At 72.2% G+C, this 57,671-nt stretch carries 50 protein-coding genes (1 of these 50 only partly in view); 13 read left to right on the top strand and 37 right to left on the bottom strand.

The features are described from left to right. The 11 genes from lgt to hisI all read right to left on the bottom strand — a co-directional run. Positions 1–663 carry the 5' portion of a prolipoprotein diacylglyceryl transferase gene (gene lgt, locus ACFUNE_RS16885; RefSeq protein WP_383567723.1) on the bottom strand. 300 nt of this gene lie to the left of the window's left edge, so 663 of the gene's 963 nt are visible here — the first part of the coding sequence; its start codon is at positions 661–663; the stop codon falls past the left edge of the window. Between the two features lie 106 nt (positions 664–769). Then, complete coding sequence (locus tag ACFUNE_RS16880; RefSeq protein WP_383567720.1) at positions 770–1,594, bottom strand: thioredoxin domain-containing protein; 825 nt, start codon at positions 1,592–1,594, stop codon at positions 770–772. A gap of 75 nt (positions 1,595–1,669) precedes the next feature. Then, positions 1,670–2,482 (bottom strand): tryptophan synthase subunit alpha, encoded by an 813-nt coding sequence (gene trpA, locus ACFUNE_RS16875; protein WP_383567717.1) that lies wholly within the window; start codon positions 2,480–2,482, stop codon positions 1,670–1,672. Further along, positions 2,479–3,759: a tryptophan synthase subunit beta gene (gene trpB / locus ACFUNE_RS16870; protein ID WP_383567714.1), complete on the bottom strand. Its 1,281-nt coding sequence runs from the start codon at positions 3,757–3,759 to the stop codon at positions 2,479–2,481. The genes trpA and trpB overlap by 4 nt, the downstream gene beginning before the upstream one ends. A gap of 136 nt (positions 3,760–3,895) precedes the next feature. Continuing rightward, entirely contained in the window at positions 3,896–4,084 is a 189-nt protein-coding gene (trpM, locus tag ACFUNE_RS16865) for a tryptophan biosynthesis modulator TrpM (protein WP_107103173.1), read from the bottom strand. A 35-nt stretch (positions 4,085–4,119) separates the two neighbouring features. Further along, a complete protein-coding gene (trpC, locus tag ACFUNE_RS16860; RefSeq protein WP_383567711.1) occupies positions 4,120–4,929 on the bottom strand; it encodes an indole-3-glycerol phosphate synthase TrpC in 810 nt (269 codons plus the stop codon). A gap of 113 nt (positions 4,930–5,042) precedes the next feature. Continuing rightward, positions 5,043–5,513: a DUF2752 domain-containing protein gene (locus ACFUNE_RS16855; RefSeq protein WP_383567708.1), complete on the bottom strand. Its 471-nt coding sequence runs from the start codon at positions 5,511–5,513 to the stop codon at positions 5,043–5,045. A gap of 94 nt (positions 5,514–5,607) precedes the next feature. Beyond that, complete coding sequence (locus ACFUNE_RS16850) at positions 5,608–5,859, bottom strand: HGxxPAAW family protein (protein ID WP_383567705.1); 252 nt, start codon at positions 5,857–5,859, stop codon at positions 5,608–5,610. A gap of 94 nt (positions 5,860–5,953) precedes the next feature. Next, positions 5,954–6,613: a TIGR02234 family membrane protein gene (locus ACFUNE_RS16845; protein WP_383567702.1), complete on the bottom strand. Its 660-nt coding sequence runs from the start codon at positions 6,611–6,613 to the stop codon at positions 5,954–5,956. An 82-nt stretch (positions 6,614–6,695) separates the two neighbouring features. Beyond that, positions 6,696–8,189, bottom strand: a complete 1,494-nt coding sequence (locus ACFUNE_RS16840) for an anthranilate synthase component I (protein ID WP_383567699.1) — start codon at positions 8,187–8,189, stop codon at positions 6,696–6,698. Between the two features lie 11 nt (positions 8,190–8,200). Continuing rightward, positions 8,201–8,581, bottom strand: coding sequence for a phosphoribosyl-AMP cyclohydrolase (gene hisI / locus ACFUNE_RS16835; RefSeq protein ID WP_383567696.1), 381 nt, complete (start codon positions 8,579–8,581; stop codon positions 8,201–8,203). An 85-nt stretch (positions 8,582–8,666) separates the two neighbouring features. On the opposite strand from hisI, the gene ACFUNE_RS16830 reads away from it, so the two are divergent. Continuing rightward, positions 8,667–9,299 (top strand): TIGR03085 family metal-binding protein, encoded by a 633-nt coding sequence (locus ACFUNE_RS16830; protein ID WP_383567693.1) that lies wholly within the window; start codon positions 8,667–8,669, stop codon positions 9,297–9,299. Between the two features lie 67 nt (positions 9,300–9,366). Here the strand turns inward: ACFUNE_RS16830 and ACFUNE_RS16825 are convergent, their stop codons facing one another. The 3 genes from ACFUNE_RS16825 to ACFUNE_RS16815 form a co-directional block, all read right to left on the bottom strand. Next, the gene (locus tag ACFUNE_RS16825; RefSeq protein ID WP_383567689.1) at positions 9,367–10,968 is read right to left on the bottom strand and encodes a cation acetate symporter; all 1,602 of its coding nucleotides are present in this window, start codon (positions 10,966–10,968) and stop codon (positions 9,367–9,369) included. A gap of 389 nt (positions 10,969–11,357) precedes the next feature. Beyond that, positions 11,358–12,698: a PucR family transcriptional regulator gene (locus ACFUNE_RS16820; protein WP_383567686.1), complete on the bottom strand. Its 1,341-nt coding sequence runs from the start codon at positions 12,696–12,698 to the stop codon at positions 11,358–11,360. Positions 12,699–12,825: 127 nt separating this feature from the next. Beyond that, positions 12,826–15,627: an AAA family ATPase gene (locus ACFUNE_RS16815; RefSeq protein WP_383567684.1), complete on the bottom strand. Its 2,802-nt coding sequence runs from the start codon at positions 15,625–15,627 to the stop codon at positions 12,826–12,828. A 160-nt stretch (positions 15,628–15,787) separates the two neighbouring features. Here ACFUNE_RS16815 and ACFUNE_RS16810 point away from each other — a divergent pair, with 160 nt between their 5' ends. Then, positions 15,788–16,561 (top strand): alpha/beta fold hydrolase, encoded by a 774-nt coding sequence (locus ACFUNE_RS16810; RefSeq protein ID WP_383567681.1) that lies wholly within the window; start codon positions 15,788–15,790, stop codon positions 16,559–16,561. A 119-nt stretch (positions 16,562–16,680) separates the two neighbouring features. Here the strand turns inward: ACFUNE_RS16810 and ACFUNE_RS16805 are convergent, their stop codons facing one another. From ACFUNE_RS16805 to hisD, 12 genes are all read right to left on the bottom strand, one after another. Next, complete coding sequence (locus ACFUNE_RS16805; protein ID WP_383567678.1) at positions 16,681–17,142, bottom strand: hypothetical protein; 462 nt, start codon at positions 17,140–17,142, stop codon at positions 16,681–16,683. A 21-nt stretch (positions 17,143–17,163) separates the two neighbouring features. Beyond that, positions 17,164–21,204 carry a hypothetical protein gene (locus ACFUNE_RS16800; protein WP_383567675.1) on the bottom strand — a complete coding sequence of 1,347 codons (4,041 nt, stop codon included), beginning with the start codon at positions 21,202–21,204 and terminating at the stop codon, positions 17,164–17,166. 195 nt (positions 21,205–21,399) lie between these two features. Next, the gene (locus ACFUNE_RS16795) at positions 21,400–22,335 is read right to left on the bottom strand and encodes an alpha/beta hydrolase family protein (RefSeq protein WP_383567672.1); all 936 of its coding nucleotides are present in this window, start codon (positions 22,333–22,335) and stop codon (positions 21,400–21,402) included. Between the two features lie 273 nt (positions 22,336–22,608). After that, positions 22,609–23,541, bottom strand: a complete 933-nt coding sequence (locus ACFUNE_RS16790; protein WP_383567669.1) for an alpha/beta hydrolase family protein — start codon at positions 23,539–23,541, stop codon at positions 22,609–22,611. A gap of 191 nt (positions 23,542–23,732) precedes the next feature. Further along, positions 23,733–24,488, bottom strand: coding sequence for an imidazole glycerol phosphate synthase subunit HisF (hisF, locus tag ACFUNE_RS16785; protein WP_383567666.1), 756 nt, complete (start codon positions 24,486–24,488; stop codon positions 23,733–23,735). Then, complete coding sequence (locus tag ACFUNE_RS16780) at positions 24,485–24,883, bottom strand: RidA family protein (protein ID WP_383567663.1); 399 nt, start codon at positions 24,881–24,883, stop codon at positions 24,485–24,487. The genes hisF and ACFUNE_RS16780 overlap by 4 nt, the downstream gene beginning before the upstream one ends. Next, positions 24,880–25,605: a bifunctional 1-(5-phosphoribosyl)-5-((5-phosphoribosylamino)methylideneamino)imidazole-4-carboxamide isomerase/phosphoribosylanthranilate isomerase PriA gene (priA, locus tag ACFUNE_RS16775; protein ID WP_383567660.1), complete on the bottom strand. Its 726-nt coding sequence runs from the start codon at positions 25,603–25,605 to the stop codon at positions 24,880–24,882. Before priA ends, ACFUNE_RS16780 begins: the two co-directional genes overlap by 4 nt. After that, positions 25,605–26,246: an imidazole glycerol phosphate synthase subunit HisH gene (gene hisH / locus ACFUNE_RS16770; protein WP_383567657.1), complete on the bottom strand. Its 642-nt coding sequence runs from the start codon at positions 26,244–26,246 to the stop codon at positions 25,605–25,607. Before hisH ends, priA begins: the two co-directional genes overlap by 1 nt. 7 nt (positions 26,247–26,253) lie before the next feature. Continuing rightward, positions 26,254–26,421, bottom strand: coding sequence for a hypothetical protein (locus ACFUNE_RS16765; RefSeq protein WP_014156783.1), 168 nt, complete (start codon positions 26,419–26,421; stop codon positions 26,254–26,256). Continuing rightward, positions 26,418–27,011 carry an imidazoleglycerol-phosphate dehydratase HisB gene (hisB, locus tag ACFUNE_RS16760; protein WP_031098999.1) on the bottom strand — a complete coding sequence of 198 codons (594 nt, stop codon included), beginning with the start codon at positions 27,009–27,011 and terminating at the stop codon, positions 26,418–26,420. The genes ACFUNE_RS16765 and hisB overlap by 4 nt, the downstream gene beginning before the upstream one ends. Beyond that, positions 27,008–28,135 carry a histidinol-phosphate transaminase gene (locus tag ACFUNE_RS16755; RefSeq protein WP_383567653.1) on the bottom strand — a complete coding sequence of 376 codons (1,128 nt, stop codon included), beginning with the start codon at positions 28,133–28,135 and terminating at the stop codon, positions 27,008–27,010. Before ACFUNE_RS16755 ends, hisB begins: the two co-directional genes overlap by 4 nt. Further along, on the bottom strand, positions 28,132–29,454 hold the full coding sequence (gene hisD, locus ACFUNE_RS16750) for a histidinol dehydrogenase (protein ID WP_383567650.1): 1,323 nt from the start codon (positions 29,452–29,454) through the stop codon (positions 28,132–28,134). Before hisD ends, ACFUNE_RS16755 begins: the two co-directional genes overlap by 4 nt. A gap of 160 nt (positions 29,455–29,614) precedes the next feature. Here hisD and ACFUNE_RS16745 point away from each other — a divergent pair, with 160 nt between their 5' ends. The 4 genes from ACFUNE_RS16745 to ybaK all read left to right on the top strand — a co-directional run bounded on the left by ACFUNE_RS16745 (position 29,615) and on the right by ybaK (position 33,778). Then, complete coding sequence (locus ACFUNE_RS16745; RefSeq protein ID WP_383567647.1) at positions 29,615–31,216, top strand: oxidoreductase; 1,602 nt, start codon at positions 29,615–29,617, stop codon at positions 31,214–31,216. A 219-nt stretch (positions 31,217–31,435) separates the two neighbouring features. Continuing rightward, complete coding sequence (locus ACFUNE_RS16740; RefSeq protein ID WP_383567644.1) at positions 31,436–32,470, top strand: hypothetical protein; 1,035 nt, start codon at positions 31,436–31,438, stop codon at positions 32,468–32,470. Between the two features lie 11 nt (positions 32,471–32,481). Then, on the top strand, positions 32,482–33,261 hold the full coding sequence (locus tag ACFUNE_RS16735; RefSeq protein ID WP_383567641.1) for an LON peptidase substrate-binding domain-containing protein: 780 nt from the start codon (positions 32,482–32,484) through the stop codon (positions 33,259–33,261). Positions 33,262–33,277: 16 nt separating this feature from the next. Next, on the top strand, positions 33,278–33,778 hold the full coding sequence (gene ybaK / locus ACFUNE_RS16730) for a Cys-tRNA(Pro) deacylase (RefSeq protein ID WP_383567638.1): 501 nt from the start codon (positions 33,278–33,280) through the stop codon (positions 33,776–33,778). Positions 33,779–33,800: 22 nt separating this feature from the next. On the opposite strand, the gene ACFUNE_RS16725 is transcribed toward ybaK, so the two are convergent. The 4 genes from ACFUNE_RS16725 to ACFUNE_RS16710 form a co-directional block, all read right to left on the bottom strand. After that, positions 33,801–34,586 (bottom strand): ABC transporter permease, encoded by a 786-nt coding sequence (locus ACFUNE_RS16725; RefSeq protein WP_383567635.1) that lies wholly within the window; start codon positions 34,584–34,586, stop codon positions 33,801–33,803. 4 nt (positions 34,587–34,590) lie between these two features. Next, positions 34,591–35,439 carry an ABC transporter permease gene (locus ACFUNE_RS16720; protein ID WP_383567797.1) on the bottom strand — a complete coding sequence of 283 codons (849 nt, stop codon included), beginning with the start codon at positions 35,437–35,439 and terminating at the stop codon, positions 34,591–34,593. 55 nt (positions 35,440–35,494) lie between these two features. Next, positions 35,495–36,478, bottom strand: coding sequence for an ABC transporter ATP-binding protein (locus tag ACFUNE_RS16715; protein ID WP_383567794.1), 984 nt, complete (start codon positions 36,476–36,478; stop codon positions 35,495–35,497). Between the two features lie 112 nt (positions 36,479–36,590). Then, positions 36,591–37,850, bottom strand: a complete 1,260-nt coding sequence (locus ACFUNE_RS16710; protein WP_383567632.1) for an NYN domain-containing protein — start codon at positions 37,848–37,850, stop codon at positions 36,591–36,593. 269 nt (positions 37,851–38,119) lie between these two features. Here ACFUNE_RS16710 and ACFUNE_RS16705 point away from each other — a divergent pair, with 269 nt between their 5' ends. Next, positions 38,120–38,299: a hypothetical protein gene (locus tag ACFUNE_RS16705; RefSeq protein WP_383567629.1), complete on the top strand. Its 180-nt coding sequence runs from the start codon at positions 38,120–38,122 to the stop codon at positions 38,297–38,299. Between the two features lie 76 nt (positions 38,300–38,375). Here ACFUNE_RS16705 and dnaE read toward each other — a convergent pair whose 3' ends face one another. After that, on the bottom strand, positions 38,376–41,912 hold the full coding sequence (dnaE, locus tag ACFUNE_RS16700) for a DNA polymerase III subunit alpha (RefSeq protein WP_383567626.1): 3,537 nt from the start codon (positions 41,910–41,912) through the stop codon (positions 38,376–38,378). 225 nt (positions 41,913–42,137) lie between these two features. Here dnaE and ACFUNE_RS16695 point away from each other — a divergent pair, with 225 nt between their 5' ends. The 4 genes from ACFUNE_RS16695 to ACFUNE_RS16680 all read left to right on the top strand — a co-directional run bounded on the left by ACFUNE_RS16695 (position 42,138) and on the right by ACFUNE_RS16680 (position 46,944). Then, the gene (locus ACFUNE_RS16695) at positions 42,138–43,463 is read left to right on the top strand and encodes a DUF2252 domain-containing protein (protein ID WP_383567623.1); all 1,326 of its coding nucleotides are present in this window, start codon (positions 42,138–42,140) and stop codon (positions 43,461–43,463) included. Positions 43,464–43,522: 59 nt separating this feature from the next. Continuing rightward, entirely contained in the window at positions 43,523–44,248 is a 726-nt protein-coding gene (locus ACFUNE_RS16690) for a hypothetical protein (RefSeq protein ID WP_383567620.1), read from the top strand. A 49-nt stretch (positions 44,249–44,297) separates the two neighbouring features. Continuing rightward, positions 44,298–45,113 carry a DsbA family protein gene (locus tag ACFUNE_RS16685; RefSeq protein WP_383567617.1) on the top strand — a complete coding sequence of 272 codons (816 nt, stop codon included), beginning with the start codon at positions 44,298–44,300 and terminating at the stop codon, positions 45,111–45,113. Positions 45,114–45,279: 166 nt separating this feature from the next. Then, a complete protein-coding gene (locus ACFUNE_RS16680) occupies positions 45,280–46,944 on the top strand; it encodes an alkaline phosphatase D family protein (RefSeq protein ID WP_383567614.1) in 1,665 nt (554 codons plus the stop codon). Between the two features lie 54 nt (positions 46,945–46,998). Here the strand turns inward: ACFUNE_RS16680 and ACFUNE_RS16675 are convergent, their stop codons facing one another. Further along, positions 46,999–47,577 (bottom strand): dienelactone hydrolase family protein, encoded by a 579-nt coding sequence (locus tag ACFUNE_RS16675; protein WP_383567612.1) that lies wholly within the window; start codon positions 47,575–47,577, stop codon positions 46,999–47,001. Positions 47,578–47,614: 37 nt separating this feature from the next. Between ACFUNE_RS16675 and ACFUNE_RS16670 the strand changes: the two genes are divergently transcribed. Beyond that, a complete protein-coding gene (locus ACFUNE_RS16670) occupies positions 47,615–48,766 on the top strand; it encodes a mechanosensitive ion channel family protein (protein WP_383567609.1) in 1,152 nt (383 codons plus the stop codon). 30 nt (positions 48,767–48,796) lie between these two features. On the opposite strand, the gene ACFUNE_RS16665 is transcribed toward ACFUNE_RS16670, so the two are convergent. The 5 genes from ACFUNE_RS16665 to ACFUNE_RS16645 form a co-directional block, all read right to left on the bottom strand. Continuing rightward, a complete protein-coding gene (locus ACFUNE_RS16665; protein WP_383567606.1) occupies positions 48,797–50,383 on the bottom strand; it encodes a Na+/H+ antiporter in 1,587 nt (528 codons plus the stop codon). A 105-nt stretch (positions 50,384–50,488) separates the two neighbouring features. Beyond that, positions 50,489–50,965, bottom strand: coding sequence for a GNAT family N-acetyltransferase (locus ACFUNE_RS16660; RefSeq protein ID WP_383567603.1), 477 nt, complete (start codon positions 50,963–50,965; stop codon positions 50,489–50,491). Next, entirely contained in the window at positions 50,962–51,903 is a 942-nt protein-coding gene (locus ACFUNE_RS16655; RefSeq protein ID WP_383567600.1) for an RluA family pseudouridine synthase, read from the bottom strand. Before ACFUNE_RS16655 ends, ACFUNE_RS16660 begins: the two co-directional genes overlap by 4 nt. Positions 51,904–51,926: 23 nt before the next feature. Next, positions 51,927–52,535, bottom strand: coding sequence for a signal peptidase II (gene lspA, locus ACFUNE_RS16650; RefSeq protein WP_383567597.1), 609 nt, complete (start codon positions 52,533–52,535; stop codon positions 51,927–51,929). Positions 52,536–52,686: 151 nt separating this feature from the next. Further along, positions 52,687–53,484, bottom strand: coding sequence for a TraR/DksA family transcriptional regulator (locus ACFUNE_RS16645; RefSeq protein WP_383567594.1), 798 nt, complete (start codon positions 53,482–53,484; stop codon positions 52,687–52,689). A 566-nt stretch (positions 53,485–54,050) separates the two neighbouring features. On the opposite strand from ACFUNE_RS16645, the gene ileS reads away from it, so the two are divergent. After that, positions 54,051–57,200 carry an isoleucine--tRNA ligase gene (ileS, locus tag ACFUNE_RS16640; protein ID WP_383567591.1) on the top strand — a complete coding sequence of 1,050 codons (3,150 nt, stop codon included), beginning with the start codon at positions 54,051–54,053 and terminating at the stop codon, positions 57,198–57,200. Positions 57,201–57,671: the final 471 nt, after the last annotated feature.

Genomic DNA, 57,671 nt, shown 5'->3' with positions numbered 1-57,671 from the left:
GATCCATCCGCGGCCGGCGCAGTAGGCCGCGACGTAGAGCGCGAAGGCCCGGCCGTGTCCCAGCTTGAAGCGGCGGTCCGCCCAGATGACCAGGAGTGCCACGCCGACGCACCACAGCGACTCGTACAGGAAGGTCGGGTGGTAGGTGCCCGCGACCCGGTTGGTGCCCTCGCTGATCTTCAGCGCCCAGGGCACATCGGTCGGCTTGCCGTAGAGCTCCTGGTTGAACCAGTTGCCCCAGCGGCCGATCGCCTGGGCGAAGGCGATGCCGGGGGCCAGCGCGTCCGCCCAGGCCGGGAGCGGGATTCCGCGCCGGCGGCAGCCGATCCAGGCGCCGACCGCGCCGAGGGCGATCGCACCCCAGATACCGAGGCCGCCCTCCCAGATCTTGAAGGCGTCCACCCAGTTCTCACCGTCGCTGAAGTACAGCTGGTAGTCGGTGATGACGTGGTAGAGCCTGCCGCCGACCAGGCCGAAGGGCACGGCCCAGACGGCGATGTCGGCGACGGTGCCGGCTTTGCCGCCCCTGGCGATCCAGCGCTTGTTGCCGAACCAGACGGCGACGAAGACACCGATGATGATGCAGAACGCGTAGCCGCGGAGCGGGATCGGGCCGAGCTCGATCACGCCGGTCGACGGGCTGGGAATGAAGGCAAGGTTCATGACGGGGTCGACGCTACCCTGCCGGACGGGACGTACGGCAAGCCGTCCGGCAACTTCTGGGTAACGGGACCCCCCGCGGAGCACCCGCCGGGGTCTTCCGCCCGGCCTAGGACGCCGACGGTGTGGCCCCGACGGTGCCCGGCTTCTTGCCCTTGTTCGCCTCCGCCACCCACTTCTTGATGTTGGCCTCGGAGATCTGCTCGTTCCCCTTCTTCGGGAAGATCGACTCACCGTTGAGGAGGGCCGTGGGGGTCCCCTGGAAGCCGCCCTCGCCGAACGCCTTGTTGGACTTCTCCACCCAGCTGTCGTGCGTGCCGTCCTCCACGCAGCTGCGGAAGGCGGGGGTGTCCAGGCCGTCCACCTTGCCGGCCAGCTCGATCAGCCTGCTGTTCTTGCCGAAGGCGTCGTCGGTCTCGGCGGGCTGGTTCCGGTAGAGGACGTCGTGGTACGGGGCGAACCTGCCGACGTCCTGGGCGCAGGCGGCCGCGTTGGCCGCGCGCAGGGAGCCGCTGCCGCCGAGATTGCCGTCGATGATGGTGGCCAGGTGGTACTCCACCTTGAGCTGCCCGCTGTCCGTGAGCTCCGTGAACGTGTCGCGGAAGGCGTTCTCGAACTGGGCGCAGACCGGGCAGCGGAAGTCCTCCCAGATCGTGAGCGTGGACGGTGCGTCGTCGGCCCCGACCTGGAGGGCGAGGCCGTCCTCCCCCATCGCCCCGGACGGGGTGACGGCGGGTCCGGCCTCGCTGTCCTTGTCGTTCTTCCCGGCGTTGGCGGCGATCACGCCGATCACGGCGGCGAGCGCCAGCACCCCCACCACGGCGGTCGCGACGATCAGCGTGCGGCGGCGGCGCTCGCGCGCCCGGTCCTGCTCACGCTGCTGGACGAGCCGGTCGCGCGCGGCTCTGCTTCGGTCTCGGTTCTTCTCGCTCACACCGCGCAAACGAACCGGGGAGGCGCGTGAGCGCCTCCCCGGTCCCAGGTCCACCCGTACGGATGACGACGGCTGTCAGCGCTTTCGAACGCCTTCGGCCAGTTCGCTCGCCAGGGCGCGGACGGCGGCGAGACCGGCGGCCTCGTCGGGCGCGTCCAGCATCCGCTTGACGAAGGCGGAACCGACGATCACCCCGTCGGCGAAGCCGGCGACCTCCCGGGCGTGCTCGGCGGTGGAGACGCCGATGCCCACGCAGACGGGCAGGTCCGTGGTGGCCTTGGTGCGCCGCACCAGGTCCTGGGCCTGCTCGCCGACCGACTCGCGGGTGCCGGTGACGCCCATCAGGGAGGCGGCGTACACGAATCCGGAGCCTGCCGCGGTGATCGTGGCGAGGCGTGCGTCCTGGCTGCTCGGGGCGACGACGAAGACTGTGGCGAGAGAGTGCTTCTCGGCGTGCTCCCTCCACAGCCCCGACTCCTGGACCGGGAGGTCGGGCAGGATGCACCCGGCGCCGCCCGCGTCGGCGAGCTCGGCGGTGAAGCGCTCCACGCCGTACCGGTCGATCGGGTTCCAGTACGTCATGACGAGGATCGGCGCGCCGGTGGCCTCGTGCGTCTCGCGGACCGTGCGCATGATGTCGGCGATCCTGACCCCGCCGCGCAGCGCGATGTCGTCGGCGGTCTGGATGACCGGTCCGTCGAGCACCGGGTCGCTGTGCGGGAGGCCCACCTCGATGACGTCGGCGCCGCCGGCGACGGCCGCCTTGACCGCCTCGATGCCGCCGTCGACGGTCGGGAAGCCGCCGGGCAGGTAGGCGATGAGCGCCGCCCGGTCCTCGGATGCCGCCCGGGCCAGCGTCGATTCGAGAAGCTCTCGGTTGCCGCTCACTTGGTGACCTCTTCCTCTCCGTCGGCCACGTCGGCCTCCACGACGGCGTCGGCGCCGTCGTACAGCCCGAAGTAGCGTGCCGCCGTGTCCATGTCCTTGTCGCCGCGGCCGGACAGGTTGATCAGGATCAGTCCGTCCTCACCGAGCTCCCGTCCGACCTCCAGGGCCCCGGCCAGCGCGTGCGCGCTCTCGATGGCCGGGATGATCCCCTCGGTGCGGGAGAGGAGGCGGAGCGCCTGCATCGCGGCGTCGTCGGTGACCGCGCGGTACTCGCCGCGGCCGACGTCCTTGAGATAGGCGTGCTCCGGGCCGATGCCCGGGTAGTCGAGCCCGGCGGAGATGGAGTAGGGCTCGGTGATCTGACCCTCGTCGTCCTGGAGGACGTAACTGCGCGAGCCGTGAAGGATGCCGGGCTCACCCGCGGTCAGGGTCGCCGCGTGCTCGCCGGTCTCCACGCCGTGGCCGGCCGGTTCGCAGCCGATCAGGCGGACGCCCTCGTCGGGGATGAAGGCGTGGAAGAGGCCGATGGCGTTGGATCCGCCGCCGACACAGGCGACCGCGGCGTCCGGCAGCCGGCCGGTGCGCTCCAGGATCTGGCGGCGGGCCTCGACACCGATCACCCGGTGGAAGTCGCGGACCATCGCCGGGAAGGGGTGCGGCCCGGCGACCGTGCCGAAGAGGTAGTGGGTGCGGTCCACGTTGGCGACCCAGTCGCGGAACGCCTCGTTGATGGCGTCCTTGAGGGTCCTGGAGCCGGACTTCACGGCGACGACCTCGGCGCCGAGCATCCGCATCCGCGCCACGTTCAGCGCCTGCCGCTCGGTGTCGATCTCACCCATGTAGATGGTGCACTCGAGACCGAAGAGGGCGCAGGCGGTCGCGGTGGCGACGCCGTGCTGGCCCGCCCCCGTCTCCGCGATGATGCGGGTCTTGCCCATGCGCTTGGTGAGGAGGGCCTGGCCGAGCACGTTGTTGATCTTGTGCGAGCCGGTGTGGTTGAGGTCCTCGCGCTTGAGGAAGACGCGCGCGCCCCCCGCGTGCTCCGCGAACCGCGCGACCTCGGTGAGCGCGCTGGGGCGGCCCGTGTAGTCGACCATGAGGTGGTTGAGCTCGACGGCGAAGGCCGGGTCCGCCTTGGCCTTGTCGTACTCGACGGCCACCTCGTCCACGGCGGCGACGAGCGCCTCCGGGATGAACTTGCCGCCGTAGGCGCCGAAGTAGCCCTCGGCGCTGGGGATCAGACCCTCGGGGTCCGGAATGAAGAAGTCGGACGACATGCGATGTGCTCCTCGAATCGCAACGGGTGATGTCACCGTATGCGCCGTGGGCGGAGCGCCACGCCGACCGGTGGACGGTCGGTGCGGTGGGGCGTGCGGATCCCCCTGTACGGCGGGGGGCGACGGCCGGGGCTCGCTACGGCGCGGACCCCGTGCGCCATCGCATGCCGTTGACCTGTCCGGGCTCGTCGCCGATCACGTACCGCACGCGCCGGCCGTGCACACGCCGGGCGGGAGCGCGGCAGCCGCGGGGGCGGCAACCGCGCGCCAGCGGCGCGTGCGGGTCCCGGGCGCTCGCCCCGGCGGGGCGCAGGCCCGGCCGGATGCGGGTGGCGGGACGGTCGGCGGGCACGGGTGGGTTCAGCCCCGTCCGTGCCGGAGCGCCGGGTGGGCGCCCGCGGCGACCAGGTCGGCGACGGCTGCCCGCGGGTCGCGGCCGGTGACCAGGGACTCGCCGACGAGCACGGAGTCCGCGCCGGCGTTGGCGTAGGCGATGAGGTCGTGCGGTCCGCGGACACCGGACTCGGCGACCTTGACGATGTGGTCCGGGATCTCGGGGGCGACGCGTTCGAAGACCGAACGGTCGACCTTGAGGTCCTTCAGGTTGCGCGCGTTGATACCGATGATCTTCGCTCCGGCGTCCACCGCGCGCTCGGCCTCCTCCTCGTCGTGCACCTCGACGAGCGGCGTCAGGCCGATCGACTCGGCGCGCTCGATCAGCGAGACCAGGGCCTCCTGGTCGAGGGCGGCGACGATCAGCAGGGCGAGGTCGGCGCCGTAGGCCCGTGCCTCCCACAGCTGGTACGAGGTGACGATGAAGTCCTTGCGCAGGACCGGGATGTCGACCTTGGCGCGGACGGCCTCCAGGTCGGCGAGCGAGCCGCCGAAGCGGCGCTCCTCGGTGAGCACCGAGATGACGGATGCCCCGCCGGCCTCGTAGTCCGCGGCGAGCGCGGCCGGGTCGGCGATGGCGGCAAGGGCCCCCTTGGAGGGGCTGGAGCGCTTGACCTCGCAGATGACGGTCACACCCTCGCCGCGCAGGGCGGCGACTCCGTCCTTGGCCTGGGGAGCGCGCGCGGCGCGTTCCTTGAGCTCGTCGAGGCTGACACGCGCCTGCCGCTCCGCGAGGTCGGCGCGAACGCCGTCAATGATCTCGTCGAGCACACTCACGCGAGCGGCCCCCTTCCGAAGCGGTGGTGGGAACAGGATCAGCCATCTCGATGGTATCCGCAGGAAGGCTCAGGGCTCGCATCCGGCGGCCTCGCGTCCCACTCCCTGGTCATTCACGGCGCCAGCGCCGAGCCGAACGGAAGGTTCCTGACCACGGAGAACACCAGCAGAACCGCGCCGACGGCCCACCAGTGGACCGGCGCGAGACCGATCCGCATCGGCCTGCCCCGGCTCGCGCGGACCGTCCACAGCAGCCAGACCGCGGCGAAGACGGCGTAGCCGACGACGGCCAGGGCGTTGGCGCCGAGCGCGGTGGTGAGGTCGCCGTGGGCGAAGGCGTACGCGCTGCGGAGGCCGCCGCAGCCGGGGCAGAACACCCCGGTGAACCGGAGCATGGGGCAGACCGGGTAGTGACCGGGCTCGTTCGGGTCGACCGCGGCGACGTAGCCGAAGGCTCCGACGACGGCGGCCATGACCCCGGCGGGGACGGCGAGCCGGCGGAACAGGGAGGCCCGGGCGGGGGCCGGCGGAGGCCCGGGCACGGGGCCGGGGGCGGGGGCTGCGGGAGAGGCTGAGGCGTCCACGCGGTGATTGTCCCCGCTGACGCGGAGAGGCGCAGCCCGGTCCGGGCTGCGCCTCGCGTCGTGTCCTGGGGCCGGCACCTGCCGGCGGACCGCCTCAGGCCGTGATCTGGGCCTGGGAGGCGCGGGCCCTGGCGGCCGCCATCTCGTCGGACTCCTTCGGCATGCCGAGACCGGCCACCTTCATGGCGAGACCGACGACACCTCCGAGGAGGACGACGACGATGCCGGCCCAGAAGCCGAGCGTGTTCGCCGCGACCATGAAGAGGCCCGCGATGCAGAAGCCGATGAAGGAGATGATGACACCGGTCCAGGCGGCCGGGGTGTGTCCGTGGCTGCTGCCCGCCATGAGTTGCTCCTTGTTGGTGTTGCGCTGAGGGTGTCGCTGTGGGGAAGGCCCGCTGCCATTGTCCCGTACGCGCCGGTGGACGTGAGGCTGGGGGTCACGCGTCGCGCGTCGGGTCCTCGCCGCGGTCCAGGGCCTTCCACAGTTCCTCGGGCCGCTCGGGGTCCGGGGCGGTGCGGGGGGCCTTGCGGGGGCGCGGGGTGCCGTCGCGTTCGTACCGCCCCGACATCGCGGGCCAGCGCCTGCCGTAGCGCAGGGCGAGCAGCCCGGCGAGCAGGATCAGCAGGCCGCCGGCCGCGGTGACGTAGGGCCACGCGGTGTGGGTGAGGGCGTCGACGGTGGCCGAGGTGTTGCCCGTGGTCTGCGCGGCCTGTTCGTCCAGGGCCGCGCTGTCCGAGGCGCCCGCCCAGGCGCTCAGTCCGGCGCCGAGGCCGCTGAGGGCCAGCAGGCCTGCGACGACCAGCCGTCCGCCGCCGCGGACGGCGAAGACGGCGACGAGGGCGGCCAGGCCGACGACGGCCAGGGCCGCCGGGAGGCCGGTGACGTCCTCGCCGTCGGCGCTGAGCGGCAGGATGCCGCCGCCGACGGCCGCCTTGCCCTGGGCCCAGGTCTGTCCCGAGGCGAGGAGTACGACGGTGGCACCGGCCGCCCCGAGGAGCAGGCCGGCGGCCAGACTTCGGCGGCTCCCCGCGCTGTCGGGCGCGGTGGCGGCTCGGGAACGGGGCTGGGGTACGGGTACGGCGCTCACGGACCCCACTATCCCCTACCGGCCAGGACCGGCCGGCGAAAGGGGGCGGTCGGGAGGCCCCCGAGGCGCCGGGACCGGCGTGAGACCCGTCTCAGTGGGCCCCGAGGCGGTTCGCCGTGTGCACGGCGCGCAGGACCGCGGCGGCCTTGTTGCGGCACTCGGTGTCCTCGGCGACCGGGTCGGAGTCCGCGACGATGCCCGCGCCCGCCTGGACGTAGGCCGTGCCGTCGCGGAGCAGGGCGGTCCGGATGGCGATGGCGGTGTCGGAGTCCCCGGCGAAGTCGAGGTAGCCGACGCATCCGCCGTACAGGCCGCGGCGGGTGGGTTCGAGCTCCTCGATGATCTGCAGGGCGCGGGGCTTGGGCGCCCCCGACAGGGTGCCCGCGGGGAAGCACGCGGTGAGGACGTCGAAGGCGCTGCGGCCCTCGGCGACGCGTCCGGTGACGGTGGAGACGATGTGCATCACGTGCGAGTACCGCTCGACCGACATGAAGTCGACGACCTCGACGCTGCCGGGCGCGCAGACCCGACCCAGGTCGTTGCGGCCGAGGTCGACGAGCATCAGGTGCTCGGCGCGTTCCTTCGGGTCGGCGAGGAGCTCGTCGGCGAGCGCCTGGTCCTCCTGCGGGGTGGCGCCGCGGTGCCGGGTGCCGGCGATCGGGTGGACCATCGCCCGGCCGTCCTCGACCTTGACGAGCGCCTCGGGGCTGGAGCCGACGACGTCGAACCCGTCGAAGCGGAAGAGGTACATGTACGGCGACGGGTTGGTGGCCCGCAGGACCCGGTAGACGTCCAGCGCACTCGCCGTGCACGGCGTCTCGAAGCGCTGGGAGGGGACGACCTGGAAGGCCTCGCCTGCCCTGATGCGCTCCTTGACGTCCTCGACGGCGTCCATGAAGGCCTGGCCGCCCCAGAGGGCGGTGTAGGGCGGGAGCTCGGAGGGCGGCAGCGCGGCGGGGGCGTTCTCCACCGGGCGGGACAGGTCGCGCTCCATGGCGTCGAGCCGGGCGACCGCGTCCGCGTACGCCTCGTCGACCCCGGTGTCCAGGTCGTTGTGGTTGATCGCGTTGGCGATCAGCAGGACGGTGCCGTTCCCGTGGTCGAGCACGGCGAGGTCCGAGGTGAGCAGCATCGTCAGCTCGGGGAGCTTCAGGTCGTCGCCGCCGTGCTCGGTGATCCGCTCCAGCCGGCGCACGACGTCGTAGCCGAGATAGCCGACCATGCCGCCGGTGAACGGGGGCAGGCCGTCGTCGGCGACGAGGTCGCGGGGGGTGTGCAGGGTCTCGACCGTGGCCCGCAGCGCCTGCAGCGGGTCCCCGTCCACGGGGACGCCGACGGGCGGGGTGCCGAGCCAGTGGGCCTGTCCGTCGAGGGCGGTCAGGGTGGCGGCGCTGCGCACCCCGATGAAGGAGTAGCGGGACCAGGTGCGGCCGTTCTCCGCGGATTCGAGGAGGAACGTGCCGGTGCGTTCGGCCGCGAGCTTGCGGTAGAGGCCGACCGGGGTGTCGCCGTCCGCGAGGAGCCGGCGGCTGACGGGGATGACGCGCCGGTCGACGGCGAGCTTGCGGAAGGTCTCGAGATCCATGGCGGCTGACCTTATCGGGGCGCGGTGAGCGGGAGGACGTCCTTGTCGAAGCAGGTGCGGGCCCCGGTGTGGCAGGCGGCACCCGTCTGGTCGACCTTCACCAGGACGGTGTCGGCGTCGCAGTCCAGGGCGACGGACCTGACGTGCTGGACGTGGCCGGAGGTGTCGCCCTTGACCCAGTACTCCTGGCGGCTGCGGGACCAGTAGGTGCAGCGGCCGGTGGTGAGGGTGCGGTGCAGCGCCTCGTCGTCCATCCAGCCGAGCATGAGCACCTCGCCCGTGTCGTACTGCTGGGCGATGGCCGGGACGAGTCCGTCGGGGCCGCGCTTGAGGCGGGCGGCGAGTGCCGGGTCGAGATTGCTGGCGGGCGTGGAGCCGGGCGTGCTGGTCATGAGCCCCATTGTGCCGCGCCGGGCCGTGCCGTCCGGTCGTGCGTCCACTGGGCGGACCGGGGGCGGCGGTCGTACGCTGGCGGGCATGTCGACCCATGCGAAGCGTGAACGTCTTCTGCTCGCCGACCTGTTGGAAGCGGCGGGCCCCGAGGCCCAGACCCTGTGCAACGGCTGGAAGACCCGTGACCTGGCCGCCCATGTCGTGGTGCGTGAACGCCGTGCGGACGCCGCGGGCGGGATCATGCTGGGCGTGCTGAAGAACCGGCTGGAGCGGGTGCAGGCCGAATTCGCCGCCAAGCCGTACGAGGAGCTGATCCAGCTCATCCGTACGGGGCCGCCGCGGATGTCGCCCTTCGGGCTGAAGCAGCTGGACGAGGCGGCGAACACCGTCGAGTTCTTCATCCACGCGGAGGACGTGCGCCGGGCCCAGCCCGACTGGTCGCAGCGTGACCTCGATCCGGTCTTCGCCGATGTGCTGTGGTCGCGCACCGAGAAGACGGCCCGGATGCTGGGCCGCCGGGCTCCGGTGGGTCTGGTGCTGCGGCGCCCGGACGGCCAGACGGCGGTGGCCCACAAGGGCACCCCGGTGGTGACGGTCACCGGGGAGCCGGGCGAGCTGCTGCTGTTCGCGGCGGGGCGGCAGGACGCGGCGCGGGTGGAGCTGGACGGCGACAAGGACGCGCTGGCCAGGCTGCACACGGCGGAGCTCGGCCTGTAGCCGGCGCGCCGCGGCCCGTGGCGCGCCCGGGGCGGGCCGAACGCGCCCGGCCTTTCGGCCGGCCCGTTCAGGCGCCGTCGCGGGCGCGTACGGGCGCCCAGCGGGCCCGGTGGCGGTGCCGCTCGTCCGGTGCGGCGTCCCGGTGCCGGCCGGATCCCAGTACGCCGAGGAGGAAGCCGGCCGGGATCGTGACGATGCCCGGGGTCTGGAGCGGGAACACATCGAAGTCCCACTCCGGGAAGAGGGCGACGGGCGTGCCGGAGAACGCCGGTGACAGGACCATCAGGATCCCGATCAGCGGCAGCGTCCCGTACACGGTCCACCGCACCCCGCGGGCGTCGAAACGCGTGCGGAACAGGGCGTACAGCAGGACGGGCGGCAGGATCGAGGCCGCGGCGGCGAACGACAGGGAGAGCAGCACCTGGGGGTTGCGGTCGTGCGTGTACGCCGAGAGGAGCACGGCGAGCGCCCCGATCCCGGCGACGGCCCAGCGGGCGTGCCGGATCTCCCTGCTGGAGGCCTTGCCCTCGCCCTGTGCGCCCGACTTCAGCGTGAAGTCGCGGGCCACGGACGATGCGGCGGCCAGGGTGATCCCGGCGACCGCGGCCAGTGTCGTCGCGAACGCGGCGCAGGCGACGAGTGCGAACAGCGGACTGTCCCGCGGCCCGGCCGCGGCGGGGTCCAGGGCGCTGGTCACCATCAGGAGGGCGGTGCCGCCGGCCGGATCCGCGGCGTGCAGCAGGTCCCGGCCGATCAGGGCGGACGCGCCGAGTCCGACGACGACGATGCCGACGCACAGCAGGGCGACGGGGGTCACGGCCCAGACACCGGCCCGGCGGGCGGTCCAGGCGTCGCGGATCGGGTGGAGCCGCATCATGATGTGGGGCATGCACGCGGCACCAAGGACGAGGGTGATCTGGAAGCCGATCAGGTCGAGCCCGCCGGCGAGTCCGTGGCCGAACTGCAGGCCGGGACGGGCGTAGTCGCCGCCGGCCTTGCTCCCCGCCTGCGCGGCGTCGAAGAGGGCGAAGGGCGACCAGTCGAAACGGGCGAGGACCAGCCCCGCCAGCAGGGTGACGGCCCCGAGGACGACGGCCACCTTGAGGATCTGGATGTAGCCGGTGCCGCGCATCCCGCCGAACGCCGAGTAGCAGACCATCAGCGCGCCGCTGGCGACGGTGCAGCCGGTGAGCGCGCCGTCGGGCAGTCCGAACATAGCGGTCATGACGCGGCCCGCGGTGGTGAGCTGCACGAGCAGCAGCGGGGCCAGCACGACGAGGGTCGCCACACCCAGCGCCCGGCGTACGGACCCGTCGCCGAGGCGGTCGGCGAGGAAGTCGCCCAGGGTGAACACACCCTTGCGGCGCAGGCGTTCGGCGAACAGGCGCATGACCAGGGCCAGTGAGACGACCGTGGCCAGGGCGAACAGCAGGCCGTCGAAGCCGGCCAGCGCGACGGAGCCGGTGGTGGAGAGCAGCGTGGCGGCGGAGACGTAGTCCCCGGCGATGGCCAGTCCGCCGCCGACGGGGCCGAGGGTGGCTCCGCCCGCGTAGAAGTGCTCCGGATCGTCCTGGTCGGCCGCGGCGAGTCCGCACAGCAGCAGGGACACGGCGACGAAGCCGAGGAAGATGACCACGGCCAGGGACCGGGCGTCGATCGCGCCGCTCACCGGGTTCGCTCCGCCGGTACGGCTCCGCAAGGGGCAGCTGAAGACATGCGCGTCATGGCACCAGCCGGGACGTGCGCGGCACAGGGGGCCGGGGCGGGGCGCGGCGCGGGTACAGCCCTCCCGGCGCAGAACTGTGCCCCCGCACAACAGCCTTCGGCCGGGGGGGGGGGACGGAACGTCCGCGGTGCCTTCGGGCGCCGGGCACGCGGGGCCCGTCCCCTCGCGCCTCGGGCCCGGCCGTGAGCAGCCGGATCTCCTCGGCGGCCACGGAAGCCGGGCCCCTCCGGGCGGGGCCGCCGTCCGGAGGGGGCCCCGTCCGGAGCGGGCCGCCGGACGGAGGGGGCCGCCGGACGGAGGGGGCCGCCGGACGGTCGGCGGCCGGGCAGGGCTCAGCCCGTCAGCAGCCGCCGCGCCGCGAGTGCCAGGGACACCTCGACCGCGTCCGACGGCCGCGTCAGGCAACGTCCCGTCAGCTGTTCGAAACGCCGCAGCCGGTTCAGGACCGTGTTGCGGTGGCAGTACAGCTTCGCCCCCGCCCGCTGGGCCGAGCCGTCCGAGTCGAGCCATGCGGTCAGCGTCTCGATGAGCACGTCCCGGTCCGCCGGGTCGAGCCGGTCCAGCGGCCCGAGGACGCGGTCGGCGAGCGCCGTCCCGAGGCCGGGCGAGGACACGACGAGCGCGGCGGGCAGGTGCTCGTCGAGCAGGACGGTGCCGCCGGAGGCGGGGCAGGCCTTCAGTGCCGTCTCGGCGAGGCGGCGCGCGTCCCCGACCGAGGCAAGCCCGTCGACCACGGAGCTGACGCCGACCCGGGTTCCCGGAGAGGCCGTCAGTTCCGCTGCGAGCGTACGGAGTTCACCGTCCGAGGTGGCCGATCCGGGGACGGCGGCCCCGTCCTCGCCCTCGCACCGCGGGTCCTCCTCGAGCGCGGCCGTCCCCAGCGGAAGGATCGCCAGCTCGACGTCGCCCGCCGAGTGCCAGAGCGCGGGCGTCCCCTCGGCCAGGTCCAGGGGCGGGCGCCCCGTCCCGTGCGGGGCGCGGCGGGCGCCGGCGACCGCGAGGACCGCGTACCGCCCGTGGACCGGCAGCCCCAGCATCGCCGCGGCGTCCGGCAGGTCCGCGATCCGGGCGGTGCCGTCCAGCAGGGCCGAGGTCATCAGGCGCTGCTGGTTCTCGCGGCGCCAGGAGAGCCGCCGCTCGGCCTGCCGGTACGCCTCGGCCACCACCGCGCAGTGCTCGTCGACGAAGTTCCAGACGTCCGCGGCGACATGGACGAGCAGCCGGGTGTCCTCGGGGTGCCGCCGGGCCGTGTCGTCGACCAGGTCCTGCCAGACCATCGCGCCGCCCATCCGGAAGGCGTGCATGACCGCGTCGAGGGGTACGCCCTGTTCGGCCCGGCTCTCGCCGATCCACCGGGAGGTGCGGTGGGCGGCCTCCCGGAACTCCCGGGGCTGGATGAGGGAGGCGACGTTGTGCCGCAGGGAGTGGTGGACCTCCTGCCAGATCTCCGCAGGCTCCTTCTCCATCGCGGCGCGGTAGGCGGGCTCCTGCTCCCGCAGCGCCTCGACCAGCCGGTCCGTGAGCTCCGGCAGCGCCTCCAGCAGCACACGGGCCGCCCGGTGGAGCACCGCAACGGCCTCGCGGTCGGCCAGGGAGCGGGCGCGGTGCGGCAACGGTGCTACGGGGGGCGGTCCGTGCAGCGCCCTGATCCGTGAACGTACGACCTGTGGCATGGCGGCCTCCACCGGGAATCGGCCGGCTGCGGTTGGGCCGGCCCCGGTGTGTGCCCGGCCCGGCATTGGGCGGGCGCACACCGATTGATCCTGACGGACGCAGAATGGCATACCGCCCGGTCGGTACCTAGAGGTCTGCGCGGTTCTTCTCATCACGGTCCTGCAACCTCGCCCCGCCCCCGCGGTCCAGCAGCCTGGCGAGCTCGGTCCGGGACCGTACGCCGAGCGCGGCGAAGACGTTGCGGAGATGGTGGTCCACGGTCCGCGGGCTCACCGAGAGACGCACCGCCACCTCGCGGTTGGTGGCCCCCTCGGCGACGCACCGGGCGATCCGCTGCTGCTGCGGTGTCAGTCCGGCAAGCGGGCCGGGACCGCTGCGGTCGGGCACGTCCACCGCCTCACCGGCGGCCCGCAGCTCCCCTCCCGCCCGGCCGGCCCAGACGCGGGCGGAGCAGCGCTCGAAGGCGACCAGGGCGTCGCGCAGCGGGCCGCGGGCCTCGCGGGTGCGGCGCAGACGGCGCAGCAGCTGGCCGTGGAGCAGCTGGGTGCGGGCACGCTCGAAGTCGCCGCCCGCACGGTCGTGGTGGGCCAGCGCCTCCTCGTACCACGCGGCCGCCTCCTCCGGCGGCGCGAGCAGGGCGCGGCAGCGGGCCAGCTGGGCGGGGACCTGGGGATCGGTCGTCCTGGCCGTCCACAGCGCGAACTCCTCCACGGCCACGGCGAGTTCGGCCGCAGCCTCCTCCGCGCGGCCGGAGAGCACCGCGGCCTCGACGTAGCACGGCACGGCGAGCATCCGGGTGGCGAAGTGCCCGGTTCCGGGGCCCGGCCTGACCAGCGGTCCGAGCCGGGCCGCCGCCTCACCGGGCCGTCCGGCCGCCAGGTCGGCTCGGGCGACCGCCCAGGTGGCGAGCATGGCCGCCTGGGCCAGGCCGTGCGGCCCCGCCCCGGCCAGCGCGGCGTCCGCGTGGGCGGCGCACGCCTCGGCGGGCCCCTCCACGGAGGCGGCCAGCGCGAGCACGGCGTGCAGATGGGTGGCGGAGTTCTGCTGCCCGGTGCGCCGGGCCGCGTGCAGCCCTTCCAGCGCGTGGGCCCGGGCCCTCGCGTGCTGCCCGGCGCGCAGTTCGGCGTACGCGAGCTGCTCCAGGGCGTGCGGCAGCAGGGCCTCGGGGCCCCGGGTGCGTACGACGGCGAGGGCGCGGGCGCCCGCGCGGCGGGCCGCGTCGACCTCACCGAGCACCAGGGCCGAGGCACCCGCCCGCAGGAGCTCGCCCGCGTCCTCGGCGCGGTCGGCGGAGTCGAGACAGCACCGCAGGAGGGCGTGGCCACGGTCGGGGTGCCCGGCGAGCACGGCGCACATCCCGGCGCGGTACTGCGCCATGGACCGGTCGGCCGCCTCGACGGGGATGCGGTTCATGGCGTCCAGGTACGCGATGGCGTCCCCCATGTCCCACGCCGCCTCCGCCGCGCCGAACAGGGCGTCCAGGGTGCGGCGCGGGTCGTGCGGGGCGAGCAGCTCCGCCGCGGTCAGGAGCGCCTCACGGGCGTCGGCCGCCGGTCCGTCGCGCAGGGCGAGCATGCCGCGTACGTAGGGCGCGGCGCCGCCGGCGAGGTGGGGCCCGACCCGGGCGAGCATGGCGCGGGCCCGGCCGGTGTCGCCCGCCAGCCGCGCCTGCTCGGCGGCGGCGGTGAACCGTGCGGCGCGCAGGGCGTCGTCGGTGGAGAGCGCGGCGGCGCGGGCCAGCGCGGCCGAGCGTTCGCCGTGGGGCCGGGGGGCGGTGGCCGCGGCTTCCAGCTGTCCGGCGAGGCCGGCGTCCGGCCCCGGCGCGGCGCAGGCTCGCTGGACGAGCGCGGCCAGGGGCGCCGGACCCGGACCTGTGAGGAGTCCGGCGAGCAGTTCGTGCACGGCCCTGCGGCGGCCCGGCGGCGCCCGGTGCAGGACCGCGCGGCGCAGCAGCGGATGGCTGAAGTGCACCCGGCTGCCGGCGCGCTGAAGGGCTCCGGCGGTGCCGGCGGGGGCGAACAGCACCCGGTCGAGATGGGCGGTGGCCAGCCCGGCCCGGGCCCCGGCCCGGAGCAGCAGGGCCGCGTCCGCCCCTGCACCGTCGGGTTCGTGCTCCTCCGCGGCCGCGGCCAGCAGGAGCAGGGTGTGGGTGTCGGGCGACAGCCCGTCCAGGTGCTCGGCGTGGGCGTCGAGGACGCTCTCGGCACCGGGCAGCGGATACGGCAGCGCGCTGCGTCCGGCGAGTTGCCCGGGGGTGAGCCGGCTGGCGAGTCCGGCCATGAGGCGCGGGTTCCCGGCCGCTTCGCGCAGGAGTTCGCTGCGTACGACGGGGTCGACGTCGGCCGTGCCGTCGGTGAGCCGGTCCAGCAGGGCGGTCGCCGCGTCGTCGTCGAGCGGGCCGAGGCGCAGGGCGGGCAGTCCGGCGAAGGCGGTCTCGTCGGCCGCGCCGATCACCACCGCGACCCGGCTGCCCGCGCCGAGTCTGCGGGCCGCGAAGCCGAGCGCGGCGCGGGAGTCGGGGTCCCAGGCGTGCGCGTCGTCCACGCAGACCAGCAGGGGCTGTTCGGCGCCCAGGCCCCGCAGCAGGCCGAGCAGCCCGCCCGGGGTGATCCCCGAGCGCAGGACGGTGTCGGGCGCCAGGGGCAGCGGGCCGGGCGCGGAGCAGAGCAGGGCGTGCAGCCCGCTGTAGGGCAGTCGCTGTTCGGTGGGGGCCGCGGCGGCGAACAGCACGGGACCGCCGTGTCCTCCGCGGTAGTGGGCGGCGGTCTGCCGCAGCAGGGCGCTGCGGCCGAGGCCGGGCGGCGAGGTCAGCACGAGCGCTCCGCCGTCCCCTGCCCGCAGCCGCCCCAACAGAGTTTCCAGGATGGCCAGTTCACCGCTGCGGCCGTACAGCCGGAGCGGACTGTGCACGGTCGTCGATGGGGTCACGCTCTCACGTTACTTCCGCGTAAACAGCGTCGGAAGGTTCGCGTCCGCTCCCTGTTCCAGGTCGGCCCGGAGCGGTGCGGGCTCCCAACGGAACGGCCTGCGCGCTGTGCGGAGGCACAGTCCCGGCCCGGTCGGCGGCGGCCGCCCGTAACGTCGGCGCATGACTGACGAATTGCGTACACACGACGGTTTGACCCTGCGTTACCGGTCCTGGTCGCGGAAGCCGGACACCTCCCTTCCCCCGGTGGTGCTGCTGCACGGCTTCGCGGCGAACGCCCGGCTGAACTGGGAGGGCCCCGGTGTCGTCGAGGCGCTCGTGGCGCGGGGGCGCCGGGTGTACGCCCTGGACGCGCGCGGCCACGGCGAGTCGGACCGGCCGCACGACGACACGCACTACGGCGAGTCGCTGATGGCCCGTGACGTCCGTCTGCTCATCGACCGGATCGGCGAGGAGCGGGTGCATGTCGCGGGCTACTCCATGGGCGCCGTGGTGGCGCTACTCGCCGCGGCGCGGGACAGCAGGATCAGCCGCCTGGTGGCCGGAGGGATCGGTGCGGGCGCGGTGGAGGTGGGCGGCCTGGACACCCGGGTGATGCCTCCCGAGCTGGTGTCGGCGGCGCTGACGGCCCAGGACGCGGCGGACGCCCCCGAGCGGACCCGCGCCTTCAGGGTCCTGGCCGACACGGCGGGCGGGGACCTGCTCGCGCTGGCCGCTCAGATACGGGCGGTGCACCGGGACGCGCTGCCGCTGGACCGGATCGTGGTCCCGACGCTGATCCTGGCCGGTGGGAGCGACCCCCTCGCGACCCGGCCCGAGGTGCTGGCCTCGGCGATCACGGGAGCGGAGCTGACCGTGCTCCCCGGGGATCACCTGACGGCTGTACGCGATCCCGGATTCGCCGAGGCCATCGCCTCGTTCCTCGCGAGGGACTGAGCGTCGGGCTCCGGCTGGGGGAGAGGACCGGACCGCGGTACGCGCGGTCCGGCCGTCGGCTCGGCTCCGTCGGCGGACCGGAACCGCCCGTTCATCGAGGGCCCCGGCCGGGGCGGCACTCAGTCGCGTACCGGACAGTCCCCCTTCGCCGGCCGGTGTGCGGCCTCCACGGCCGGCCCCAGGGGGGCGGGGAAGATGAACTCCGTGCACGACGCGGGCTCGCCGGCCAGAGCCGGAACCGTCGTGATGACGACGCGTACGGCACCGTCGTCCGGCCGGTCCACCCGCCAGGGGTCGGCCCGCGCGATGCCGGCGATCTCGGCGTCCGTGAGTTCCCCGTCGTGCGCCGCGTCCGCCAGTTGCCGGGCGAGGCCGGCCACCTGGAGGCGCTGGTTCTCCGTGCGGGTGCGGTCGGCCCCCTCGGGCAGCCGGTCCCCCAGCCACCACAGGAGCGTTCCCACGAACGCCAGGGCGAGCGCCGCCAGGGCGAGCAGTATGAGGACACCGGCACCTGCCGACCGGCGCGCCTTCGCGCGTCCGGTCGGCAGGCCCGTCGGAGGGTGTTCCGTGTGATCGGTCATGTCACCGACGGTCGTACCGCATCACGAGCCCGTATATCCGAGTGCCGTCAGTCTCGACTTCATCACGTTCGCGTACCCCGTGGTGCCGTCGGACTTCGGGTGGAAGGACTCGCGGCTGAGGCATTCCTCGGGCAGCCAGTCGGCCGTGCAGGAACCGGTGACCTTGGTGACCGGGTCGCCCTGGTGGAAGTCGCCGTCGCCGTTGGGGCCGATGACGACCTTGTTGATCCACTCGGGGTCGTCGCAGCCCGCGTGACCGACGAAGGCGTCGACCGGGTTCGCGTACGCGATCTTCATGCCGCCGGTCTTCAGCCGGCCGACCAGCTTCTCCTGTTCGGTGTCGGCGTGGTTGACCAGCTCGGCCAGCGCCGCGACCTCGGGCATCATGTAGTAGAGCGAACCGGCGCACTTGACCGTGCGGCTGAGCAGTTCCGGATAGCCCATGAGCATGATCTGCGCGTTCGGCGCCTTGAGCGCGATGTCGCTCAGGGTGCTCGACAGGTTGGGGATCATCGTCTGGTCGACGATGCCCTTGTACTTGGTCAGGAAGCCCGGGTCCTCGTTGCAGTTGGTCCCGATGCCCGCGCAGTCCATCATGGCGTTGGTGAACCCGCCGCCGTCGTTGCCGCCGAGCGTGAGCATCACCAGGGTGGTCTCCGGGGTGAGCACCCCGGAGTTGACCTGGTTGATCTCCTTGAACTGCCCTTCGCCGAAGCTCTGCGACTCCGCGTCGAACGGACCGTTCCAGACGTTCCTGGTCATCGCCCCCGAGCAGGCCACGAAGCCGAGTTCGGCGGTGGAGCTCCAGTCGTCCGAGAGCTGTCCCAGCGGGGTCGAGGTGCCCGGCAGGACGACCTTCCGGGACCATGCGTTGTCGCTGCGCCGGCAGGCGTTCCACCGGTCCGTGCCGTGGTCCGCGTCGGACTCGGGGCTGTAGTCGCCGGCCCCCTCCCCCGAGGTGTACGAATCGCCGAGGACGGCCACGATGTGCTTCGGCTTGGCCGCCAGCGGCTGGAAGGCCACCGCGTCCCAGGCCACGTCCTCGCTGCCGTCCCCGTCCTCGGTCTGGCTGCCGAGGCGGACACGGGGCGTGCCGCTCATGTTGTACACGCCCAGCGAGACCCAGGTGTTGGCCTTGATCTTCTGGTTGACGTACCGGGTACGGGTGAACGAGCCGGAGCCGGTGTCGATCTCGTACTTGGCCTGCTGGGTGTGCGCCCCGTGGTCGGGGATGTGCACCATCACCCGGGACCAGCCGTTGAGTGCCTTGCCCAGCTTCCAGGTGCCCGTGGTGCTGAGGCGGTTGGCATCGGTGGTGCCGGTCTCGCGGCTGTGGGTGAACCAGAAGTGGTTGCTGTAGCCGGCCCCGATCTGGTGCAGGTCGATCTTGCCCGGGTAGAAGCCTCCCGAGGCGGCGAAGGTGAACTCGAAGCTGCCCGCGGAGGACACCGCCGACGGGCAGCGGTTGGCCGACCCGGACGGCCTGACGCCGTTGGGCACGTCGTCGATGACCAGGGCGTCGCTCGGAACGCCGCCCGAGCAGCGCGGCGCGTAGGAGGTCTCGTCCGGCTGTTCGGGATAGGTGTTGTCGAACCGGTGGATCGCGTTGCCGCACACCCCGGAGGCACAGTTCTTCCAGGTGGTCGCCGGGATCGACTTGTTCCACCAGCAGTACAGGTCGCTGCGGGTGCAGGCGCCCATGCCGGGGTCGTTGGAGTCGTTCGGGCCGATCTTGCTCGGGTCGCACTCGTTGGCGCTGGTGCAGAACAGCGACTCCGGCGGCTTCATCGCCGTGCGGTCGAGGACGGTCGTCCACCAGGCGGGGCGGTATCCGGCCTGCATGTCACCGGGCTTGAAGAGCGCCGAGAGGGGACGGGCGGCCCAGCCGAGGACCTTCTCCTGGTACGGCCAGTCCTGCGGGTGCGCGGCGTGCGAGTAGTCGTCGGTGCCGCTCGCGTTCTCCAGGAACGGGGTGCGGTTGGCCTTCCACAGCGGGTTGGCCGGGTTGTTGGTGAAGCCGAGACCCCACTTGCCCTTGTTCTTGCTCGCGTCGGCCTCGGCGTAGTAGCCCGAGTTGTACGCCCACAGCGCGAAGAACCAGCTCTCCAGGTACTTCGGGTCGCCGTTGGCGATGGTCATCCCGCCGGCCTTGGTCTGGTTCCACTTCTCGACCAGGATGTTGACGCCGGCCGCGATGTTCGCGGTGTAGTCGACGGCCACGGCCTTCTGCTGGAGTGAGGACCACCCGGTGTCGCTCTTGCGCATGTTGTCGGTGACCTGCGTGATGCCGTAGCCGCAGTCCGACTCGGCCCAGTCGATCGCCCACGGATCGGGGATCTGGCCGTCGGAGTTGTACGTCGTGCCGTAGTAGTTGCCGATCAGGGAGTTGGCGGTCACCCCGGGGACGGCGTAACGAGTGGCCTGCCACATGTTGGATTCCTGCGCGGTGATCCCAAGCATGACCTGCGCCGGTATCTGGCCGCCGCCGGTCAGCGACTTCAGCGGGAACAGCTGCTGGGGCGAGTAGGAACCGACGCCCGTGTCCTTCCAGTTGGCCGGGCGGGTCACCAGCTTGTTCAGGTTGTTGCTGATCGCCTGGTCGACCGCCCACTCCACCTGACGGGGCGTCGGCTGGAATGCCTGCTGCCGGACGTCACCCCGGGCGACGGCGCAGGTGCGCTCGTCCTCGACCGGGTTGTGCGGGTCGGCCGCGGCCGCGAGCGACGCGGAGCGGCTACCGGGCGCCTTGGTGGCGACCCCTTCCAGCGCCGGGGAGAGCTTCTGGCCGGCGTCCTCGTGCGGGGCACCGCCGGGCCGGGTCTCCAGGGCGATCGTCCTACCGGTGCCCAGATCCTCGAGGTCGATCAGCGCGGTGCGCTCGGCACCGGTCTCCCCGGCGCGGGCCGGGTTCTCGCCGTCGCCGCTCCAGCCGGAGGCGGTCACCAGGACCTTGCCGTCGGTGGAGGCGTGCGCGTCCTTGAGGGCGCCCGCGGGCCGGCGCACGACCGCGGGCAGGGCGGAGACCGCCTGCCGGGTCTCACCGGTCACCAGCACGGTGCCGTCGGCGCTCGACGTGAGGTCCATCTTCGTGAGGGTGCCGGTGGCGAGCTTGCTCGGGGCACCCTTTCCGGTCCTCACGGCGGCCGCGTCGACCCGCATGACGGCACCGTCCTCGGCGGCGGCCACCCCGGCCTTCGCCGGAGCCGCGGGCCGGTCGAGGTAGACGAGGCCCCCGTCGCGGTCCGCCTTCAGCTGGAGGGGGATGCGCCGGGTGAGGGCGACGGTGCTGCGCGCGCCCTTCCCGTCGATCCGGACGAGCCGGTTCCCGTCGGCCGCGACGACATCGTCGCCGTACGGCACGGCCGATGTCACCTGACCGGCCAGCGCCAGCGGTTCGGAGGCCTTGCCGGTCGCCGCGTCCACCCGGACGATCCGGGTCTCGTTGCGCGCGGAACGGTCGTCGGCGAACTGTGAGAACACCGCCGTCTCGTCCGTGCCGCATCCCGGCGAGAAGTAGGCCAGGGAAGCCTGGAAGGGGAGTTTGGTGACCTTCCCCGTGGCCAGCTCCACGACGGCGGTGAACGCGCCGCGCGACATGAGCTGCTGGTCGTTGGTGAAGGTGCGGGGTGCGTACGCGACCACGGCGCGCTCGCCGGAACCGGTGACGCAGACGTTGCCGATCCAGCTGTCGGCCTCGAAGCCCGGCTCGGCCAGAGTGGCCGCCGTGCGCCAGGCGTAACCGTCCTCGCGCGCGGCGGTCAGCAGGTGGAACCCGGTGGCGTCACCGGAGGTGCTCCACGCGACGTCGTCGGACGCGGTGTACGCCTTGCCGAGCACGGCGGCGCGTCGTTCCTCCGGTACGGCGGCCGGCCGCTCGGAGGCGCCGGTCCCGGAGTTCCCGCCGGTCCGGCCCTGGACCGCCCCTGGGGGCGCCTTCGGCTCCGGTGCGGCGTCGGCCCCCGCGGGGAGCGCGGCGATCAGTGCTGCGGCGGTGGCGAGTACGACGGTGGTGCGGACGGCTTTGCCGCGGTGCCTGCGGCCCGTCTGCGGCCTGGGTCTCATGCTTGCGGCCTCCCGTAACGGAACGTGGTGTGCGCGCAGATGATGACTCATGGGCATCTCGCGCCACTCTCGACGCACGTGTCACGAAACGGCGGCTCCAACTCCGCTTCTCCCCGCGGGCGGCACGGGGGCCGGCACCCCGACGGCGAAGGGCCGGACCGCGGTACGCGCGGTCCGGCCCCTGCTCCCCCGCGGTCAGGAGGTGTGCGGGCAGGTGCCCCTGTACTCGGCGATGGTCAGGCTGGTCGAGGGCAGCGGGCAGAGGAACTGCTCGTAGCGGGTGTCGTTGTCGATGAAGCGCTTCAGCCAGGAAATGCTGTACTTCGCGATCGTCGTGTTGGAGCTGTTCGGAGTGAAGTGCGTGGCACCCCGCAGCTCCAGATACGCCTTGTCCAGCGAGCCCGGCAGGGAGTTGTAGAAGGGGCTGGAGTGCGTGGCGACCGGTGCCACGGTGTCGCCGTCGGCACCGATGACCAGGGTCGGGGTCTTTACCTCGGGCCACGTCTTGTCGGTGTTCCACCCCGTCAGCGGGATCGCCGCCTGGAGCGAAGGCCGGTCCTTCGCCGCCTCCAGCGTGCCGCCACCGCCCATGGAATGCCCCATCACACCCAGCCGGGAGGAGTCGACCCGGCTCCGCACCGAACTGCTGCCCGTGAGGTAGTCCAGCGCGGCGAGCAGCTGGTCGCCCCGGCTGGCCGGCTGGTCCAGTGTGGTGTTGGTGTCGATGGTGAACACCACGAAGCCCTGCGAGGCCAGACGAGGACCGAGCCACGCGATGCTCGACTCGTAGGCGGTGAAACCGGGCGCGATGACGACCGCGCCGAACGTGCCGTCCGAGGTGGACGTCGGGTAGTAGATCGTGCCGCCGCCGAAACCGCGGACGCTCAGCGAGGACACAGAGGTCTGGGAGGTGGCGTAGGAGCCTCGGAGCGCCTCGATGCTCGAACTGCTCGGCGCCGGACCCCGCTCGTACGGATTGTCCGCGGCCTGGGCTCCGCCGGGGACGAGCGCGGTGAGCAGACCGGCGGTCGCCGCCGCGGCCGCCAGGGCGCCCTTGACGGTGCGGGAGCGGCTCTTCGACGTCCGGTGGCGGCGCGGGGAGGTGTCGCCGGAGGGGAGGTGCTGCTGCACGGGGATTCCTCTCGGTTGTGGCGCGCCGTACGGCGGCGGCCGGGGCCCCGTCGTCCTGAGGCCTTCGGGGGTGCCGCGTCGGTGGCGCCGTCGTTCGGTGGGCCTGTCGTCACTGTCGCGGCACGCCCACGCGCGGACATCGGCGAGATCGCCGGTCTTCGCGGTCGGCCGGTCCTGACGACGGCACAGGGGCCGGACCGCGCGCGCGGTCCGGCCCCTGTGACCTCATGGTCAGGAGGTGTGAGGGGCAGGTGCCCCGGTACTCGGCGATCGTCAGGAGGTGTGCGGGCAGGTGCCCCTGTACTCGGCGATGGTCAGGCTGGTCGAGGGCAGCGGGCAGAGGAACTGCTCGTAGCGGGTGTCGTTGTCGATGAAGCGCTTCAGCCAGGAAATGCTGTACTTCGCGATCGTCGTGTTGGAGCTGTTCGGAGTGAAGTGCGTGGCACCCCGCAGCTCCAGATACGCCTTGTCCAGCGAGCCCGGCAGCGAGTTGTAGAACGGCTCCGAGTGCGTGGCGACCGGTGCCACGGTGTCGCCGTCGGCACCGATGACCAGGGTCGGGGTCTTTACCTCGGGCCACGTCTTGTCGGTGTTCCACCCCGTCAGCGGGATCGCCGCCTGGAGCGAAGGCCGGTCCTTGGCCGCCTCCAGCGTGCCGCCACCGCCCATGGAGTGCCCCATCACACCCAGCCGGGAGGAGTCGATGCGGGTGCGCACCGAGCTGCTCCCGGTGAGGTAGTCGAGCGCTGAGAGCAGCTGGTCACCGCGGCTGGCCGGCTGGTCCGACGTGGTGTTGGTGTCGATGGTGAACACCACGAAGCCCTGCGAGGCCAGGCGAGGGCCGAGCCACGCGATGCTCGACTGGTAGGCGGTGAAGCCGGGCGCGATGACGACCGCGCCGAACGTGCCGTCCGAGGTGGACGTCGGGTAGTAGATCGTGCCGCCGCCGAAACCGCGGACGCTCAGCGAGGAGACCGTCGTCTGGGAGGTCGCGTACGAGCCTCGGCTCGCCTCGATGCTCGAACTGCTCGGTGCCGGGCCGCGCTCGTACGGATTGTCCGCGGCCTGGGCGCCCGGCATCAGCGCCGTGACCAGACCGGCGGTAGCGGCCGCCGCGGCGACGGCCAGCTTCACGGTGCGGGATCGGCTCTTCGACATCCGGTGGCGGCGCGGGGAGGTGTCGCCGGAGGGGAGGTGCTGCTGCACGAGGGGGGATCCTCTCGGTTGAGGCGGACCACACCGCGGCAGCCGGAGAGGCCTCGTCGTCCGGAGGCCTTCGGGGGAGCACCGCGCAGTGGCGCCGTCATTCGTTGACGGCGCCACTCTGGCGGTGCTCGCTCCCTGCGGACATCGGCGAGATCGCCGGTCCCGGGGACCGGCCCGCTCCCCGGCCGGGGTCAGCGAACCGGGTGCCCGGCCTCGCGCAGAGCGCCCTTGACCTCGGAGATCCGCAGGTCACCGAAGTGGAAGACGGACGCGGCGAGCACCGCGTCGGCGCCCGCGCCGACGGCGGGCGGGAAGTCCTCCAGCCTGCCGGCACCGCCGGACGCGATGACCGGGACGGTGACGTGGGCCCGTACCGCCTTGATCATCTCGGTGTCGTAGCCGTCCTTCGTGCCGTCGGCGTCCATCGAGTTGAGCAGGATCTCGCCGGCGCCGAGCTCGGCCGCCCGGTGCGCCCATTCGACGGCGTCTATGCCGGTGCCCCTGCGGCCGCCGTGGGTCGTCACCTCGAAGGTGCCCTCGGGGGTGCGGCGGGCGTCGACGGAGAGCACGAGCACCTGGCGCCCGAACCGCTCCGCGATCTCGCGGATGAGGTCGGGGCGGGCGATGGCCGCGGTGTTGACGCCGACCTTGTCGGCCCCGGCGCGCAGCAGCTTGTCGACGTCGTCGGGGGTGCGGACCCCGCCGCCGACGGTGAGCGGGATGAAGACCTGCTCGGCGGTGCGGCGCACCACGTCGTACGTCGTCTCGCGGTCACCGCTGGAGGCGGTGATGTCGAGGAAGGTCAGCTCGTCGGCGCCCTCGGCGTCGTACAGCTTCGCCATCTCGACGGGGTCGCCCGCGTCGCGCAGGTTCTGGAAGTTGACGCCCTTGACGACGCGGCCCTTGTCGACGTCCAGGCAGGGGATGACGCGTACGGCGAGGGTCATCGCTCACCTGCCCGGTAGGCCTCGACCTCGACCTCGACGACCAGGGAGGGGTCGACGAAGCCGGACACGATGATCATGGAGGCGGCGGGCCGCACGTCGTCGAACAGCTCCTTGTGGGCGCGGCCCACCTCGTCGACGTCCCGGGCGTGCGTGATGTACATCCGGGTGCGGACGACGTCCTCACGGCCGAGCCCGACCTGCTTCAGCGCGTCGAACGCGACCTGGAAGGAGGCGACGGCCTGCTCGTACGGACTGCCCGCGGAGATCTGCCCGTTGATGACGGAGGTGCAGCCGGCCACCAGCACGAGCCCGTTGGGGAGTTCGACCGCACGGGAGTAGCCGAACTTCTCCTCGAAGGGTACGTCCGAGGAGACGCGGCGCACGGAGTCCGTCATGCGGCCACCGCCTTGAGGGCCTCCTCGAGGGTGAACTCCTTCGCGTACAGCGCCTTGCCGACGATCGCGCCCTCGACGCCTTCGGGGACGAGGAGGGAGATCGCGCGCAGGTCGGCGAGGGAGGAGACACCGCCGGAGGCCACGACCGGCTTGTCGGTGGCGGCGCAGACGTCCCGCAGCAGTCCCAGGTTGGGGCCCTGCAACGTGCCGTCCTTGGCGATGTCGGTCACGACGTAGCGGGCGCAGCCCTCGGAGTCGAGGCGGGCGAGCGTCTCGTAGAGGTCGCCGCCGTCGCGGGTCCAGCCGCGGCCGCGGAGCGTGGTGCCGCGGACGTCGAGGCCGACGGCGATCTTGTCGCCGTGCTCGGCGATGACCTTGGCGACCCACTCGGGGGTCTCCAGGGCGGCGGTGCCGAGGTTGACGCGGCGACAGCCGGTCGCGAGGGCGGCCTCCAGCGAGGCGTCGTCGCGGATGCCTCCGGAGAGCTCGACCTTGATGTCCATGGCGCCGGCCACCTCGGCGATCAACGCACGGTTGTCGCCGGTGCCGAAGGCGGCGTCCAGGTCGACGAGGTGCAGCCACTCGGCGCCGGAGCTCTGCCAGGCCAGGGCCGCCTCCAGGGGCGAGCCGTAGGAGGTCTCGGAGCCGGATTCGCCGTGCACGAGGCGGACGGCCTGTCCGTCGCGGACGTCTACGGCGGGGAGCAGTTCAAGCTTCGGCATTACAGCGTCTCGATCCAGTTGGTCAGCAGCTGGGCGCCGGCATCGCCGGACTTCTCGGGGTGGAACTGGGTGGCCCACAGCGCGCCGTTCTCCACGGCGGCCACGAACCGCTCTCCGTGCGTGGCCCAGGTGACCTTGGGCGCGCGGATCTTGGCGTTGGTCACTTCGAGGGACCAGTCGTGCGCCGCGTAGGAGTGCACGAAGTAGTAGCGCGACTCGGGGTCCAGGCCCGCGAAGAGCTGGGAGCCCTCCGGGGACTCGACGGTGTTCCAGCCCATGTGGGGGACGACGTCCGCCTTCAGCGGTCCGACGGTGCCGGGCCACTCGTCGAGGCCCTCCGTCTCGACGCCGTGCTCGATGCCGCGTTCGAACAGGATCTGCATGCCCACGCAGATGCCCATGACGGGGCGGCCGCCGGACAGCCTGCGGCCGATGATCCACTCGCCGCGTGCCTCCCTCAGGCCGGTCATGCAGGCCGAGAAGGCACCGACGCCGGGGACGAGCAGCCCGTCGGCGTTCATCGCGGTGTCGAAGTCGCGGGTGATCTCCACGTCGCCGCCGACGTGGGCGAGGGCCCGCTCGGCGGAACGGACGTTGCCGAAGCCGTAGTCGAAGACGACGATCTTCTTCTTGTCGCTCACAGATTCCTCAGTCCCAGAGTCCCTGGATCCGCATGACGCCTGCCACCAGGCACATCACGGAGCCGATCCCGAGGAGCACGACGACGCCCTTGGGCATGCCCTGCTTCCAGAAGGAGTAGACGCCGCCGGCCAGGAAGAGGCCGACGAGGATCAGTACGGTGTTGAGGCCGGTCACAGGGCGCCCTTCGTGGAGGGCAGGATGCCGGCGGCGCGCGGGTCGTGCTCGCTGGCGTAGCGCAGGGCGCGGGCCAGGGCCTTGAACTGGCACTCCACGATGTGGTGGGCGTTGCGGCCGTACGGGACGTGGACGTGCAGGGCGATCTGCGCCTGGGCGACGAAGGACTCCAGGATGTGCCGCGTCATCGTCGTGTCGTACTCGCCGATCATCGGCGCCATCTTCTCCGGCTCGGTGTGCACCAGGTACGGGCGGCCGGAGAGGTCGACGGTGACCTGGGCGAGCGACTCGTCCAGCGGGACGGTGCAGTTGCCGAAGCGGTAGATGCCGACCTTGTCGCCGAGTGCCTGCTTGAAGGCGGCGCCGAGCGCGAGGGCGGTGTCCTCGATGGTGTGGTGCGAGTCGATGTGCAGGTCGCCCTCGGTCTTGACCGTGAGGTCGAAGAGACCGTGGCGGCCGAGCTGGTCGAGCATGTGGTCGTAGAAGCCGACCCCGGTCGCGACATCGACCTTGCCGGTGCCGTCGAGGTTGATCTCGACGAGCACGGAGGTCTCCTTGGTGGTCCGCTCCACCCTGCCTACGCGGCTCATGCGTCGTGCTCCTTCTTCAGTTCGCGCACCGCATCGAGGAACGCGTCGTTCTCTGCCGGGGTTCCCGCGGAGACCCGCAGCCACCCCGGTACGCCGTTGTCCCGGACCAGGACGCCCCGGTCGAGGATCTGCTGCCAGGCGGTGCGGCTGTCGGCGAAGCGGCCGAACTGGACGAAGTTGGCGTCCGAGTCGGTGACGGCGAAGCCGAGCTCCCGCAGTCCGTCGACCAGCCGGTCGCGCTCGCTCTTGAGCTGGGCGACGTACCCGAGCAGCGTATCGGTGTGCTCCAGGGCGGCGAGCGCGGTGGCCTGCGTGACGGAGGACAGGTGGTACGGCAGCCGCACCAGCTGGACCGCGTCGACGACGGCGGGGGCCGCCGCGAGGTAGCCGAGGCGCAGGCCCGCGGCGCCGAACGCCTTGGACATGGTGCGCGAGAGCACCAGGTGCGGGCGGCCCTCGATGAGCGGCAGCAGGGAGGGGTGGTGGCTGAACTCGCCGTAGGCCTCGTCCACGACGACCATCGAGGGCCGAGCGGCCTGGGCGGCGTCGTACAGCGCGAGGACGGTCCCGGCGTCCACGGCGGTGCCGGTGGGGTTGTTGGGCGAGGTGATGAAGACGACCTCGGGCCGGTGGTCGGCGATGGCCTTCTTCGCCGCCTCGACGTCGATGGTGAAGTCCGCGTTGCGCGGTCCCGAGATCCAGCCGGTGCCGGTGCCGCGTGCGATGAGGGCGTGCATCGAGTACGAGGGCTCGAAGCCGATCGCGGTGCGTCCGGGGCCGCCGAAGGTCTGCAGCAGCTGCTGGAGGACCTCGTTGGACCCGTTGGCGGCCCAGACGTTGGCGGTGGCGACCTCGTGACCGGCGGTGCGGGTGAGGTAGCGGGCGAGCTCGGTGCGGAGCTCCACCGCGTCACGGTCGGGGTAGCGGTTGAGGTCGCGCGCGGCCTCGCGGACCCGCTCGGCGATGCGGTCGACGAGCGCGTCGGGCAGCGGGTACGGGTTCTCGTTGGTGTTCAGCCGGACCGGTACGTCGAGCTGGGGCGCCCCGTACGGGGACTGGCCGCGCAGTTCGTCGCGGATCGGGAGGTCGTCCCAGGCGTTGCCGGTGGTGCGGTCGTTCGTCACGCTTGCGGAACCTTCCAGCCGAACCTGGCCTTGAGTGCGGCGCCGTGGGCGGGGAGGTCCTCCGCCTCGGCCAGGGCCACGACGTGGTGGGTGACCTCGGCGAGCGCGTCGCGGGTGTAGTCGACGATGTGGATGCCGCGCAGGAAGGACTGCACGGACAGACCCGAGGAGTGGCAGGCGCAGCCACCGGTCGGCAGGACGTGGTTGGAGCCGGCGCAGTAGTCGCCGAGGGAGACGGGCGACCAGGGGCCGACGAAGACCGCTCCGGCGTTGCGGACCCGGCCGGCGACGGCGGCGGCGTTCTCCGTCTGGATCTCCAGGTGCTCGGCGGCGTACGCGTCGACGACCTTGAGGCCGTCCTCCAGGTCGTCGACCAGGACGATCGCGGACTGGCGGCCGGCCAGCGCGGGCTCGATCCGGTCGGTGACGTGCCTGGTCGCGGCGATCTGGGGCTTCAGCTCGGCCTCGGTGGCGGCGGCGAGCTCCTCCGAGTCGGTGACGAGGACCGCGGCGGCCATCGGGTCGTGCTCGGCCTGGCTGATCAGGTCGGCGGCGACATGCACCGGGTCGGCGCTCGCGTCGGCGAGGATCGCGATCTCGGTGGGGCCCGCCTCGGCGTCGATGCCGATGCGGCCCTTGAGGAGGCGCTTGGCGGCGGCGACGTAGATGTTGCCGGGGCCGGTGACGAGGTTCACGGGGAGGCAGTCCTCGGTGCCGTACGCGAACATCGCGACGGCCTGTGAGCCGCCGGCCGCGTACACCTCGTCGACGCCGAGGAGGGCGCAGGCGGCGAGGATCGTGGGGTGCGGCAGACCGCCGAACTCCTTCTGCGGCGGGGACGCCACGGCGATGCCCTCGACACCCGCCTCCTGGGCCGGGACGACGTTCATGACGACGGAGGAGGGGTAGACCGAGCGGCCGCCCGGGACGTAGAGCCCGACGCGCTCGACGGGCACCCACTTCTCGGTGACCGTACCGCCGGGGACGACCTGGGTCGTGTGGGTGGAGCGGCGCTGCTCACGGTGGACGAGGCGGGCGCGGCGCGTGGACTCCTCGAGCGCGGCACGCACGGTGGGGTCGAGGTTCTCCAGCGCACCGGTGATCGCCTCGGCGGGGACCCGGATCGAGTCGAGGCGCACGCCGTCGAGTTTCTCCCCCCACTCGATCACTGCCGCCGAGCCACGATGGCGTACGTCCTCACAGATGGGCTGCACCGTCTCCAGGGCGGCTTCCACGTCGAACTCGGCACGGGGCAGCAGGTCGCGCAGGGCGCCACCCTCGGGGAGGGCGGCACCGCGCAGATCGATTCGAGAGATCACACCGCAATTCTCTCAGACCGGTTCAGACGTCCGGTCGCCCGTATCACTGGCTGATACATGTCCCGGCTGTCACTGCTGACCGTTAGCGTTCACGTCGTCACGCAGAGGGAAGAACGACTGTACGAAGCGCGGGACGAACCGCGCGTCCGGAGGTGATGCAGTGACCGAACCGCACGACGGCGAGATCCCCGACGGGCTCAGCGCCGCGGAGCTGGGCATGTGGCAGTCGTTCCGGAACGGCACCACCTACGATCTCCGCTCGCACGACCCGGTGCGCGACGATCCGTTCGCCCCGCACAGCTGGGGGCCGGAGCGCAGCGTGGGCGCCCGGACGGTGGCGCGGCTGCTGCTGAGCGGGCCGGCCGCGCGGCCGGGGCGGGTGGCCGCGCTGAAGCTCCGGGGCGTCCGCATCACGGGGAAGCTGGATCTGGCGGGCGGCCGCGTCTCGCCCTACGTGGAGATGACGGGGTGCCGCTTCGAGCAGGAGGTGGTGCTGCCCGAGTGCCATTTCACGACGCTGCGGATGGTGGGGTGCGCGGTGCCGAGGCTGGACGCGGCCCGGCTGCACACGGAGGGAGACCTGCATCTGCCGCGCTGCCGGATCGAGCGCGGCATCCGGCTGACCGACGCGCAGATCGGCACGGACCTGCTGATCAACCAGATCTACATCGGGCCCGACCGGCGCGGCCGCTCCTTCGTGGGCGACGGGATGTCGGTGGCCCAGGACCTGCAGGCCGAGATGATCGACACGCGCGGCGAGCTGAGCCTGCGCGGGGCGAAGGTCGGCGGCTCGCTGAGCCTGCGCGGCAGCCGGCTGCGCGCCTCCGACGGGCGGCGGGCGCTGAACGCCCCGCAGCTGAGCGTGGAGCGCACGCTGTACATGACGGAGGCCTGGGTGAGCATCGACACGGGGAACCAGGGCACCACTCCCCCGTTCGGTGTCGCGCGTGGCGGGGGTCCGGCGCGCGGCACGCGTGCGCAGGCCTTCCAGTGCCGGGGCGCGGTGCGGCTCGACGACGGGCGGTTCGGGGACGCGGTGGATCTGCACAAGGCCCGGTTCGTGCTGGCCGACCGCGAGGAGCTGTCGCTGCGCCGGATCGTCACCCCCGAACTGCGGTTCAACGCGGAGCGCCCCCGGGAGGGCCGGGTCGTGCTGAACGGCGCGAAGGTCGTCACGCTGATCGACGTGTCGACCAGCTGGCCGGGCCCGGGCGGGCTGGCGATGGGCGGCTTCGTGTACGAGAACCTCGTGCCGTACGGCCACTTCCCGCTCTCCCGGCGCCTGGAGTGGGTGCTGGCCGCGACCCCGGAGTACGTCCCGGAGCCGTACGAGCGCCTCGCGACGGTGCTCCGCAGCTGCGGGGAGGACGCCGACGCCCGTGAGGTCCTGCTGGCCAAGCAGCGGCGGCGGCGCGAGACGCTGCCGCCCGCGGGGAGGATCTGGGGCTACCTGCAGGACTGGACGGTGGCGTACGGCTACCGGCCCGGTCGGGCCCTGGTCTGGATGGCCGTGCTGTGGGCGGCGGGGGCGGTGGCCTTCTCGCAGTACCGGCCGGAGTCGATCAAGGGGAGCGAGCATCCGCAGTGGAACCCCGCGCTGTACGCCCTGGATCTGCTGGTGCCGGTGATCGATCTCGGGCAGGACGGGTACTGGCTGCTGGAGGGCGGCTGGCAGTGGACGGCCGCGGCCCTCGTGCTGCTGGGGTGGATATTGGCCACGACGGTGGCGGCGGGCGCGTCCCGGCTTCTGCGGCGAGGCTGACCGGGGGCGGCGCCCGTCCTGCCGGATCCCTGTCGGCGCGGTGGTCGAAAGGCCGGTCGAGGCCCGGCAGGACAGGCGGAAATCGGCAGGGGAAGGTCGGAATCGAGCCAGCCGCGGGCGTTTCCTTTGCCTTTTCTTGACCTCGCCCGGGGCAACCCTCCCACTCGCTACAGAAGCTTCACAGAGCTCCTCTGGCGCCGCCCCCACCAGGGCTTTTCAATGGTCTGCACCATGTCTTTCCTCCGCGCACTGCTGAGTACCGCGCGCACGTTCCGGTACGGCCCCGGGCTGTCGGCCGGGCTGCCGGCGGACGACGCGGTGATGCTCGACGCCCCCGACGAGCGGCTCTCCCCCGCGCTGGTGGCGGCGGCCCTGGGCGATTTCGAACCCGCGGCCAAACTCCTCGCCACCACCCGGGACGCCGCCGACTGGGAGTCCCGCGACCGGACCCTGGCCCGGCTTGTCGCCTTCGCCCGCAACCGCGACGGCTGGCTCACCGGCTGGCTCGACGCCGCGCCCCGCGACCCGGACGCCCTGCTCGTCAAGGCCGCGCTTGCGGTGCGCCGCGCGTGGGAGTCGCCCGCCCACGCCGAGCTGCTGCGCGAGGTGGGACCGCTCATCACGGCGGCGGCGCAGGCCGACGCCCGCGACCCCGTGCCGTGGCGCCTCGCGCTCGACCATGCCCGCGGCACGCATGCCCCGCACACGGTCTTCGAGTCGCTGTGGGAGCAGGCGGTGCGCCGCTCCCCCCACCACTACGGCAGCCACGTCTCGGCGCTCCGCTACCTCTCGGCCGAGTGGTACGGCTCCCACCGCGAGTGCTTCGACTTCGCGGAGCGGGCCGCCGAGGACGCCGCCGGGGACTCCCTGGTGCAGGCGCTCCCGGTACGGGCGGCCTTCGCCCTGCTGCGGGACGAGAAGGCGGCTCCACGGGTGACCTCCGTGCAGGAGGACCGGATCGACGCGGCGGCCGACCTCGCGATCAGGCTCTCCGCCGGATTCCCCGCGGGTGATCCCTGGCCGGCGGAGGTCCGCAACCTTCTCGCCTACGTCCTGGTCGCACGGGGCCGCGCGGCCGAGGCGCTGGAGCAGTTCCGGCTGATCGGCCCGTACGCGACCTCGTTCCCGTGGGCGTCCGTGACCGGCGAGGCGCTGGGAGGATTCCTCGACGCGCGGGCGGATGTCCGGCTCCGGGTGGCCTCTTCCACCCCCCTGTGCGGGAGGCCGGAACACAGCGGGCCCCGCGCCCATTAGGCTTGGCCGCTGTGACCACCGCTCGCCTGCCACTCTTCCCGCTGAACGCGGTGCTGTTCCCCGGCCTCGTGCTGCCGCTCAACGTCTTCGAGGAGCGCTATCGCGCCATGATGCGCGAGCTGCTCGAGATCGACGAGGACGAACCGCGCCGCTTCGTGGTGGTCGCGATCCGCGACGGCCGCGAGACCGCCCCGACCGCCACCGGGATGCCGGACACGGTCGCCGCCGCACCTCCCGCGGAGCGTGCGCCGGGCGACGGTTTCGGCCCCGATCCCCTCCAGACCTTCCACCGGGTCGGCTGCGTCGCGGACGCGGCGAAGATCCGTGAACGTGCCGACGGCAGCTACGAGGTCCTGGCGACCGGCACCACACGGGTCCGGCTGCTCTCCGTCGACGCGAGCGGTCCCCACCTGACGGCGGAGGTCGAGGAGCTGCCCGAGGACCCCGGGGCCGCCGAGGACGGCGACACCTCCCCCACCGACGAGGCGGGGGCCCTCGCGGAGGGTGTCCTGCGGGCCTTCCGCAGCTATCAGAAGCGACTGGCCGGAGCGAGCGAGCGCTCCCTGACGACCGGTGCGGACCTGCCGGATGACCCGTCCGTCGTCTCGTACCTCGTGGCCGCCGCCGCCGTGCTCGACATCCCGACTAAGCAGCGGCTGCTCCAGGCCCCGGACACCGCGACCCGGCTGCGTGAGGAACTGGCGCTCCTGCGCAAGGAGACCGCCGTCATCAGGCACCTCCCGTCCCTGCCGGCCGCCGACCTGACCCGCGACCCGACGTACCCCAACTGACCCGAGGACCTGCCAGGTGGCCAAGAAGTCCAGGAAGCAGCAGCCCGGCGGCACCCCGGCGACGGTCGCCCTGACCGCCGCCGGCACGGCGTTCACGGTCCACTCGTACGACCACGACCCCTCGTCCCCGTCCTACGGCGAGGAGGCGGCCGAGGCCCTCGGGGTCTCCGCGGACCGGGTGTTCAAGACCCTGGTGACGGACGTCGACGGCGAGCTGGTCGTCGCCGTCGTCCCCGTCGCGGGATCGCTGGACCTGAAGGCCCTGGCATCGGCGGTGGGCGGCAAGCGTGCGGCCATGGCGGACCCGGCCGCAGCGGAACGGACCACGGGCTACGTGCGGGGCGGAATCTCCCCCCTGGGGCAGCGCAAGCGCCTGCGTACGGTGCTGGACGCGTCTGCCGGGTCCCACGCGACGGTCTGCGTCTCGGCGGGCCGCCGCGGCCTGGAGGTGGAGCTCTCCCCCACCGACCTGGCCGCCCTGACGGAGGCCTCGCTCGCGCCGATCGGCCGCACCTGAATCCGGTCCGGCCAGGGCGCGGCTAGGACCGCTCGGGCCACTCCCCGGCGCGCTTGCCGTCCTCGGGCACCGGCCCGGGCCCGAACGCCGACTCCGGCTCCGGCTCCGGCTCCGGCCCGGAGGACGAGGCACCCGGCTGTCCCGTACCGTACGGCGCCCCGTACGGGACGTCCCACTCCGGCTCAGGATCCCGCGGCCCGAACAGAGCCGTCAGCCCCAGGTGGACGATCATCGCCGCGATGGGCCAGGCGAGCATCGCCGCGCCCACCGCGTGCAGCTCCAGCGGCGCGTCGAAGGTGACGCCCTTGCCGGCCTCCTTGGCATGGGCCACCACATCGGACGTGGGCCCGAACCAGGTGCCGATGCCCCACGCCAGCAGGGAGCCGAGCAGCCCGCCCAGGGCGAGTCCCACCACCAGGGGGATGCCCCCGCGCCGGCGGAAGAGGAAGACGGCGATCCCCGAGACGAGGCCGAAGGCCAGGCCCAGGAGCACGAAGGTGCCGTCGGCCCCGATGGCCTCCTCGCCCTCGCTGTTCTTGAGGAAGACGGCGGTGTCGTCGGAGACGAGCGGCACCCGCGGCGCCAGCCAGAGCCAGAGCACCCCGAGGACGAGACCCGCCACCGTCAGGACCGCGGCGATCACCGCGCCCTGCCTGAGCTCCGTACGCCGCTCGTCCGCGCCCGGCTGGTCGCCGGGCACGGCGTGCGACCCGGACGGCGGGGCCTGCCAGGGGTCGTTCGGCTGGGGCTGGTGCGGCGGCGTCAACGGTGCGGTCACGGTGCCATCGTGCCAGGCCCGGACACGCACCGCCTCACCGGACCGCCGCGCGGCGGTAGGCCCAGGTGGCCACGGCCAGCGACAGCACACCGACGGCCGCGCACACCGCGAGGTCGAGGGCGACGACCGCCCAGTCGGGGTGGGCGTCGAACGACCGGGACAGCGCCTCGACGCCGTACGTCGAGGGAAGGAGGTCGCGGGCCCAGCCGACCGGGCCCGGCAGCCGCTCGGCCGGCAGCACGCCCAGCAGCAGCGCGGCCGACATGCCCAGCTGCCCGAGGAGTGTCGCCAGCTCCTGCCGCGGCGCCAGCAGTCCCAGCGCGGCGCCCAGGCCGGAGAGCGCGGCCCCCGAGAGCGGGATGACCGCGACGAGCACCCACAGATGTGTCATGGGCAGCCCGAACAGCGCGCTGCCCGCCACCGCCGTGACGATGGTGCCGGGCACGGTGAACGAGGCGTAGGCCCCCGCCGCACCCAGCACCACCGCCGCGGGCGGCACCGGCAGCGTCGCGTAGTGGTCGAGGCCGCCGCCCGCCCTCAGCTGGCCGAAGTACTGGGCGAGCAGGTTGAGCGCGACGAAGGCCACGACCAGCACGCTGGAGCCGGCCACGACGGCCCGTGCCTCCCCGCCGCCGTCGACGACCCCGCGCATCAGCACCATGATCCCGACGGACTGGAAGGTCGCGACGAACAGCAGCGGAATCCGCGCGACCCTCGCCCGCGACAGCTGCGCCCGGTAGACGGCCGCCATCGACGGCAGCAGTCCGGCCCGCGGCGCGAGGGCCGCGGGAGCGGTACGGGCGGGCGGGCCGTTGCGCACGGCGGAGGTCCGCACCTTCGGCCCGGACACCTTCGCGGACTCCGTGGGAACGATGCTCGTCACCTGGCAGTGCTCCCGTTCGACTCCGACACGCATCCCGACACGTTCACCGTCCTGATCACGCCTTCACCAGTCCCTCGGTGGCCCTCGCCGCGTCCCCGCCGAGTGCCAGATAGACGTCCTCCAGGCTTGGCGTGGCCAGCGTGAAGTCGTCGAGCGAGGAGAACGCGGCCCCGCCGGTCACCGCGGCCACCGCGGCCCGCGCCTCGTCGGGCCCGAGCCGCAGCACCCACTTGCGCCCCGACTCCTGGGCGGACCCGCGGAGCGCGGCGACCTCCGGGACGTCCAGCGGCGCGCGCTCGCGCCACACCAGCTCGACCCGGACCTCGCCGGCCACCTGCTCCTTGAGACCGGAAGGGGTGTCGCAGGCGATGACCTTGCCCCGTTCCATGACGGCCACCCGGTCCAGGACCGTCTCGGCCTCGATGACGTTGTGGGTCACGAGGAGCACCGTCGCGCCGTGCTCGGCCCGCCGTCGGTCGACCGCGGACCAGACGGACCGCCGGGCGACGGGGTCCATCCCGGTCGTGGGCTCGTCCAGCACCAGGACGGGGCGCTCGCCGACCAGCGTCGCGGCGAAGCAGGCGAGCCGGCGCTGCCCGCCGGAGAGCTTCTTCAGCGGGCGCCCGGCGAGCCCGGTCAGCCCGAGCTCCTCCAGTACGTCGTCGCGCGCGGCCCGCGCGGCGCGCACCGGCAGGCCCCTGAGCCGCCCGGTGGTCTCCGCCGCGAGCGACACGGTCAGTTCGTCGAGGGCGGTGGACTCCTGCCCGAGGTAGCCGATGAGCCGGGAGGCCCGCTCGGGATGGCGCACGAGATCGTGCCCCAGCACCTCGACGCTTCCCGAGTCGGGGCGCATCAGTCCGGTGAGCTGGCGCACGAGTGTGGACTTGCCCGCGCCGTTGGGGCCGAGCAGCCCGAAGATCTCCCCTCGCCGGACGTCGACGCAGATCCCGTCGGTGGCGCGCACCTCGGGAGTGGCGGCCCGGCCGCGTCGGCCGCGGACGGCGGGGTAGGTCTTGACCAGATCACGCACCGCGCACACGGTCTGCGCCTCTGATGTGCCCGTAGCCTGTGCTGTGCCCGTACTCACGAGGTATGAGACTACGGGGTCGGATGCCCCGTATTGCGTCCGGGGCCGGGCAGGGACGCCCCGGTCACTCCCCGACGGGAACGTGCTCGGCGGCGGCCCGTACGTCGATCTCGCGCCAGAACCCCGCCCGGATGGCATAGCGGTCGTGCTCGTCGATCTGGTCGTCCTTGTGCGCGAGCAGCCCGAAGCGGGCGGCGTACCTCAGGAGTTCGCCGTCGATGCGGTGCGGGATGCGGGGGTACATGGTGGACAGCTTCTGCAGGTGGACGGTCTCCGGCAGGCGTTCCATCCAGCGCCGGGCGAAGACCTGACCGACCTCGAAGGGGTCGCCGCCGACGGTGGTGATGTCCTCCTCCCGGTCCGCCCAGCGCTGTTCCGCGCTGGTGACCTGCGCCAGGGTCGGCAGCGACGCGGTCTCGGCCGGTTCGCCCAGCGGCCCGCCGCGCTCGACCCAGCCCTTGTCGGACGACCAGCGCAGCGTCGCGTTGGCGACGGGCGGCTGCGCGGTGTGCTGCGTGACCTGGGCGCCGGGTGCGCGCAGGCTCGCCAGGTCCTTGGGGGTGGGGACGCCCTTGTGCCCGGGTGCCGGCGGGGCGCCCGGTGTGTCCTCCGCGGCCTGCGCGCCGGTGCCGTTGCGTGCCGCGGCGGCCTGGGCCTCCGACGCGCGCTCGGCCGAGGCGGCGAGGGCTGCCTCGGGCAGCGGGGCGGAGAGGATCGCGGCGATCTCGGGGCGCGGCACGGGCGGGGGCGCGCACACTCCGCCCGTCTCCTTGGCCCGTACGGCCTTGGTGATCCAGGCCCGGTCGAGCACCCGCCGCTCGTCGGCCTCGGCGACCAGGTCCTCGGACTGGTTGTAGTCGCCGTCGGCGGCCTGGACCGCCCAGAGGTGGACGGCGACACCGTGTTCCTTGGCGGACATCAGCCCCGGCAGCAGATCGCCGTCGCCGGTCACGAGCACCACGTCGGAGCAGGCGCGGTTCCTGGCCAGCTCGGTCAGTTCGGCGTGCATGGCCGCGTCGACGCCCTTCTGCGCCCACCGTCCGTCACTGCGTGTGAGGGCGCCGAGCCGAACGGTCACCCTGGGCATGACCCTGAGCCTGCGGTGCTCGGGCTGCGGCACGCGGTCGGGGGCGCCGTCGAACCAGTAGATGCGGAGCAGGGGCTGTTCCGTGTCGGCCTCGGCGCGCTCGCGCAGGCCCTGGATCAGGGCCGCGTGGTCCACGGTGATGCGGGAACGGGCGGGCTCTCCGGCCAGCAGACTCGCGGCTGCGCCCAGCAAGTAGCCGGCGTCCACCAGGACGACGCAACGGTCCACGCGTTCCACCCTCTTCCAACTCGGGAGCGGATCGGCGGACCCGGACACGGGGGGGGTGGGTCCGCCGACCCGGGTTCGCTTACTCAGGGTTTCCTTCGAGTCTGCCCGACGGCACGGTCGTTAAGGTCCGGAACTCGATCATCGGCGTGGCGGATCCGAGAACGGCGCATGATACCCCGCCTACTACGCTCGGTAATGATCCAACATGCGGCCTTTGCGGTGCTATGTGAATCTGACAGCGGTTCTGGACCCCCAGATCTCCTACAGGAGGCATCACGATGGCGAAGAACAAGAACCGCAAGCAGGGCAGCCAGCACGACCGCTCCTCGGCCGCCGAGCGCGGCGCGGAGGAGGCGAAGTCGACGGCGTACGAGTCGCAGACCCAGCCGCAGTCGCAGGCTCAGGGCAGCCCGTCCGACGTCGCGCGCAAGCACCAGAAGCGTTTCGGCCACAACTGACGGATCAGGGCCGACAGGCCGAGAGGGGCGCCCCGCCAGTGGCGGGGCGCCCCTCTCGCGGGTTCGGGGGCGGTCGTCAGCCGGCCAGGCAGGACGGGCCGAGCAGCACCTTCAGGTCGCCGAAGAGGGCGGGGTCCGGCTTGACCCGGTGCCGGTCGAGCCGGAGCACGGTGGTCTTGCGGGGGCCCTGGAGCCTGATGCGCACCTCGGTGTCGCCCCGGTGGTTGCTGAGGACCTCACCGAGCCGGCTGACCATGGGCGGGGTGACCCTGACCGTGGGGATGGTCAGGACGACGGGCGCGTTGGTCCCGGCGTTGGAGATGTCGGGGACCTGCATCTCCATGGCGACCAGGCGGGGCACGTCCTCGCGCTTGTCGAGGCGTCCCTTCACGAAGACGACGGTGTCCTCGACGAGCTGGGTGGAGACCAGCTGGTAGGTCGCGGGGAAGAACATGCACTCGATGGCGCCGGCGAGGTCCTCCACGGTGGCGATGGCCCAGGCGTTGCCCTGCTTGGTCATCTTGCGCTGGAGGCCGGAGATGATGCCGCCCACGGTGACGATCGCGCCGTCGGAGTGCTCCCCGCTCGTGAGCTGGGAGATCGCTGCGTCCGACTTGTCGGACAGGACGTGCTCCAGGCCGAAGAGCGGGTGGTCGGAGACGTACAGGCCGAGCATCTCGCGTTCCTGCGCGAGCAGGTAGGACTTCTCCCACTCGATGTCGGAGAACTCCACGTCGAGGCCGAAGCCCGGCTCGTCGCTCGCGTCGTCGCCGCCGCCGAAGAGGTCGAACTGTCCCTCGGCCTCCTTGCGCTTGACCTGCACCACGTTGTCGATCATCGGCTCGTGGTGGGCGACGAGTCCCTTGCGGGTGTGTCCCATCTCGTCGAAGGCGCCGGCCTTGATGAGCGACTCGACGGTGCGCTTGTTGCAGACGACGGCCTCGACCTTGTCGAGGAAGTCGGGGAACGTGGAGTACTTCCCCTTGGCCTTGCGGCACCTGATGATCGAGTCGACCACGTTCGTCCCGACGTTCCGGATCGCGGTCAGCCCGAAGAGGATCACGTCGTCACCCTGGGCGGCGAAGTTCGGCTCGGACTCGTTGACGTTCGGCGGGAGCACCTTGATGCCCATGCGCCGGCACTCGTTGAGGTAGACCGCGGACTTGTCCTTGTCGTCCTTGACGGACGTCAGGAGGGCCGCCATGTACTCGGCGGGGTAGTTCGCCTTGAGGTAGGCGGTCCAGTAGGTGACCAGGCCGTACGCGGAGGAGTGCGCCTTGTTGAAGGCGTATCCGGCGAAGGGCACCAGGACGTCCCACAGGGCCTTGATCGCCGCGTCGGAGAAGCCGTTCTTCTTGGCTCCGGCCTCGAAGAGGACGAAGTTCTTCGCCAGCTCGTCGGCCTTCTTCTTGCCCATCACGCGGCGCAGGATGTCGGCCTCGCCGAGCGAGTAGCCGGCGACGATCTGGGCGGCCTTCTGCACCTGCTCCTGGTACACGATCAGGCCGTAGGTGAGGCCGAGCACCTCCTTGAGGGGCTCCTCCAGCTCCGGGTGGATCGGGGTGATCTCCTGCCGGGCGTTCTTGCGCTCGGCGTAGTTCGTGTGCGAGTTCATGCCCATCGGGCCCGGCCGGTAGAGGGCCGAGACGGCGGAGATGTCCTCGAAGTTGTCGGGCTGCATCTGGCGCAGCAGCGACCGCATGGGGCCGCCGTCGAACTGGAACACCCCGAGCGTGTCACCGCGGCAGAGCAGCTCGTACGTCTTGGGATCGTCCAGCGGCAGGGCGAGCATCTCCAGCTCGACGCCCTTGTTGGCCTTCACCATCTTGATGGCGTCGTCCATGATCGTCAGGTTGCGCAGGCCCAGGAAGTCCATCTTGAGCAGGCCGAGCGACTCGCACTGGGGGTAGTCCCACTGCGTGATCGTCACGCCGTCGGTGTGCCGCACCCAGATCGGGGCGTGGTCGACGATCGGCTCGCTGGACATGATCACGCCGGCGGCGTGCACGCCCATCTGCCGGACGAGGCCCTCCACGCCCTTGGCGGTGTCGATGACCTTCTGGACGTCGGGCTCGTTCTCGTACATCCCCCGGATCTCGCCCGCCTCGCTGTAGCGCGGGTGCTTCGGGTCGGTGATGCCGTTGAGGTCGATGCCCTTGCCGAGGACGTCGGCGGGCATGGCCTTGGTGAGCCGGTCGCCCATCGCGTAGGGGTAGCCCAGGACGCGCGCGGAGTCCTTGATCGCGTTCTTGGCCTTGATCTTGCCGTAGGTGCCGATCATGGCGACCTTGTCGGCGCCGTACTTCTCGGTCACGTACCGGATCACCTCGACGCGCCGGCGCTCGTCGAAGTCGATGTCGACGTCGGGCATGGAGACGCGCTCGGGGTTGAGGAAGCGCTCGAAGATCAGCCCGTGGGTGATCGGGTCGAGGTCGGTGATGCCCATGGCGTACGCGACGATCGAGCCGGCCGCGGAACCGCGGCCGGGGCCCACGGCGATGCCGTTGTTCTTGGCCCACATGATGAAGTCGGCGACGACGAGGAAGTACCCCGGGAACCCCATCTGGATGATGATGTCCATCTCGTACTCGGCCTGCTTCTGCCGGTCCTCGGGGACGCCTCCGGGGTAGCGGCGGTCCATGCCGACCCGGACCTCCTCCTGGAACCAGGTGATCTCCGTGAAGCCGTCCGGGATGTCGAACTTCGGCATCAGGTCGCGCTTCTCGAACATGCCGGTCGTGTCGATCTGCTGCGCGACCAGGAGGGTGTTGGCACAGCCCTCCTGCCAGGCGTCGGAGGAGTCGACGCCGTACATCTCGTCCGTCGTCTTGAGGTAGTAGCCCGTGCCGTCGAAGCGGAAGCGGTCGGGGTCGGAGAGGTTCTTCCCGGTCTGGATGCAGAGCAGGGCGTCGTGCGCGGTCGCCTCGTTGGCGTAGGTGTAGTGCGAGTCGTTCGTGACGAGCGGCGGGATGTTCAGCTTCCGGCCGATCTCCAGGAGCCCGTCCCGGACCCGGCGCTCGATCTCGATGCCGTGGTCCATCAGCTCCAGGAAGTACTTGCCCTCGCCGAAGATGTCCTTGTAGTCGGACGCCGCCTGGACCGCCTCGTCGAACTGTCCGAGCCGCAGCCGGGTCTGCACCTCCCCGGAGGGGCACCCGGTGGAGGCGATCAGCCCCTCGGACCACCGGGAGATGGTCTCCTTGTCCATACGGGGCCACTTCTGCAGCCAGCCCTCCGCGTACGCGTCCGAGGAGAGCTTGAAGAGGTTGTGCAGACCGGTGCTGTTGGACGCCCAGATCGTCTTGTGGGTGTAACCGCCGGAACCCGAGACGTCGTCGCGCTTCTGGTGCGGCTGGCCCCACTGGATCTTGCGCTTGTGCTTGCGCGACTCGGGGGCGACGTACGCCTCGATCCCGATGATCGGCGTCACCCCGGCCTTCTGCGCCGAGTGGAAGAAGTCGTACGCCCCGTGGAGGTTGCCGTGGTCGGTCATCGCGATGTGCGACATGCCCATGTCGTTGCACGCGTCGAACATGTCCTTGAGCCGCGCGGCACCGTCCAGCAGGGAGTACTGGGTGTGGACGTGCAGGTGCGTGAAGGGCGGCTTGCTCACGGCGCTGTGCCTCCGGAATTCGGGAACTGGTGGGGCGCGGAGCGCCTCGGCGGGGAGTGGTGACCGGGCGACGGCCGGGGAGATGACGGCTTGGGGGGACAGCGTGGAAGTCTACGTCTCCGAAGTGACGAGCGGCGGGCACTCCGGGGTACGGTCGCGCGTTGGAAGAGCGGGGACGCCCGTCCCATTTGTCATGAACGCCATGTACCCAGGAGGCACCCAGCGATGTCGGACACGCAGACCGGCGCAGAACAGCGCGGGGAGCAGATTCTCGCCGTTTTCGACACCGCGTTCGGGCAGCTCCTGGCCGCCGACCCCGCAGCCTTCCGGGTGAAGTTCCGCAAGATGGCGGGCTCCGCCTTCGCCTTCTACCGGGGCTCGGCCGGTCTGTTCTACGCCGACCTGGACCGCGAGCAGCACACCGGCGCCTACCTGGACGAGCGCACGAGCAGGGTCTGGATCCACGGCGACCTGCACGCCGAGAATTTCGGCACGTACATGGACGCCAACGGGCGGCTCGTGTTCAACGTCAACGACTTCGACGAGGCGTACGTCGGCCCCTTCACCTGGGACCTCAAGCGCTTCGCCGCCTCCGTCGCCCTGATCGGCTACGCCAAGGCGTTGGGCGACGACCAGATCACCGAGCTCGTCCGCGTCTACGCCGCCGCCTACCGGGAGCGGATCCACGCCCTGGCGACGGGCGCCAAGAACGACGAGGTGCCGCCCTTCACCCTGGACACCGCCGACGGCCCGCTGCTCGGCGCGCTCCGCGTCGCCCGCTCGCTGACCCGGTTCGGGCTGCTCGACTCGATGACGGAGATCCGGGACTTCGAACGCAGGTTCGCCGCCGACGGTGGTGCGATCGACCTGGACGCGGCGACGCGCTACAAGGTGCTCGCGGCGTTCGACGGCTACCTGGAGACGCTGCCGGAGTCGAGCCTGACGCGGCCCGACTCGTACCGGGTGAAGGACGTCGTCGGCCGCCGGGGCATCGGCATCGGATCGGCGGGGCTGCCCTCGTACAACATCCTCCTGGAGGGCAACAGCGACGCCCTGGAGAACGACGTGGTGATCTACCTCAAGCAGGCGCAGACCCCGGCGGTGTCCCGGCACATCACCGACGCCGCCGTGCGGGACTACTTCCAGCACGAGGGGCACCGCACGGTGATCTCCCAGCGGGCGCTGCAGGCGCACGCCGACCCGTGGCTGGGCTGGACCGAGCTGGACGGGTCCGGGCAGCTGGTGGCCGAGGTCTCCCCGTACGCGGTCGACCTGGACTGGTCCGACATCGACGAGCCGGAGGAGATCGCGGCGGTGGTCGCCGACCTCGGCCGGGCCACGGCGACGATGCACTCGGCCGCGGACGACGAGAGCGGGCACTCGCTGGTGCCGTTCTCGACGGAGCGCGCGATCGACGCGGCCATCGCGGCCGACGAGGAGGGCTTCGCGGAGCTGCTGACCGACTTCGCGCACAGCTACGGCGCGCGCGCCCGGGCCGACCACCAGATCTTCGTGGACCTCTTCCGCAACGGCCGTATCCCGGGCCTGTAGCCCGGGCCCCGCAGGTCCTTAGGGGCCACTTACAGGAACGCATGGCACACTCTCCGGCGATGGACGTATCAGGGACGCAGATGAGAGCGGTACGCGCGGCGCTGTTCACCGCGCTCGTCGTCACGCTCTCGTCCGCGTCCCATGTGCTGCTCTCCCGGGTCCCGCTGCCCCTGGCCGCTGTCGCGCTGCTGGCCGGCGCGGTCTTCGCCGTGGCGTTCGCGCTGGCGGGCCGGGAGCGCGGCTTCGGGGCGATCGCCGGGCTGCTCGTTCCGCTGGAGCTGGCCGCCGACACGGTGTTCACCACCGGCCAGCACCTCTGTTACGGAGCGGCGGGCGGTCCCATCGCGGGTCCGCTGCGCTCCGTGGGCGTCGACGTCCTCTGCGGCGGAGAGGCCGGGCGCGGTCCCGACGGGCTCTCCGGCGTGGCGGCGGTCGGCACACCCCTGGCCGGGGTGGCCGGTGGCGGGGACCACGCCACCGCCCTGCTGGCCTCACCGGGGCCCGCCGTCCCGTGGCTGCTGCTCGCCGCACACGTGACGGTGGGTCTGCTCGCCGCGGCCTGGCTGCGGCGCGGTGAGTCCGCGCTCGCGGGGCTGCTGCGCGCGGCGGCCGCCTTCGCATTCCGGCCCCTGCTCACCGCGGTCGCCGTGGTGGGTACGGCGCGGCCCCACGCACCGGCCCGTGCCCGGCGCGCGGGGCGCCCGCACCCGCTCGCCCCGGCCCGCTTCCTCGTGCACTCCGTGGGACGGAGGGGCCCCCCGCGCTCGGCGTTCACCCCTGCCTGAGCAAGCGGTACGACCCCCCTGAGCCATCTCACGTCTACGGAGCACCCCCATGAGCAGTCGCAACACCCAGGCCAACAAGTCCGCCGCCCGTGAGCGGCTGCGCGTGGAGCGCGAGCGCCAGGCCAAGAAGGACAAGGCGCGCAAGCAGATCGTCGTCGGCGTCTCGGTCGTCGCCGTGCTGGCGATCGCCGGCGGTGTCAGCTACGGCGTGATGCAGCTGAGCAAGCCCTCCGCCTGGGAGGCCGCGGCGGACGCGAAGAACGTCACCGCCCCCAAGAACACCTCGGGTGACAACGGCACGACCGTCGTGATCGGTGAGTCGAGCGCCAAGAAGACCCTGGAGCTCTACGAGGACTCGCGCTGCCCGATCTGCGCCACGTTCGAGCAGACGGTCGGCGAGACCGTTGCCAAGGACGTCGACGCCGGCAAGTACAAGATCAAGTACGTCGGCGCCACCTTCATCGACAACTCCGACAGCGGCGAGGGCTCGAAGAACGCCCTGAGCGCCCTGGGTGCGGCGCTCGACGTGAGCCCGGACGCCTTCCTGGAGTACAAGACCGCCCTGTACTCGGCGAAGTACCACCCCGAGGAGACGAACGACAAGTTCGCCAAGGACAGCTACCTGATCGAGGTGGCGGACACGGTGGACGCGCTCAAGGGCAACAAGGCGTTCCAGAAGGCCGTCGAGGACGGTACGTACGACGCCTGGGCGATCAAGATGTCCAAGACGTTCGACAAGAGCGGGGTGCAGGGCACGCCGACCCTCAAGATGGACGGCAAGACGCTCACCGCCGAGGGCAGCGAGAACGCCCCCATGACCGTGGCCGACTTCAACGCGGCGGTCACCAAGGCGCTGAAGGGCTGAGACCCGCCTCCGGCCCTCCTGCCGTAGGGGGCGGGCGGACGGACGGGAAAAGCCACGGCCCGGCGGGGCCTGTCGGCGTAACACCAGGCGTCATCCGGCCAACAGGCGGGCGAACTTCCTTTGTTCGCCCGCCTGTTCGTCGTACCCGCCAGTAGGGTGATCGCCCGTGACCAGACGACACCTCTCCGCCACGCCCACCCGCCGCACGGTCGTCAAGGCCGCCGCAGCCACCGCGGTCGCCGGCTCCGTGCTGACGTCCACCAGTGCCCGGGCCGCCGACGGCCCGGTCTTCCTGCACGGCGTCGCCTCGGGCGACCCGCTGCCCGACGGCATGCTCCTGTGGACCCGCGTCACCCCCTCCGCCGAGGCCATGCCCGGCTCAGGCCTGGGCGCCGACACACCGGTGACCTGGGAGATCGCCGAGGACAAGGCCTTCGCCCGGATCGCGGCCCGGGGCACGTCCGTCGCACGGGCCGGCTCCGACCACACGGTCAAGGCCGACGTCCGGGGGCTTCGCCCCGCCACGGACTACTGGTTCCGCTTCTCCGCGGCCGGCGGCGGGGCGGAGGGCGGGCAGGCCGTCCTCTCCCCCGTGGGCCGCACCCGCACGGCGCCCGCCACCGGGGCCACCGTCGCCGGGATCCGGTTCGGCGTGGTGTCCTGCGCCAACTGGGAGGCGGGCTGGTTCTCCCCGTACCGCCACCTCGCGGCCCGCGCCGACCTGGACGCCGTCCTGCACCTGGGCGACTACATCTACGAGTACGCGTCGGGCAGCTATCCGACCCAGGACACCGTCGTCCGCCCCCACGCCCCGCTCCACGAGATCCTGTCGCTCGCCGACTACCGCCTGCGGCACGCCACGTACAAGACGGACACCGATCTCCAGGCGCTGCACGCCGCCCACCCGGTGATCGCCATCTGGGACGACCACGAGTTCGCCAACGACGCGTGGTCCGGGGGAGCCGAGAACCACACCCCCGGCACCGAGGGCCCCTGGGCCGCCCGGATGGCCGCCGCGAAGCAGGCGTACTTCGAGTGGATGCCGGTCCGCGCCTCCACCGAGGGCACCGTCTACCGGCGTCTGAGCTTCGGCGACCTGGCCGAGCTGCACCTCCTCGACCTGCGCAGCTTCCGCTCCGAGCAGGCGTCGATCGGCAACGGCGCGGTCGACGACCCGGAGCGCTCGATCACGGGACGGGCGCAGCTGGACTGGCTGAAGGCCGGGCTGACGGCTTCGGATGCCCGCTGGAAGCTGGTCGGCACCTCGGTGATGATCTCGCCGGTCGCCTTCGGGGCGCTGCCGGCCCATCTGCTGGCGCCGCTGGCGGAGCTGCTGGGGCTCCCCGCGGAAGGGCTCGCGGTCAACGTCGACCAGTGGGACGGCTACACCGACGACCGCAAGGAGCTGATCTCGCACCTGCGGGACCGCGCCGTCACCGACACGGTCTTCCTGACCGGCGACATCCACATGGCGTGGGCCAACGACGTACCCGTCAGGGCGGCGACGTATCCGCTGTCCGCGTCGGCGGCCACCGAGTTCGTCGTGACCTCGGTCACCTCGGACAACCTCGACGACATCCTGCGGGTCGCTCCCGGGACGGTCTCGGTGGTCGCGGCGACCGCGGTCAGGGCAGCCAACCGCCACGTGAAGTGGGTCGACATGGACGCGCACGGCTACGGCGTCCTCGATGTGACGGCCGAGCGCTCGCAGATGGACTACTACGTGGTCTCCGACAAGACGGACCGGGACGCGACGTCGTCCTGGGTCCGCTCGTACCGCACGCGCAGCGGCACGCAGAAGGTGGAGAGGGCCGACGCCCCGGTGCGCTGACCCGCACGGAACGCGGAGGGGCCGCGCACAGGGGTGCGCGGCCCCTCCCCCGCGCTACAGCGTGGCGAGGAAGCCCAGCGAGACCTTCCAGGTCAGCTGGGCCGCGTCCCCGTCGTGGTCGGGCAGGTCGGGGTCGGTGAAGAGGTGACCGGCTCCCGGGTAGCGGTAGACCTCGACGTCCGCGCCGGTCCTCTGCATCTGGAGGTACCAGCTGTTCAGCCAGTCGTGCGACTCGAACGGGTCGGGGTCGGCCACGTGGAGCTGGACGGGCAGTTCGTCCACCGTGGCGTTCTCCGCGATGTCCGACGTGCCGTGGAGCAGCAGCAGCCCGCGCGCCTTCGCGTCGCCGAGCGCGAGGGTCTGCGCGACCGACGCCCCGAAGGAGAATCCCGCGTACACGAGGCCCTGGTCGGAGTAGGGCGCGGCGGCCAGGACGGCGCGCTTGAGCAGCTCGTCCTTGCCCACCTCTTCCTTGAAGGCCATTCCCTCCTCGACGGTGTCGAAGGTGTGCCCCTCGAAGAGATCGGGCACGCGCACCTCGTGCCCGGCCGCACGCAGCCGGTCGGCAGCCGCGTGCACAGCGGGCCGCAGACCAAAGGTCGAGTGGAAAAGCATGATGTTCATGAGGCCCATGTTGCCAGCTGTGCCCCGACGCTTGGAGGACGAGGGAATGGAGAACATACTGCCGCTGGTACTGGTGGTGGGTGGATCACTGGTGATCACGCTGGCGGTGGGGTGGCTGGTCGACCTGCTGCTGCGCCGCGCCGACAGCCGCCACCACGAGACTCCGCTGTGGGGTCTGCTGCGGCGCTGCCGCCCGCCTCTGCAGGTGGTGCTCTGCACCGCGCTGCTGCGGGGCTCCTTCACCCAGATACGTTTCGAGCCCGTCCGTGACCACCGCGCCGTCATCGGCCAGGCCCTGACCCTGACCCTGATCGCGGCTTCGGCCTGGCTGGTCATCCGCGTCGCGGCCACGGTCGTGGAGTCCTCGTACGCCCGCTACGCGTCGGCCTCGCGCGACGCCGCCCGTGTGCGCAGGGTACGCACCCAGGTGGCGCTGATACAGCGCGTGGTCACCGCGGTGGTGGCGACCGTGGCGATCGCCGCGATGCTGCTGACCTTCCCGGCGATGCGTACGGTCGGCACCTCGATGCTGGCCTCGGCCGGTGTGATCGGCATCGTCGCCGGTGTCGCCGCCCAGTCGACGCTCGGCAACCTCTTCGCCGGGTTCCAGATCGCCTTCGGGGACATGGTGCGGATCGGCGACACCGTCGTGGTGGACGGGGAATGGGGCACGGTCGAGGAGATCACCCTCACCTTCCTCGCCGTACGCACCTGGGACGAGCGGCGGATCACGATGCCTGTGTCCTACTTCACCAGCAAGCCGTTCGAGAACTGGTCGCGCGGCGGGGCGCAGATGACCGGCACGGTCTACTTCCAGCTCGACCACTCGGCGCCGATCGCGGCGATGCGTGACCGGCTCAGGGACGTCCTCGGCGACTGCGCGGCGTGGGACGGCCGCGACTGGTCGCTGGCGGTCACGGACACCACCCCGACGACGATCGAGGTGCGCGCCGTGGTCACGGCGAAGGACGCCGACGACATCTGGACGGCGCGCTGCGCGGTGCGGGAGCAGATGATCGGCTGGCTGCGGGACAACCACCCGTACGCGCTCCCGCGGGTCCTGACGGCTCCCGCCTCGCTGACCCCCGGCGACCACTGGCCGGAGCTGACGGGCGCCGCCGACAGGCGGAGCCGGCCGGGCAACGGCGCGGCGGCGGACCTGGACCTGGACAAGACCCCCCGCACGGGCCGCGGCTGACGCCGCCTCGCGGGCGCGCCGTGCGCGTCGTCAGTGCAGGCTGCGTACGTCCAGATACCGCAGCACCCGGTCCACGACCTCCGGGTCCGAGCCGGGCTCGCTGCGGGCGGAGAGCACCTCGTGGCGGGCGGCCGAGAGCAGCTCACGCTGCACCCGGCCGAACGCCCTGAGCCGCTCGGCGCGCTGGGCGTAGGCCTCACGGCGCTCCTCGTCGACCATGTCCGGGCTGATCCGCGCCCCGATGTCGTACGCCGCGCGCTGCAGCCGCTCCTGGACGTCCTCGGGAAAGTCCTCGACCTCCTGGATCTCCTTGAGCCGGCGCTTCGCCGCCCGGGCGGCACGGATCGCGAGATCCCGCTCCAGAGTCTGCTCCACCTCGGTGTCGGCCCGTACGCCGAGCTTCCGCACGAGCCACGGCAGGGTCAGCCCTTGGAAGACGAGGGTGGCCATGACGACGGCGAAGGCGATGAAGACGATCTCGTCCCGTCCGGGGAACGGCTTCCCGTCGTCCGTCTCCAGCGGGATGGCCAGGGCCAGTGCCACCGAGGCCACCCCGCGCATTCCGGCCCACCACATGACGACGGTCTCCCGACGGCTCGTGGGGATCTCCTCGCTGTAGTCGCGGCGGGTGTGCAGCCGGTTGGTGAGCCAGGTCGCGGGGAGCAGCCAGAGGAGCCGCACGCCGACGACGACCGCGACGACCGCCAGCCCCCAGCCCAGGAGCTGCAGCTCACGGCCGTCGGCGGTGCCGAAGACGCTGTGGAGTTCGAGCCCGATGAGGCCGAAGGCGACGCCGGTCACGAGGGTGTCGACGATCTCCCAGAAGGACCGGCCGGTGAGCCGCCCGAGGACGTCGTCGGCGTCCGCCGTGTGCTCGGCGAGGAAGAGCGCGGTGGTGAGGACCGCGAGCACACCGGAGCCCATCAGTTCCTCGGCGAGCACGTAGCTGATGAAGGGCACCAGCAAGGACAGACCGACCTGAAGGGTGGCGTCGCCCAGCAGGTCCATCAGCTTGATGGTCAGCCAGCCGAGCACCAGGCCCACCACCACGGCCACCACCGCGGAGAGGACGAGGAGCCCGAACGCCTCCGGGAGCGAGAAGGTGCCGCTGACGGCCGCGGCGATCGCCACGTGGTAGAGCACGATGGCCGTGACGTCGTTGAACAGTCCCTCCCCCTCCAGGATCGAGACGAGCCTGCGCGGCAGACCGAGCGACCCCGCGACCGCCGTGGCGGCGACGGGGTCGGGCGGGGCGACGAGCGCGCCCAGGGCCACGGCGGCGGCGATGGGCAGGCCGGGGACGATCGCGTCGGCCACGGCCGCGACCGCCGCTGTCGTGACGAAGACGAGGGCGACGGCCAGCAGGAAGATCGGCCGCTTGTTGGCCGCGAACTGCCGCCAGGAGGTGCGCTGCACCGAGGCGTAGAGCAGCGGGGGCAGCAGGGCTGGGAGAATGATCTCCGGCGGGATGTCCACGTCGGGGACGAAGCTGGCGAAAGCCATGCCGATCCCGGCGAGCGTCATCAGCACCGGCGCGGGCAGCCGGAGCCGCTCCCCCAGTGGGACCGTGACCAGCGCTCCGAGAAGAAGCAGGAGCAGCAGTGCCATCTGGTCCACGTGGTGCCTTTCACAGCGCTCCGGGCACCGTGGCCCGTTGATCAGCCGGTCAGGGCTCCCAGCGTGCCATGCGGGGCCGGCGGACCTGCGGCAACCCCCGTGGGATCAGAGAGCGCGGCGCATGGCCCGGTGCGGCATCCCGGCGTCCGGGAACTCGGGGCCGTACGCCCGGTAGCCGAGCCTCTCGTAGAAGCCGAGGGCGTGGGTCTGGGCGTGCAGGTCCACGGCGGCCAGGCCCAGCGTGCGGGCCTCCTCCTCTATGGCCCGCACCAGTGCGGCGCCGACACCGAGGCCGCGGGCCTCACGGGTCACCGCGAGCCGTCCGAGCGAGCCGACCGCGGGGTCGCCACCGGTCCGGTCCGCCGCCGCCTCGCCGTGCAGCAGCCGCCCCGTGCCGAGCGTGGAGCCGTCCGCGGCCACGGCGACGACGTGCACGGCCGTGGCGTCGTGGGCGTCGTACTCGATCTCCTCGGGGACCTGCTGCTCGCCGACGAAGACGTCCTTGCGGACCTGGAAGCAGGCCGCGAGGTCGCTCTCACCGAGGGCCCTGCGGGTGCTGTACGGGGTGGTGCCGGAGGTCATTCGCTCTCCGCGGCGATCGTGTCGAGGGCGTGGCGCAGGTCGTCGGGGTAGCCGCTCTCGAATTCGACCCAGCGGCCGTCGGACGGGTGCTCGAAGCCGAGCCGGACCGCGTGCAGCCACTGTCGGGTCAGGCCGAGGCGCTTGGCCAGCGTGGGGTCGGCGCCGTAGGTCAGGTCACCGACGCAGGGATGGCGGTGCGCGGACATGTGCACCCGGATCTGGTGGGTGCGCCCGGTCTCCAGCTTGATGTCGAGCAGGCTGGCCGCGCGGTAGGCCTCGATGAGGTCGTAGTGCGTCACGGAGGGCTTGCCCTCGGCGGTGACGGCCCACTTGTAGTCGTGCTGCGGGTGGCGGCCGATGGGGGCGTCGATGGTGCCGCTCATCGGGTCGGGGTGGCCCTGCACCAGCGCGTGGTACTTCTTCTCGACGACCCGGTCGCGGAACTGCGCCTTCAGCAGGGTGTAGGCCCGCTCGGACTTGGCCACGACCATCAGCCCCGAGGTGCCGACGTCCAGCCGGTGCACGATGCCCTGGCGCTCGGCGGCGCCCGACGTGGAGATGCGGTAGCCCGCCGCGGCGAGACCGCCGATGACAGTGGTACCGGTCCAGCCGGGGCTCGGGTGCGCGGCGACGCCGACCGGCTTCATGATGACGACTATGTCGTCGTCGTCGTGGACGATCTCCATGCCCTCGACGGGCTCGGCGACGATCTGGACGGGAGCGGGTGCCTGGGGCATCTCCACTTCCAGCCAGGCACCGCCGTGCACCCGCTCGGACTTCCCGGCGACCGCGCCGTCCACCTGGACCTTCCCGGCAGCGGCCAGCTCGGCGGCCTTGGTGCGGGAGAAACCGAACATCCGGGAGATGGCGGCGTCGACACGCTCGCCCTCCAGGCCGTCGGGTACGGGCAGGGTGCGGACCTCGGGATACGTACTCACCAGTCGAGTATGCCTTGCGCCCGCTAGTCCTTGTGCACGGTGCCGTCGGGGTCCAGGCCCTTGAAGGAAAGGATCACGATGAGGATTCCGCCGCACACGATCGCCGAATCGGCGAGGTTGAAGACGGCGAAGTGGGCGGGAGCGATGAAGTCCACGACCGCGCCCTCGAAGACGCCGGGCGCGCGGAAGATGCGGTCGGTGAGGTTGCCGAGCGCTCCGCCGAGCAGCAGCCCCAGGGCGATGGCCCAGGGCAGGCTGTAGAGCTTGCGGGCGAGCCGGACGATGACGATGATCACGACGGTCGCGATGGCCGTGAAGATCACGGTGAACGCCTCGCCGATCCCGAAGGCGGCGCCCGCGTTGCGGATCGCGTCGAACTTCAGCCAGTCGCCGAAGATCTCGATGGGCTCCTCGTGCTCCAGCTTCGCGACCACGAGCATCTTGCTGCCCAGGTCCAGGAGGTAGGCCAGGACGGTCACGACGAGGAGGACCAGGATCTTCTTCCCGCCCCGTCCGCCCGGCCGGTCGCCGCCGACCGGGTCCGAGCCCTCGGCGTGCCGGGGCTCCGCCCCGTCCGTCCCCTCGGCATCAGGGATATCCGGCGTACCGATGATGCGCTCCGCCTCTGCCACGTGAGTCCCTCAACCTAGGTGCCTGACTGAGGACGAGGGTACGACACACCCGGGCGGACAGGGGCTTCAGGCCCCTGCCCGTCTCGGGCTCGCGCCGCCGGGACCTCCCGTCCGGACGGGGTCCGGATCCGGCATGATCCAGCCGGGAGCCCTACCCGCGCCGCTCCTGCTTCTGCTTGTCCTCCACACAGAGCGTGGCCCGCGGGAACGCCTGCATCCGCGCCTTGCCGATCGGCTTGCCGCAGACCTCGCAGAGTCCGTAGGTCCCCGCGTCGAGGCGGGCGAGGGCGCGCTCGGTCTGGTCCAGGGTCTCCTGGGCGTGGGCGGCCAGGGACAGCTCGTGCTCGCGGGTGATGTTCTTCGTGCCGGTGTCCGCGTCGTCGTCGCCGGCCCCGTCACCGGAGTCGCGCATCAGACCGGCCAGAGCGGCGCCCGACGCCTCCAGCTCGGTGCGCAGTCTGAGGACCTCCCCGGTCAGCTCGGTCCTGGCCTCGTCGACCTCCTGCGGGGTCCAGGGGTCCTCCCCCGGCCTCACCGCGAGGTCACCGGGCGCTGTCGCTGTCGCGGTGCCCTCTCCTGCTGCCGTGGTCCGGGCCGCGCTCTTCTTGGCTGCCACCGTGTGGGCTCCTGTCTGCTCGGCGGCCTGGGCCGCCCCCGTGGCCTTCTTCGACGCCTTCTTGGCTGCGCTCTTCTTCGCCGTGCTCTTCTTCGCCGGCCCGTGGTGCGCCGGTTCCCCGCCGGTCTCCTCCGGCTCCGCCTGACCTGCTGCCGCCTTCTTTCCGCCGGCGGTACTCCGCGCGGTCTTCTTCGCCGCCTTCTTCGCGGTCTTCTTCGCCGCTTCCTTCTCCGGACCGGCCTCCTCGCCCGCGCTCCCGGTCCCTTCCTCGGCAGCCGCAGCCGTGGATCTCTCGGACGCCGTTCTCGATACGGCGGTCTTCTTCGCCACCATGGCCGCGGCCCCTTCACATATTGTGATCTTGCACGCGAATCGTGCTGGGACGATAAATCGACCCCGGCTCCGCGGCAACGGGGCACGCCGCCGGTTCGCCCCTCACCGCGGCGGGGCAGTGGCGCGCCTGCAACCGTTGTGCCCAGCTCCCCGCGCGGTAATCCGCCCGCGCACGCTCTCCGGGACTCCGTGCGTCCCGACTGGCCATTCGGGTCAAGCCCCGCGCCGCGGATAAACCGGTCGGCCGTCGCCCGTACGGGCCCGTACACTGGCCGCAGCGAGAGGCATGGATGGGACGAGTAGCGTCGTACGCAGCCAGGAGCGACCCGGGGACGGTGGGAGCCCGGGGGCGAGCGCGCCGTGAAGATCACCCCGGAGCCGTCGGAAGAAAGCTCTGGGCACGTGGGCCCTGTCCACGGGCACAGAGCCGTTAGACCCGGCATCGCGACCCCAATGAGGGGGCCCGGGGCGTATGCCCGGGGCCAAGGAGGGTGGTACCGCGGGAGCTGATACGGCTCTCGTCCCTCCGACGGAAGTGGAAGACGTCCGCCGGAGGAAGCCCGCACATGACATCGCCGCAGTACCGCCAGGTACCCGCCCAGGTCGACCTGCCCGCCCTCGAGCACGCCGTGCTCGACTTCTGGCGCGACAGCAAGGTCTTCGCCAAGAGCCTCGAACAGTCCGAGGGCCGCCCCGAGTGGGTCTTCTACGAGGGCCCGCCGACGGCCAACGGCATGCCCGGCGCCCACCACATCGAGGCCCGCGTCTTCAAGGACGTCTTCCCGCGCTTCCGCACCATGCAGGGCTACCACGTGGGCCGCAAGGCCGGCTGGGACTGCCACGGGCTGCCGGTCGAGCTCGCGGTGGAGAAGGAGCTGGGCTTCAACGGCAAGAAGGACATCGAGGCGTACGGCATCGCCGAGTTCAACGCCAGGTGCCGCGAGTCCGTGACCCGCCACACCGACGCGTTCACCGAGCTCACGACCCGCATGGGGTACTGGGTCGACCTCGACGACGCCTACCGCACGATGGACCCGGAGTACGTCGACTCCGTGTGGTGGTCGCTGAAGGAGATCTTCAACAAGGACCTGCTGGTCCAGGACCACCGTGTCGCCCCCTGGTGCCCCCGCTGCGGCACCGGTCTCTCGGACCACGAGCTCGCCCAGGGCTACGAGACGGTCGTCGACCCCTCGGTCTTCGTACGCTTCCCGCTGACGAGCGGACCTCTGGCCGGCGAGGCCGCGCTGCTCGTCTGGACGACGACCCCCTGGACCCTCGTCTCCAACACCGCCGTCGCCGCGCACCCCGACGTCGACTACGTGGTCGCGACGGACGGCGCCGAGAAGCTCGTGGTGGCCCGGCCGCTGGTCGAGAAGGCCCTCGGCGAGGGCTGGGAGCTCACCGGTGAGACCTTCACCGGCCGCGAGATGGAGCGCTGGACGTACGAGCGCCCCTTCCAGCTCGTCGAGTTCCCGAGCGAGGCGCACTTCGTCGTCAACGCCGAGTACGTCACGACCGAGGACGGCACGGGTCTGGTCCACCAGTCCCCCGCGTTCGGCGCCGACGACCTCCTGGTCTGCAAGGCGTACGGCCTGCCGGTGGTGAACCCGGTGCGCCCCGACGGCACCTTCGAGGAGGATCTCCCGCTGGTCGGCGGCGTCTTCTTCAAGAAGGCCGACGAGGCCCTCACCGAGGACCTGGACGCACGCGGCAAGCTCTTCCGCCACGTCCCGTACGAGCACAGCTACCCGCACTGCTGGCGCTGCCACACGGCCCTGCTGTACTACGCGCAGCCGTCCTGGTACATCCGCACCACCGCGGTCAAGGACCGGCTCCTCCAGGAGAACGAGAAGACCAACTGGTTCCCGGAGTCGGTCAAGAACGGCCGCTTCGGCGACTGGCTGAACAACAACGTCGACTGGGCGCTGTCCCGCAACCGCTACTGGGGCACCCCGCTGCCCATCTGGCGCTGCGAGGACGGCCACCTGACCTGCGTCGGCTCCCGCGCCGAGCTCTCCGGGCTGACCGGCCGCGACCAGTCGGAGCTGGACCCGCACCGCCCCTTCATCGACGAGATCACCTTCACCTGCTCGCACGAGAGCTGCCAGCTGGCGGCGTACCGCGTCCCGGAGGTCATCGACGCCTGGTACGACTCGGGTTCGATGCCGTTCGCGCAGTGGGGCTACCCGTACAAGAACAAGGAGATCTTCGAGAGCCGCTACCCGGCGCAGTTCATCTCCGAGGCCATCGACCAGACCCGGGGCTGGTTCTACACCCTCATGGCGGTCGGGACCCTGGTCTTCGACAAGTCGTCGTACGAGAACGTGGTCTGCCTGGGCCACATCCTCGCCGAGGACGGCCGGAAGATGTCCAAGCACCTGGGCAACATCCTCCAGCCGATCCCGCTGATGGACCAGCACGGTGCCGACGCGGTGCGCTGGTTCATGGCGGCGGGCGGTTCCCCGTGGGCGGCACGCCGCGTGGGCCACGGGACGATCCAGGAGGTCGTCCGCAAGACGCTCCTCACGTACTGGAACACGGTGGCCTTCCAGGCCCTGTACGCCCGTACGTCGAACTGGGCGCCGTCAGCGGCCGATCCGGCCCCCGCCGACCGCACGGTCCTGGACCGCTGGCTGCTGGGCGAGCTCGGCACCCTGGTGGAGGAGGTCACCACCGCGCTGGAGGGATACGACACCCAGCGGGCCGGCAAACTGCTCTCCGCGTTCGTCGACGACCTGTCCAACTGGTACGTCCGCCGCTCGCGCCGCCGCTTCTGGCAGGGCGACAAGGCGGCGCTGCGCACACTCCACGAGGTCGTGGAGACCGTCACCCGGCTGATGGCGCCGCTGACCCCGTTCATCACGGAGCGGGTCTGGCAGGACCTGATCGTGCCCGTCGTCCCGGACGCCCCGGAGTCGGTGCACCTGTCGTCGTGGCCGAAGGCGGACCCGGCGTCGATCGACCCGGCGCTCTCCTCGCAGATGGCCCTGGTACGCCGCCTCGTGGAGCTCGGCCGGGCCACGCGTGCGGAGTCGGGGGTCAAGACCCGCCAGCCCCTGTCGCGGGCCCTGATCGCGGCCACGGGCTTCGAGACGCTCACGCCGGAGCTGCGCGCCCAGATCACGGAGGAGCTGAACGTCTCCTCCCTGGCCTCGCTCTCCGAGGTCGGCGGCTCGCTGGTCGACACCACGGCCAAGGCGAACTTCCGCGCGCTGGGCAAGCGGTTCGGGAAGGGCGTCCAGGCGGTGGCCAAGGCCGTCGCGGACACCGACGCGGCCGCGCTGTCACTGGCGCTGCGCGAGGGCACGGCCTCGGTCGAGGTCGAAGGCGAGCAGATCACTCTCGCTCCCGACGAGGTCATCATCACGGAGACCCCGCGGGAAGGGTGGTCGGTGGCGTCCGACTCGGGCGCGACGGTCGCCCTGGACCTGGAGATCACCCCGGAGCTGCGGGCCGCCGGACTGGCCCGTGACGCGATCCGGCTGATCCAGGAGGCCCGCAAGAACAGCGGCCTGGACGTGGCGGACCGGATCGCGGTGCGCTGGACATCGGCGTCCACGGAGACGGCCGAGGCTCTGACCACGCACGCGACGCTGATCGCGGACGAGGTCCTGGCCCTGGACTACGCGCAGGGTGAGGCGGACGACACGTACGGCGCCCCGTTCGAGGACGAGGGCCTGGCGCTCACGTTCCGCCTGCGCAAGACGGCGCGGTAACCAGCACGGCCCCAGGGGCCCTTCCGGCAGCACCTGCCTGCCGGAAGGGCCCCTTTCCGTCCGCGCACGACACACCGGCCCCTCCCGAGCCCTTCGGCAACTGGGGAGCGGGGTCCAGCCCGGAGCCCTCCAGCTCGGGCCCCTTTCGCAAGCCCCTCCGGCGATCGAGGAGCGGGGCCCGGGGCGGAGACTCAAGCTCGGGCCCCTCTCAAGCCCCTCCGGCGATTGAGGAGCGGGGCCCGGGGCGGAGCCCCGGTTACGGGAAGGGGCGGGGAGGGGATCAGCCCCGCGCAGCGGCCCCCGCCCACGAACCGGGCACACAGCCACGCCCGCCCCGCGAACAGGGCACGACAGAGGGCCGGGGCCCCCGGGAAAGCCCCCGGCCCCGCCCCCGGCCCTGCCCCGGCGACGCGGCCCGCGGGGGCCACCCGCAAGGCTTGCGGGCAACGCGCAAAGGTAGACCGGGCGAGG

It is taken from the genome of Streptomyces sp. NPDC057287, assembly GCF_042667905.1.
In the GTDB taxonomy this organism is placed as follows: Bacteria; Actinomycetota; Actinomycetes; order Streptomycetales; family Streptomycetaceae; genus Streptomyces.
Note: the sequence above shows the minus strand (reverse complement) of the source record. Positions and strands in the feature narration are given on the sequence as shown.

Bases quoted from the DNA above. Each gene is read 5' to 3' on its own strand.
- trpB (WP_383567714.1), bottom strand. From the start codon at position 3,759: ATGTCGTCCGACTTCTTCATTCCGGACCCCGAGGGTCTGATCCCCAGC.
- ACFUNE_RS16850 (WP_383567705.1), bottom strand. From the start codon at position 5,859: ATGGCGGGCAGCAGCCACGGACACACCCCGGCCGCCTGGACCGGTGTC.
- ACFUNE_RS16840 (WP_383567699.1), bottom strand. From the start codon at position 8,189: ATGGATCTCGAGACCTTCCGCAAGCTCGCCGTCGACCGGCGCGTCATC.
- hisI (WP_383567696.1), bottom strand. From the start codon at position 8,581: ATGACCAGCACGCCCGGCTCCACGCCCGCCAGCAATCTCGACCCGGCA.
- ACFUNE_RS16830 (WP_383567693.1), top strand. From the start codon at position 8,667: ATGTCGACCCATGCGAAGCGTGAACGTCTTCTGCTCGCCGACCTGTTG.
- ACFUNE_RS16820 (WP_383567686.1), bottom strand. From the start codon at position 12,698: ATGCCACAGGTCGTACGTTCACGGATCAGGGCGCTGCACGGACCGCCC.
- ACFUNE_RS16810 (WP_383567681.1), top strand. From the start codon at position 15,788: ATGACTGACGAATTGCGTACACACGACGGTTTGACCCTGCGTTACCGG.
- ACFUNE_RS16805 (WP_383567678.1), bottom strand. From the start codon at position 17,142: ATGACCGATCACACGGAACACCCTCCGACGGGCCTGCCGACCGGACGC.
- ACFUNE_RS16800 (WP_383567675.1), bottom strand. From the start codon at position 21,204: ATGAGACCCAGGCCGCAGACGGGCCGCAGGCACCGCGGCAAAGCCGTC.
- hisF (WP_383567666.1), bottom strand. From the start codon at position 24,488: ATGACCCTCGCCGTACGCGTCATCCCCTGCCTGGACGTCGACAAGGGC.
- ACFUNE_RS16780 (WP_383567663.1), bottom strand. From the start codon at position 24,883: ATGACGGACTCCGTGCGCCGCGTCTCCTCGGACGTACCCTTCGAGGAG.
- priA (WP_383567660.1), bottom strand. From the start codon at position 25,605: ATGCCGAAGCTTGAACTGCTCCCCGCCGTAGACGTCCGCGACGGACAG.
- hisB (WP_031098999.1), bottom strand. From the start codon at position 27,011: ATGAGCCGCGTAGGCAGGGTGGAGCGGACCACCAAGGAGACCTCCGTG.
- ACFUNE_RS16740 (WP_383567644.1), top strand. From the start codon at position 31,436: ATGGTCTGCACCATGTCTTTCCTCCGCGCACTGCTGAGTACCGCGCGC.
- ACFUNE_RS16705 (WP_383567629.1), top strand. From the start codon at position 38,120: ATGGCGAAGAACAAGAACCGCAAGCAGGGCAGCCAGCACGACCGCTCC.
- ACFUNE_RS16695 (WP_383567623.1), top strand. From the start codon at position 42,138: ATGTCGGACACGCAGACCGGCGCAGAACAGCGCGGGGAGCAGATTCTC.
- ACFUNE_RS16690 (WP_383567620.1), top strand. From the start codon at position 43,523: ATGGACGTATCAGGGACGCAGATGAGAGCGGTACGCGCGGCGCTGTTC.
- ACFUNE_RS16685 (WP_383567617.1), top strand. From the start codon at position 44,298: ATGAGCAGTCGCAACACCCAGGCCAACAAGTCCGCCGCCCGTGAGCGG.
- ACFUNE_RS16675 (WP_383567612.1), bottom strand. From the start codon at position 47,577: ATGGGCCTCATGAACATCATGCTTTTCCACTCGACCTTTGGTCTGCGG.
- ACFUNE_RS16670 (WP_383567609.1), top strand. From the start codon at position 47,615: ATGGAGAACATACTGCCGCTGGTACTGGTGGTGGGTGGATCACTGGTG.
- ACFUNE_RS16660 (WP_383567603.1), bottom strand. From the start codon at position 50,965: ATGACCTCCGGCACCACCCCGTACAGCACCCGCAGGGCCCTCGGTGAG.
- ACFUNE_RS16645 (WP_383567594.1), bottom strand. From the start codon at position 53,484: ATGGTGGCGAAGAAGACCGCCGTATCGAGAACGGCGTCCGAGAGATCC.
- ileS (WP_383567591.1), top strand. From the start codon at position 54,051: ATGACATCGCCGCAGTACCGCCAGGTACCCGCCCAGGTCGACCTGCCC.